The sequence below is a fragment of the Agrococcus phoenicis genome, from assembly GCF_047302415.1.
Taxonomy (GTDB): Bacteria; Actinomycetota; Actinomycetes; order Actinomycetales; family Microbacteriaceae; genus Agrococcus.
The window spans coordinates 728,402-782,566 of sequence record NZ_CP154854.1 but is presented as its reverse complement, the minus strand read 5'-3'; the positions used below and the strand labels follow the sequence as shown (position 1 = coordinate 782,566).

At 72.9% G+C, this 54,165-nt stretch carries 57 protein-coding genes, 2 tRNA genes and 1 riboswitch (2 of these 60 only partly in view); of the genes, 24 read left to right on the top strand and 35 right to left on the bottom strand.

The genetic code is table 11. From position 1 onward, the window contains the following. Positions 1-627, bottom strand: partial view of an anthranilate synthase component I family protein gene (locus tag AA0Z99_RS03810; RefSeq protein ID WP_413319609.1) — the start only. Its footprint begins 723 nt before the window's first position; only the first 627 of its 1,350 coding nucleotides appear in the window; its start codon is at positions 625-627; its stop codon lies off the left edge, out of view. A 12-nt stretch (positions 628-639) separates the two neighbouring features. Between AA0Z99_RS03810 and AA0Z99_RS03805 the strand changes: the two genes are divergently transcribed. Continuing rightward, positions 640-1,557, top strand: a complete 918-nt coding sequence (locus AA0Z99_RS03805) for an aminotransferase class IV (protein WP_413319607.1) — start codon at positions 640-642, stop codon at positions 1,555-1,557. Next, the gene (locus AA0Z99_RS03800; RefSeq protein WP_413320750.1) at positions 1,557-2,315 is read left to right on the top strand and encodes a DedA family protein; all 759 of its coding nucleotides are present in this window, start codon (positions 1,557-1,559) and stop codon (positions 2,313-2,315) included. Before AA0Z99_RS03805 ends, AA0Z99_RS03800 begins: the two co-directional genes overlap by 1 nt. A 16-nt stretch (positions 2,316-2,331) precedes the next feature. On the opposite strand, the gene AA0Z99_RS03795 is transcribed toward AA0Z99_RS03800, so the two are convergent. Next, complete coding sequence (locus AA0Z99_RS03795; RefSeq protein ID WP_413319605.1) at positions 2,332-2,985, bottom strand: TetR/AcrR family transcriptional regulator; 654 nt, start codon at positions 2,983-2,985, stop codon at positions 2,332-2,334. Between the two features lie 48 nt (positions 2,986-3,033). Here AA0Z99_RS03795 and AA0Z99_RS03790 point away from each other — a divergent pair, with 48 nt between their 5' ends. From AA0Z99_RS03790 to AA0Z99_RS03770, 5 genes are all read left to right on the top strand, one after another. Next, on the top strand, positions 3,034-3,729 hold the full coding sequence (locus AA0Z99_RS03790) for an SOS response-associated peptidase (protein ID WP_413319603.1): 696 nt from the start codon (positions 3,034-3,036) through the stop codon (positions 3,727-3,729). Between the two features lie 87 nt (positions 3,730-3,816). Beyond that, positions 3,817-4,854: an App1 family protein gene (locus AA0Z99_RS03785; protein WP_413319601.1), complete on the top strand. Its 1,038-nt coding sequence runs from the start codon at positions 3,817-3,819 to the stop codon at positions 4,852-4,854. Between the two features lie 40 nt (positions 4,855-4,894). Further along, positions 4,895-5,326 carry an NUDIX domain-containing protein gene (locus tag AA0Z99_RS03780; RefSeq protein ID WP_413319599.1) on the top strand — a complete coding sequence of 144 codons (432 nt, stop codon included), beginning with the start codon at positions 4,895-4,897 and terminating at the stop codon, positions 5,324-5,326. 39 nt (positions 5,327-5,365) lie between these two features. Continuing rightward, the gene (locus AA0Z99_RS03775; protein ID WP_413319597.1) at positions 5,366-5,713 is read left to right on the top strand and encodes a PadR family transcriptional regulator; all 348 of its coding nucleotides are present in this window, start codon (positions 5,366-5,368) and stop codon (positions 5,711-5,713) included. Positions 5,714-5,715: 2 nt separating this feature from the next. Continuing rightward, entirely contained in the window at positions 5,716-6,381 is a 666-nt protein-coding gene (locus tag AA0Z99_RS03770) for an HAAS signaling domain-containing protein (protein WP_413319595.1), read from the top strand. On the opposite strand, the gene AA0Z99_RS03765 is transcribed toward AA0Z99_RS03770, so the two are convergent. Beyond that, a complete protein-coding gene (locus AA0Z99_RS03765) occupies positions 6,378-6,992 on the bottom strand; it encodes a hypothetical protein (RefSeq protein ID WP_413319593.1) in 615 nt (204 codons plus the stop codon). The genes AA0Z99_RS03770 and AA0Z99_RS03765 overlap by 4 nt on opposite strands. A 55-nt stretch (positions 6,993-7,047) precedes the next feature. Between AA0Z99_RS03765 and AA0Z99_RS03760 the strand changes: the two genes are divergently transcribed. Continuing rightward, positions 7,048-7,929 (top strand): acyl-CoA thioesterase, encoded by an 882-nt coding sequence (locus tag AA0Z99_RS03760; RefSeq protein ID WP_413319591.1) that lies wholly within the window; start codon positions 7,048-7,050, stop codon positions 7,927-7,929. After that, the gene (locus tag AA0Z99_RS03755; protein WP_413319589.1) at positions 7,926-8,519 is read left to right on the top strand and encodes a GNAT family N-acetyltransferase; all 594 of its coding nucleotides are present in this window, start codon (positions 7,926-7,928) and stop codon (positions 8,517-8,519) included. Before AA0Z99_RS03760 ends, AA0Z99_RS03755 begins: the two co-directional genes overlap by 4 nt. A 67-nt stretch (positions 8,520-8,586) precedes the next feature. On the opposite strand, the gene AA0Z99_RS03750 is transcribed toward AA0Z99_RS03755, so the two are convergent. The 5 genes from AA0Z99_RS03750 to AA0Z99_RS03730 all read right to left on the bottom strand — a co-directional run bounded on the left by AA0Z99_RS03750 (position 8,587) and on the right by AA0Z99_RS03730 (position 13,286). Then, positions 8,587-10,113, bottom strand: a complete 1,527-nt coding sequence (locus tag AA0Z99_RS03750) for a CoA-acylating methylmalonate-semialdehyde dehydrogenase (protein WP_413319587.1) — start codon at positions 10,111-10,113, stop codon at positions 8,587-8,589. Between the two features lie 67 nt (positions 10,114-10,180). Next, a complete protein-coding gene (locus AA0Z99_RS03745; protein ID WP_413319585.1) occupies positions 10,181-10,645 on the bottom strand; it encodes an acyl-CoA thioesterase in 465 nt (154 codons plus the stop codon). Further along, positions 10,645-12,327: an energy-dependent translational throttle protein EttA gene (gene ettA / locus AA0Z99_RS03740; RefSeq protein ID WP_413319583.1), complete on the bottom strand. Its 1,683-nt coding sequence runs from the start codon at positions 12,325-12,327 to the stop codon at positions 10,645-10,647. Before ettA ends, AA0Z99_RS03745 begins: the two co-directional genes overlap by 1 nt. 4 nt (positions 12,328-12,331) lie before the next feature. Further along, the gene (locus tag AA0Z99_RS03735; protein WP_413319581.1) at positions 12,332-12,772 is read right to left on the bottom strand and encodes a DUF6993 domain-containing protein; all 441 of its coding nucleotides are present in this window, start codon (positions 12,770-12,772) and stop codon (positions 12,332-12,334) included. A 37-nt stretch (positions 12,773-12,809) separates the two neighbouring features. Further along, complete coding sequence (locus tag AA0Z99_RS03730) at positions 12,810-13,286, bottom strand: single-stranded DNA-binding protein (protein ID WP_413319579.1); 477 nt, start codon at positions 13,284-13,286, stop codon at positions 12,810-12,812. A gap of 221 nt (positions 13,287-13,507) precedes the next feature. Here AA0Z99_RS03730 and AA0Z99_RS03725 point away from each other — a divergent pair, with 221 nt between their 5' ends. Continuing rightward, on the top strand, positions 13,508-13,759 hold the full coding sequence (locus AA0Z99_RS03725; RefSeq protein WP_413319577.1) for a hypothetical protein: 252 nt from the start codon (positions 13,508-13,510) through the stop codon (positions 13,757-13,759). A 68-nt stretch (positions 13,760-13,827) separates the two neighbouring features. On the opposite strand, the gene AA0Z99_RS03720 is transcribed toward AA0Z99_RS03725, so the two are convergent. The 4 genes from AA0Z99_RS03720 to AA0Z99_RS03705 form a co-directional block, all read right to left on the bottom strand. Then, positions 13,828-14,388, bottom strand: coding sequence for a YceI family protein (locus tag AA0Z99_RS03720; protein ID WP_413319575.1), 561 nt, complete (start codon positions 14,386-14,388; stop codon positions 13,828-13,830). Between the two features lie 98 nt (positions 14,389-14,486). Then, a complete protein-coding gene (locus AA0Z99_RS03715) occupies positions 14,487-15,161 on the bottom strand; it encodes a DedA family protein (RefSeq protein WP_413319573.1) in 675 nt (224 codons plus the stop codon). Then, on the bottom strand, positions 15,154-15,429 hold the full coding sequence (locus AA0Z99_RS03710) for a hypothetical protein (RefSeq protein ID WP_413319571.1): 276 nt from the start codon (positions 15,427-15,429) through the stop codon (positions 15,154-15,156). Before AA0Z99_RS03710 ends, AA0Z99_RS03715 begins: the two co-directional genes overlap by 8 nt. Before the next feature lie 233 nt (positions 15,430-15,662). Further along, positions 15,663-15,735: transfer RNA gene (locus AA0Z99_RS03705), tRNA-Arg, on the bottom strand. A gap of 137 nt (positions 15,736-15,872) precedes the next feature. Between AA0Z99_RS03705 and AA0Z99_RS03700 the strand changes: the two genes are divergently transcribed. The 3 genes from AA0Z99_RS03700 (at position 15,873) to AA0Z99_RS03690 (ending at position 17,297) form a co-directional block, all read left to right on the top strand. Continuing rightward, a complete protein-coding gene (locus AA0Z99_RS03700; protein WP_413319569.1) occupies positions 15,873-16,526 on the top strand; it encodes an HAD family hydrolase in 654 nt (217 codons plus the stop codon). Between the two features lie 48 nt (positions 16,527-16,574). Beyond that, the gene (orn, locus tag AA0Z99_RS03695; protein ID WP_413320748.1) at positions 16,575-17,159 is read left to right on the top strand and encodes an oligoribonuclease; all 585 of its coding nucleotides are present in this window, start codon (positions 16,575-16,577) and stop codon (positions 17,157-17,159) included. A 65-nt stretch (positions 17,160-17,224) separates the two neighbouring features. Further along, positions 17,225-17,297, top strand: a tRNA-His gene (locus tag AA0Z99_RS03690). Positions 17,298-17,362: 65 nt separating this feature from the next. On the opposite strand, the gene AA0Z99_RS03685 is transcribed toward AA0Z99_RS03690, so the two are convergent. Together AA0Z99_RS03685 and AA0Z99_RS03680 are read right to left on the bottom strand one after the other, a co-directional pair. After that, the gene (locus tag AA0Z99_RS03685; RefSeq protein WP_413319567.1) at positions 17,363-17,680 is read right to left on the bottom strand and encodes a DUF3253 domain-containing protein; all 318 of its coding nucleotides are present in this window, start codon (positions 17,678-17,680) and stop codon (positions 17,363-17,365) included. A gap of 5 nt (positions 17,681-17,685) precedes the next feature. Then, positions 17,686-18,525 carry a siderophore-interacting protein gene (locus tag AA0Z99_RS03680; RefSeq protein ID WP_413319565.1) on the bottom strand — a complete coding sequence of 280 codons (840 nt, stop codon included), beginning with the start codon at positions 18,523-18,525 and terminating at the stop codon, positions 17,686-17,688. A gap of 81 nt (positions 18,526-18,606) precedes the next feature. On the opposite strand from AA0Z99_RS03680, the gene AA0Z99_RS03675 reads away from it, so the two are divergent. Further along, the gene (locus AA0Z99_RS03675; RefSeq protein ID WP_413320746.1) at positions 18,607-18,942 is read left to right on the top strand and encodes a metallopeptidase family protein; all 336 of its coding nucleotides are present in this window, start codon (positions 18,607-18,609) and stop codon (positions 18,940-18,942) included. 25 nt (positions 18,943-18,967) lie between these two features. On the opposite strand, the gene AA0Z99_RS03670 is transcribed toward AA0Z99_RS03675, so the two are convergent. The 5 genes from AA0Z99_RS03670 to AA0Z99_RS03650 form a co-directional block, all read right to left on the bottom strand. Further along, entirely contained in the window at positions 18,968-20,038 is a 1,071-nt protein-coding gene (locus AA0Z99_RS03670; protein ID WP_413319563.1) for an NAD(P)-dependent alcohol dehydrogenase, read from the bottom strand. 75 nt (positions 20,039-20,113) lie between these two features. Next, the gene (locus tag AA0Z99_RS03665; protein WP_413319561.1) at positions 20,114-20,587 is read right to left on the bottom strand and encodes a hypothetical protein; all 474 of its coding nucleotides are present in this window, start codon (positions 20,585-20,587) and stop codon (positions 20,114-20,116) included. Continuing rightward, entirely contained in the window at positions 20,581-21,363 is a 783-nt protein-coding gene (locus AA0Z99_RS03660) for an energy-coupling factor transporter transmembrane component T family protein (RefSeq protein WP_413319559.1), read from the bottom strand. Before AA0Z99_RS03660 ends, AA0Z99_RS03665 begins: the two co-directional genes overlap by 7 nt. Further along, a complete protein-coding gene (locus tag AA0Z99_RS03655) occupies positions 21,360-22,850 on the bottom strand; it encodes an ABC transporter ATP-binding protein (RefSeq protein ID WP_413319557.1) in 1,491 nt (496 codons plus the stop codon). Before AA0Z99_RS03655 ends, AA0Z99_RS03660 begins: the two co-directional genes overlap by 4 nt. Continuing rightward, positions 22,847-23,470, bottom strand: a complete 624-nt coding sequence (locus AA0Z99_RS03650) for an ECF transporter S component (RefSeq protein ID WP_413319555.1) — start codon at positions 23,468-23,470, stop codon at positions 22,847-22,849. Before AA0Z99_RS03650 ends, AA0Z99_RS03655 begins: the two co-directional genes overlap by 4 nt. Positions 23,471-23,496: 26 nt before the next feature. Continuing rightward, positions 23,497-23,605: riboswitch (TPP riboswitch) on the bottom strand. Between the two features lie 79 nt (positions 23,606-23,684). On the opposite strand from AA0Z99_RS03650, the gene AA0Z99_RS03645 reads away from it, so the two are divergent. Next, a complete protein-coding gene (locus AA0Z99_RS03645) occupies positions 23,685-24,446 on the top strand; it encodes an SGNH/GDSL hydrolase family protein (RefSeq protein ID WP_413319553.1) in 762 nt (253 codons plus the stop codon). A gap of 90 nt (positions 24,447-24,536) precedes the next feature. Here the strand turns inward: AA0Z99_RS03645 and AA0Z99_RS03640 are convergent, their stop codons facing one another. Together AA0Z99_RS03640 and AA0Z99_RS03635 are read right to left on the bottom strand one after the other, a co-directional pair. Continuing rightward, positions 24,537-25,379, bottom strand: coding sequence for a DUF3097 domain-containing protein (locus tag AA0Z99_RS03640; RefSeq protein WP_413319551.1), 843 nt, complete (start codon positions 25,377-25,379; stop codon positions 24,537-24,539). Positions 25,380-25,448: 69 nt separating this feature from the next. After that, the gene (locus AA0Z99_RS03635; RefSeq protein WP_413319549.1) at positions 25,449-26,483 is read right to left on the bottom strand and encodes an LLM class F420-dependent oxidoreductase; all 1,035 of its coding nucleotides are present in this window, start codon (positions 26,481-26,483) and stop codon (positions 25,449-25,451) included. A 96-nt stretch (positions 26,484-26,579) separates the two neighbouring features. Here AA0Z99_RS03635 and AA0Z99_RS03630 point away from each other — a divergent pair, with 96 nt between their 5' ends. Next, positions 26,580-27,503 (top strand): TIGR03560 family F420-dependent LLM class oxidoreductase, encoded by a 924-nt coding sequence (locus AA0Z99_RS03630; RefSeq protein ID WP_413319547.1) that lies wholly within the window; start codon positions 26,580-26,582, stop codon positions 27,501-27,503. A 97-nt stretch (positions 27,504-27,600) separates the two neighbouring features. Here AA0Z99_RS03630 and AA0Z99_RS03625 read toward each other — a convergent pair whose 3' ends face one another. The 5 genes from AA0Z99_RS03625 to AA0Z99_RS03605 all read right to left on the bottom strand — a co-directional run bounded on the left by AA0Z99_RS03625 (position 27,601) and on the right by AA0Z99_RS03605 (position 32,560). Next, a complete protein-coding gene (locus AA0Z99_RS03625) occupies positions 27,601-27,873 on the bottom strand; it encodes a GlsB/YeaQ/YmgE family stress response membrane protein (RefSeq protein ID WP_413319545.1) in 273 nt (90 codons plus the stop codon). Between the two features lie 119 nt (positions 27,874-27,992). Next, entirely contained in the window at positions 27,993-29,504 is a 1,512-nt protein-coding gene (gene gatB / locus AA0Z99_RS03620; protein WP_413319543.1) for an Asp-tRNA(Asn)/Glu-tRNA(Gln) amidotransferase subunit GatB, read from the bottom strand. Further along, positions 29,501-31,072 carry an Asp-tRNA(Asn)/Glu-tRNA(Gln) amidotransferase subunit GatA gene (gene gatA / locus AA0Z99_RS03615; protein ID WP_413319541.1) on the bottom strand — a complete coding sequence of 524 codons (1,572 nt, stop codon included), beginning with the start codon at positions 31,070-31,072 and terminating at the stop codon, positions 29,501-29,503. The genes gatB and gatA overlap by 4 nt, the downstream gene beginning before the upstream one ends. Continuing rightward, positions 31,072-31,371 (bottom strand): Asp-tRNA(Asn)/Glu-tRNA(Gln) amidotransferase subunit GatC, encoded by a 300-nt coding sequence (gatC, locus tag AA0Z99_RS03610; RefSeq protein WP_413319539.1) that lies wholly within the window; start codon positions 31,369-31,371, stop codon positions 31,072-31,074. Before gatC ends, gatA begins: the two co-directional genes overlap by 1 nt. Positions 31,372-31,537: 166 nt before the next feature. After that, the gene (locus AA0Z99_RS03605; protein ID WP_413319537.1) at positions 31,538-32,560 is read right to left on the bottom strand and encodes a YdcF family protein; all 1,023 of its coding nucleotides are present in this window, start codon (positions 32,558-32,560) and stop codon (positions 31,538-31,540) included. Between the two features lie 66 nt (positions 32,561-32,626). Between AA0Z99_RS03605 and AA0Z99_RS03600 the strand changes: the two genes are divergently transcribed. Beyond that, a complete protein-coding gene (locus tag AA0Z99_RS03600) occupies positions 32,627-33,688 on the top strand; it encodes an Rv2578c family radical SAM protein (RefSeq protein ID WP_413319535.1) in 1,062 nt (353 codons plus the stop codon). 78 nt (positions 33,689-33,766) lie between these two features. On the opposite strand, the gene AA0Z99_RS03595 is transcribed toward AA0Z99_RS03600, so the two are convergent. The 6 genes from AA0Z99_RS03595 to ligA form a co-directional block, all read right to left on the bottom strand. Next, positions 33,767-34,495: an alpha/beta fold hydrolase gene (locus AA0Z99_RS03595; protein ID WP_413319533.1), complete on the bottom strand. Its 729-nt coding sequence runs from the start codon at positions 34,493-34,495 to the stop codon at positions 33,767-33,769. Between the two features lie 84 nt (positions 34,496-34,579). Then, positions 34,580-35,383: a MerR family transcriptional regulator gene (locus AA0Z99_RS03590; RefSeq protein WP_413319532.1), complete on the bottom strand. Its 804-nt coding sequence runs from the start codon at positions 35,381-35,383 to the stop codon at positions 34,580-34,582. A 33-nt stretch (positions 35,384-35,416) separates the two neighbouring features. Beyond that, a complete protein-coding gene (locus tag AA0Z99_RS03585; protein WP_413319530.1) occupies positions 35,417-36,400 on the bottom strand; it encodes a hypothetical protein in 984 nt (327 codons plus the stop codon). Between the two features lie 42 nt (positions 36,401-36,442). Then, positions 36,443-37,588 (bottom strand): AAA family ATPase, encoded by a 1,146-nt coding sequence (locus AA0Z99_RS03580; RefSeq protein WP_413319528.1) that lies wholly within the window; start codon positions 37,586-37,588, stop codon positions 36,443-36,445. Beyond that, positions 37,585-38,091: a mycothiol transferase gene (locus AA0Z99_RS03575; protein ID WP_413319526.1), complete on the bottom strand. Its 507-nt coding sequence runs from the start codon at positions 38,089-38,091 to the stop codon at positions 37,585-37,587. Before AA0Z99_RS03575 ends, AA0Z99_RS03580 begins: the two co-directional genes overlap by 4 nt. Further along, positions 38,091-40,508, bottom strand: a complete 2,418-nt coding sequence (gene ligA / locus AA0Z99_RS03570; RefSeq protein ID WP_413319525.1) for an NAD-dependent DNA ligase LigA — start codon at positions 40,506-40,508, stop codon at positions 38,091-38,093. The genes AA0Z99_RS03575 and ligA overlap by 1 nt, the downstream gene beginning before the upstream one ends. 214 nt (positions 40,509-40,722) lie before the next feature. On the opposite strand from ligA, the gene AA0Z99_RS03565 reads away from it, so the two are divergent. Next, positions 40,723-41,130 (top strand): DUF4383 domain-containing protein, encoded by a 408-nt coding sequence (locus AA0Z99_RS03565; protein WP_413319523.1) that lies wholly within the window; start codon positions 40,723-40,725, stop codon positions 41,128-41,130. 11 nt (positions 41,131-41,141) lie between these two features. After that, positions 41,142-41,630, top strand: a complete 489-nt coding sequence (locus AA0Z99_RS03560; RefSeq protein ID WP_413319521.1) for a hypothetical protein — start codon at positions 41,142-41,144, stop codon at positions 41,628-41,630. A 110-nt stretch (positions 41,631-41,740) separates the two neighbouring features. Here the strand turns inward: AA0Z99_RS03560 and mnmA are convergent, their stop codons facing one another. After that, positions 41,741-42,847 carry a tRNA 2-thiouridine(34) synthase MnmA gene (gene mnmA / locus AA0Z99_RS03555; protein ID WP_413319519.1) on the bottom strand — a complete coding sequence of 369 codons (1,107 nt, stop codon included), beginning with the start codon at positions 42,845-42,847 and terminating at the stop codon, positions 41,741-41,743. On the opposite strand from mnmA, the gene AA0Z99_RS03550 reads away from it, so the two are divergent. After that, complete coding sequence (locus AA0Z99_RS03550; RefSeq protein ID WP_413319517.1) at positions 42,828-43,730, top strand: glycosyltransferase family 2 protein; 903 nt, start codon at positions 42,828-42,830, stop codon at positions 43,728-43,730. The two genes, mnmA and AA0Z99_RS03550, sit on opposite strands and share 20 nt — an antisense overlap. Next, the gene (locus tag AA0Z99_RS03545; RefSeq protein WP_413319515.1) at positions 43,727-44,314 is read left to right on the top strand and encodes a hypothetical protein; all 588 of its coding nucleotides are present in this window, start codon (positions 43,727-43,729) and stop codon (positions 44,312-44,314) included. Before AA0Z99_RS03550 ends, AA0Z99_RS03545 begins: the two co-directional genes overlap by 4 nt. A gap of 23 nt (positions 44,315-44,337) precedes the next feature. Here AA0Z99_RS03545 and AA0Z99_RS03540 read toward each other — a convergent pair whose 3' ends face one another. After that, complete coding sequence (locus AA0Z99_RS03540) at positions 44,338-45,480, bottom strand: cysteine desulfurase family protein (RefSeq protein WP_413319513.1); 1,143 nt, start codon at positions 45,478-45,480, stop codon at positions 44,338-44,340. 20 nt (positions 45,481-45,500) lie between these two features. Here AA0Z99_RS03540 and glgX point away from each other — a divergent pair, with 20 nt between their 5' ends. Beyond that, the gene (gene glgX, locus AA0Z99_RS03535) at positions 45,501-47,678 is read left to right on the top strand and encodes a glycogen debranching protein GlgX (RefSeq protein WP_413319511.1); all 2,178 of its coding nucleotides are present in this window, start codon (positions 45,501-45,503) and stop codon (positions 47,676-47,678) included. Positions 47,679-47,738: 60 nt separating this feature from the next. Here glgX and glgP read toward each other — a convergent pair whose 3' ends face one another. Next, positions 47,739-50,276 (bottom strand): alpha-glucan family phosphorylase, encoded by a 2,538-nt coding sequence (gene glgP / locus AA0Z99_RS03530; RefSeq protein WP_413319509.1) that lies wholly within the window; start codon positions 50,274-50,276, stop codon positions 47,739-47,741. A 116-nt stretch (positions 50,277-50,392) separates the two neighbouring features. Between glgP and AA0Z99_RS03525 the strand changes: the two genes are divergently transcribed. Both AA0Z99_RS03525 and glgB read left to right on the top strand, forming a co-directional pair. Further along, positions 50,393-52,408, top strand: coding sequence for an alpha-1,4-glucan--maltose-1-phosphate maltosyltransferase (locus AA0Z99_RS03525; protein ID WP_413319507.1), 2,016 nt, complete (start codon positions 50,393-50,395; stop codon positions 52,406-52,408). Then, positions 52,405-54,165, top strand: partial view of a 1,4-alpha-glucan branching protein GlgB gene (gene glgB, locus AA0Z99_RS03520; RefSeq protein ID WP_413319505.1) — the 5' portion only. The gene runs 540 nt beyond the window's last position; the window shows 1,761 of its 2,301 coding nt (coding positions 1-1,761); it begins with the start codon at positions 52,405-52,407; its stop codon lies beyond the right edge, outside the window. The genes AA0Z99_RS03525 and glgB overlap by 4 nt, the downstream gene beginning before the upstream one ends.

Sequence of the window (54,165 nt, the reverse complement as noted above, 5' to 3'; positions counted from 1 at the left end):
CGCGGTCGTCAGGCACAGCACGTAGGAGTCGCCCTCCCGGATGTGCTCGCGGCAGCGCTCGACCTTCTCGGCGTACGCGACGTCGCCGTCGCGCCAGTGCAGGAGGGCCGGGTCGACCCGCCGGCCCGTGCGCCGATCGACCGAGCCCGCGGGCTCCGGCACCGGATCGGGCTCCTGCTCGAGCGCCCACGGCTCGCCGTCGCGCGACTGCAGCTGCGCGCTGCCCTCCACCGACACCACCCAGCGATCGAGCAGCAGCCACGCCGCCTCGGGGAACCGCCCCGCGGCCTCGTCGCCCTCCTCGGGCTCGAGCCCGAGCATCCGCACCCCCGCCTCGTAGCCGAACCAGCCGATCCAGGCGCCGGGGAGCCGCGCGCGCGCCTGGTCGAGCGCCGCCACCGCGTCGCCGCCGATGGGCTCGCCGTCGAGGGTCGCGCGCCCTCCCCGGATGACGAGCGCGTGGCTACCGACGCCGATCACGTGCGCGCCGCTCGAGGAGGAGTCGAGCCAGACGACGTCCCCGCCGCTGGCCTCGAGCGACGCGAAGGCGGCCTCGGGCGTCACGTCGACCGACGTCGCCCAGCGGGCACCGAGGTGCGGCAGGAGCGGCGCAGAGGTCGCTGGCATAGGGTCGATCCTATGAGCGGGACCGAGGCTGCGCGGGACCGGAGCCGCCCTGCTCCGGGCGACCCCGCGTCGGTCGCCGGCACCTCGTCGCTCGTCTGGACGCCGACCGGCTTCTCCCCCGCGGCCGGCTCCGATGCTGAGGGCGACGCGGGGTCTCGGGTCGCATCGGCGACCACGACGCTCGCGGCCGACTCGTGGCTCGTCGTCGACGGCCGCGTGCTCGCGCTCCAGCGGCACCAGCGTCGCTTCGCCGATGCGGTGGCAGGTGCAGGCGGCGATCCTCGCGCTGCGCTCACCGCCGCCGAGGCCGCGATGCGGCACGTGCCGACCCGCGGCCGCTGGTCGCCGCGCCTCGACCTCACGCCCGACGGGATCTTCCTGCGGATCCGGCCGGCGCCCGACGCGTCGACGCGCATCGACGTCGTGACCGCCAGCCGCGATCCCCGCACCCTGCCGCATCGCAAGGGCCCCGACCTCGAGGCGCTCGCCGCCCTGCAGGCCAAGGAGGCCGCTCGCATCGGCGCCCCCGTCGAACCGATCATCACCGTCGACGGCGTGGTCGCGGAAGGCACCTGGTCCGCCCTGCTGTGGTGGCGCGGCGAGGTGCTGTGCATGCCGGCCGCAGGCGTGCCGAGCCTGCCGTCGGTGACCGCGGCGGTGCTGCTGGCGATGGCGAGCGAGCGCGGGATCGAGGTGCGGCGCGAGCGCGCGACGCCTGCGGCGCTCGCGGACTGCGAGGTGTGGCTGGCGAACGCGCTGCGCGGCATCCGCGCCGTCTCGCGATGGATCGACGGGCCCGACCTCGCGCCGCCCGCGCTCGCGGAACCGTGGCAGCGCCGCCTCGACGCGCTGCGCGTGCCGCCGTCCCCGAGCGACACCAGCGGCGACGACGGCCAGCGGCGCGGCGCGGCGAGGGTGGGCGCGCGGTGATCGACGACGTCATCGGCGGCTTCCTCGACGCCGTCGCCTCCGTCGACCCGCTCCTGCGCACGATCGTCGCGGGCATCGCGATGCTGCTGGAGACGAGCGTGCTGCTGGGACTCGTCGTGCCCGGGGACACGATCGTGATCGTCGCAGCGCTCGCCGTCGAGGCATGGCCCTGGTGGCTCGCGCTGATCGGCGCGATCGTCCTGGGCGCGCTCGCGGGCGAGTCGATCGGCTTCGCGATCGGGCACTGGCTCGGCCCGAAGATCGACGTCTGGCTCGCTCGGCGGTGGCCGAGGGCATCCGCGCAGTGGCGCCGCACCGAGCGCTACCTGGCGCGCCGCGGGGGGCCCGCCATCTTCCTCTCGCGCTTCCTCCCCGTCGCGCACTCCCTGGTGCCGCTGATCGTCGGGGCATCGGCGATGCCCTACCGCCGGTTCCTCGCCTGGACGACCCCCGCGTGCATCGTGTGGGCAGCCGCCTACGCCTCAGCCGGCTGGCTCGCCGGCGGCACCTACCGCGAGCTCGCCGACCGGCTGCACGGCGCCGGCTACGTCATGGTCGCGGTCGTCGCCGCGTTCATCCTGCTCGTGTGGGTCGCCAAGCGCCTGATCGGCCGGTACGAGGCCCGGCACATGGAGGAGGGCGCGCACGAGGATGCCGAGGCGGGCCAGGCGGCGGAGCAGGAGCGCGGCGGCGAGCCGGTCGACGAGCAGGGCTCGAACGAGCGAGTGACGGACCGACTGCCGAACGACGACCGATAGCGCCTCGGCGCGGCGCTCAGCCCGCGGCTGGATCTTTGCGCGCGCCGCCGAGCATGTCGCCGATCTGCTCGCGCGCGAGCTCCACGCCCATCGCGAGGTAGCGCGGGTCGCCATCGGGATCGTGCAGGAACGCGTAGGTCACGAGCGCGTCGAGGCCGCCGATGCCGAGCTCCAACCGCTCGCGCTGCTCCTCGTCGGTCTCGATGCCCCAGCGCTCGCGCAGGAACTCGACCATGTCGTCGACGAACAGCGGCGCGACGGCGGCGCGGTGCTGAGGCCCGAGGTCCAGGCCCTCGCCCGTGCGCAGCATCCTGAACGAGGGCACCTCGCGGAAGGTCTCGACCATCGCGCCGACGATCGCCTCCATCGCTTCCTCCCACGAGGGGTGGTCGACGATGAGCACGCGCTCGATGGCGAGCCGCATGCGCTCGAGGTTGCGCTCCGCGAGCGCCACGAGCACCGCGACGCGGTCGGGGAAGTAGCGGTAGACGGTGCCGATCGAGGCTCCGGCATGCTCGGCGACGAGCGCCGTCGTGAGGTGCTCGATGCCGTGCTCGACCACCACCGCCGCCGCCGCGTCCAGCAGCGCTTCGATCCGGTGGGCGGCCCGCGCCTGCACCGGCTCGTTCCTCACGGTCACCGACGGTGCCGGGGAGCTTCGATCGTTCATGGCGACATCCTGTCGCATCCGGCGTCGATCGGTGGGAGCATCGCGGGTATGTGTGGACGGTACGTGCTGGCGACCCCTGCGACCGAGCTGGTCGCGCTGTTCGAGATCGATGAGATCGGCGCCGCGCTGCCAGAGCCGAGCTGGAACATCCCGCCGACCTCGACGGTGCCGATCGTCGTGGAGCCGCAGCCGCGCGACGACTCGCCCCCCGTGCGCAGGCTGGAGGCGGCGCGCTGGGGGCTCGTGCCCGCCTGGGCGGATGACGTGTCGGTGGGCGTGCGCGCCTTCAACGCGCGCAGCGAGACGGCGGCCTCGAAGCCCATGTTCCGCGACGCGGTGCGCGAGCGGCGCGCGCTGGTGCCCGCCGACGGCTGGTTCGAGTGGCAGCGGCACGGCGATGCGAAGACCCCGCACTACATCCACGGCGAGCATCCGATCTCGTTCGCGGGCCTCTATGCCTGGTGGAAGCAGCCGGACGGCGCCTGGCTGCTGTCGACCTCGATCCTCACCACCGCATCCGCGGGCGAGCTCGCACCCATCCACGAGCGGATGCCCGTGGTCGTCTCCCCCGAGATGCGGGATGCGTGGCTCGACCCGACGGAGGACGGCGAGGCCGCGCTCGAGGCGGTCGCGGCCGAGGCTGCGGAGGCGGTGGCGAACCTGCGCGCGCACGTCGTCGGCGCTCGGGTCGGCAACGTGCGCGAGCAGGGCGCCGAGCTCATCGCACCCATCGACCCGGCGTAGGGCACCCGCGAGCGTCGCCCGGCGGTCGGCTCGCGGCGGCCGGCAGCCAGTAGGGTCGAGGGGCGTCCACGGCTCGGGAGGTCACGCATGGAGGAGCTCGATCCGCTCTCGCGCATCCCCGAACCCATCAAGCACACCGCTGCGCGCATCGAGGATTGGGTGCACGAGCACCGGGAGGCCAACGCGCTCCGCGCCGGTCGCCTGCCCGCCATCGTCGCCTACCCCGGATACGGCGGGGACGGCTGGGTGCGGGTGCTCGCCCGCGTGCTGCTCGTGCAGCCCGGCAAGGAGCAGAGCGTGCACTACGAGAACGTGCGCGGGTGGCGCTCGTTCACGTCGATCGCCCTCAACCACATCGACGTGACGCTGGAGGCCAACGGCGAGCGCCACGTGGTGATCGCCGACCGCGGCGGGCTCGTCGACGCGATCGTGCCGTTCCGCCTCGAATCGGGGTGGCAGGAGGTGACGCTCAGCGTCGCCGGATCCGTGCCGGTCGTCGCTCCGGTCTTCGTGGTCGATCCCGCCACGCGCTTCGGTGTCGTCAGCGACATCGACGACACCGTCATGGTGACGTCGCTCCCCCGGCCGCTGCTCGCCGCCTGGAACGCGTTCGTGCTCGACGAGCACGGACGGCAGCCGGTGCCCGGCATGGCCGTGCTGTACGAGCGCATCGCGAACGAGCATCCGGAGAGCCCCTTCGTCTACCTCTCCACCGGGGCGTGGAACGCGGCACCCACCCTCAGTCGATTCCTCTCCCGCAACCTCTACCCCTCCGGCAGCCTGCTGCTGACCGATTGGGGGCCGACGCACGACCGCTTCTTCCGCTCCGGCCGCGAGCACAAGCGCCGCGAGCTGCGCAGGCTCGCGCGCGAGTTCCCCGACATCCGGTGGCTGCTCGTCGGCGACGACGGGCAGCACGACGAGTCGATCTACGGCGAGTTCGCGAACGCGCATCCCGCATCCGTGCACGCGGTCGCGATCCGCGAGCTCTCGCCGCAGGAGGCGGTGCTGGCCGGTGGCCGCAAGCACGCCGAGACGCGCTCGATGCACCCCTGGGTGTGGTCGTCGAACGGCGGGGGGCTCGCGAAGGAGCTCGCGAGGATCCCCGGCCTCGACGTGCTCTGATGGCGCGCGCCGCTGCGTCGTTCGCTGCCACCGGCTGCGCATGAGCGCTCGTCCGATCGCGATCGCGGTGATCCTGCGCGCTGACGGCGCGATGCTGGTGACGAGCGCGGTCGAGCCCGGCAGCGCAGCGGCGGGCGCTCCGCGCACGCTGGTGCGACCGCCCGGCGGGGGCATCGATGCGGGCGAGTCGGCGCCGGATGCCGTGGTGCGCGAGCTGCGCGAGGAGCTCGGGGTCGAGGCCCTCGGCGTCGCACCGCTCGGCACCCTCGAGCACCGCCTGCGATTCGCGGGCCGCTCGCTGCACGAGCTCGTGCACGTGCTCGTCGCCCGGCTGCCGACGGATGCGACGCTGCCGACGCGCACCGACGCGGGACACCCGGTGTGGTGGCTGACGCCCGATCGCTTCGACGACCCGGAGCTCGAGATCGTGCCACCGGGATTGCTGCAGCTGATCGAGCGCGCACGCCCCTGACCCTTCTCATGCTTTGCATCACAAGGTATGCTGTCTCGCATGGGTGATGCTCCAGCGGGCTCCTCGGCAACGTCGCAGCTGCGCAAGGGCGTGTTGGGGCCCATCGTGCTCGCGCTGCTCGAGTCGCGCGAGCGCTACGGGCTCGAGATCGTGCGCGAGCTCCGTGCGCTCAGCCTCGTCGCGAGCGAGGGAACCGTCTACCCGCTCCTGACGCGCCTGCAGGACTCCGGCGCCGTCGAGAGCGCCTGGGTAATCTCCGACACCGAGCGCCCGCGCCGCTACTACCGGCTCACCGCCATCGGCCGCCAGGAGCTCGCGGCCTTCCGCACCGACTGGGCGGCGTTCTCGAGCGCCGTCGAGTCGATCCTGCACACGAGCGAAGGATGACCATGCACCAGCACCCATCGCTGCCCACGGAGGCGCAGCGCTACCTCGAGCAGCTCGAGCTCGAGGCGGCGGTGCTGCCGGAAGCGCGCAGGGCGCAGCTCGTCGGCCAGATCCGCGAGCACCTCCTCGACGCCCTGGACGACCGCGCCGAGCTCAAAGCCGTGATCGGCAGGCTCGGCGCCCCGCGAGAGCTCGTCGCGGAGGCGCAGCCCGGCGGGAGCACCGCACGCCCGCGGCCGTCGCGGTCACCGTGGCCCCTCGTGCTCGCGATCGCCGCCCTGGCGATCGGCGTGCTGCTGCTGCTCATCAGCGGCACGCTCTTCGCCCTGTCGGGTCGGGGCCGCTCGTTCGTGCTCGCCGTTCCGGGCGTCCTCGTCGCTGCTGGTGGCGCCGTGCTGCTCATCAGGCAGCGCCGCAGGAACCGAGAGGATCCCGCAGCGAGCGCGGCGGCACGGCGCGCCGTGCGCGGGCTCGTGATCGTCGGCCTCGCAGCGGGAGTCCTCCTGCTCGCGCTCGCGGGAGCGGTGTTCGTCATGACGGGCAGATGGCGCTCGATCCTGTTCGCGCTCCCAGGGGTGCTCCTCGCGGTCGGATGCGGCATCGCGCTGCTGCGAGGCGCGTCGCATGCGAGGCGAGCGGGCCTCGGCGAGCAGCGAGCGCTCCGCTAGCGCGCGAGCACCTCGCCCGCGCGGCCCGAGGCGCGCACCCACCCTCCGGCCTCGGTCACGCGCACCGGCGCATCGCCGAGGAACCGCATCGCGACGAGCGCCGCAGCGTGGCCAGCGGTCAGCCCGCTGGGGTCGACGGCGCGGGCCCAGACCGCGCGCTCGGCCCTGCGCCTGACCGCCTCGCCCGGGGAGCGCGGCAGTGAGGCCTCGACATCCGATGCCGCCTGCGTCGCGAGCTCGCGCACGCGCGCCGGCTCGACGTCGCCCGTGTGCGCCCAGCCGCCCTGCGGCGGAGAGACCGCCGCCCACGCGGGCCGCGCCACCGCATCCGGCACCTCGATGTCTGCGCCCTCGCGCAGCGCGTCGCGCAGCGGCGGCAGCGCCACGACGCCGTCGAAGCGAGCGGGCTCGCGCATGCGGGCAGCGCGCGCCACGAGCACCGTCGGGCCGGTGTCGAGCAGCCCGGCGGATGCGGTCATCGGGGTCGTGAGCAGCGCCACGGGCCCGTCGGCAGCCAGCCGCACGGTGCCGTCGCCGAAGACGGCAGCGCGGTCGAGCAGCAGGACGAGGTCGGCGCGGGCGCGCTCGTCGAGGGAGAGGATGGAGTGCATGCGATCTCTAGACTAGAGCGGCCCCCGTGGCCCGAGCTCCGTCGAGAGGACCGTCGTGACCGAGAGCATCCGCATCCTGCTGGAGACCCTGTCGCTCGTCGACACCGGTGCCCGCACCTCCGAGGACATCTTCACCGGCGCGAGCCACCCCATGCCCTACGGGAGGGTCTTCGGCGGGCAGGTCATGGCGCAGGCCGTCGTCGCGGCGCAGCGCACCGTCGAGGCCGACCGCGACATCCACTCGGTGCACGGGTACTTCGTGCGACCGGGCGACGTGGAGCAGCCGATCACGCTCTCCGTGGAGCGGATCCACGACGGCCGCTCCTTCTCCACACGGCGGGTGCAGGCCTACCAGCGGGGCGTGCCGATCATGTCGATGATCTCCTCCTTCCAGGATCTCGACGAAGGCCCCAGCTCGCAGCACCCGATGCCGCGGGGGCTGCCCTCGCCCGACGAGCTGCCGAGCTCTGAGGAGCTGCTCGCCGCCTATGCGGGCCATCCGCAGGCACGCGCTGTCATCGCGCGCCCCTTCGACATCCGCCACGTGGAGGGTCCGATCTACTTGCCCGACCCCGATCGCCCTCGCAACGGCAACCAGCACGTCTGGATCCGCGCGAAGGATCGCCTGCCCGACGACGACGCGCTGCACCGCGCGGCGCTCGCCTACCTCTCGGACTACGCGATGCTCGAGCCGATCGTGCGCATGCACGGCGCCGCCTGGACCACCCCTGGCCTGAAGGCCGCGAGCCTCGACCACGCGCTGTGGTGGCACCGGCCGGTGCGGGTGGACGAGTGGCTGCTGCTCGAGCTGGAGACGAGCTCGTCGGGCGGTGGGCGCGGGCTCGGCCGAGCCCACATCTATGCCGCCGACGGCACGCACGTCGCGACCGTCGCCCAGGAGGGCATGGTGCGGGTGCCGCAGGAGCACGCCTCGTGAGCGAGCGCCCGGCGAGCGTGCAGCCGATCGCGCCCGCCGCCGCCATGCGCGCGGTGCGCGATGCACTGCCGCTGCGCACCGAGCGCCTCGTGCTGCGCACGCTCGCCCCGACCGACATCGACGCGGTGCGCGCCTACCGGAACGCGCCCGGACAGCGGCGCTGGACCTACAGCCGCGATCAGACCGAGGCGGAGCTGATGGCGTGGACCGCCGGCGGCGCGCCCGTCTTCCTGCGGGACGGGGACGCCGTGCAGCTCGGCATCGAGCACGAGGGAGCGCTCGTCGGCGACATCATGGTGCGCATCACCAGCTTCGCGGCGCGCCAGGTCGAGCTCGGCTGGATGGTCGCGAGCGAGGCGCAGGGCAAGGGGTTCGCGACCGAGGCCGCCGCTGCTGCGCTGGAGCTCGCGCTCGCCATCGGCGCGCATCGCGTCTCGGCGCAGCTCGACGACGAGAACGTCGCGTCGCGCCGGGTCGCGGAGCGCATCGGCATGAGCGTCGAGGGGCGCTTCGTCGACGACGACATCAACCCCGCCACCGGCACCTTCGGCACGTCGCTGTTCATGGCGCTGCGCCGGACCGAGGGCTGACGCTGCAGCGTCGGCCCTCGGCCCGGCGAGCACGGCCCGCTGCGCGCGGGCGCGGCGGATGCCGGCGCTAGCTCTGCGGGAACCCCAGGTTCAGCCCGCCGTGGCTCGGGTCGAGCCATCGGCTCGTGACGACCTTCTCGCGGGTGTAGAACTCGAAGGCGTGCTTGCCGTAGGCCTTGCCCTGCCCGAAGATCGAGCGCTTCCAGCCGCCGAAGGAGTGGTAGCCGACCGGCACGGGGATCGGCACGTTGATGCCCACCATCCCCACCTGCACCTCGTTCTGGAAGCGGCGAGCCGCGCCGCCGTCGTTCGTGAAGATGGCGGTGCCGTTGCCGTAGGGGTTGGCGTTGATGAGCTCGAGGCCCTCCTCGTAGCTGGCGACGCGCACGATCGAGAGCACCGGGCCGAAGATCTCCTCCTTGTAGGCGGTGGAGTCGGTGGGCACGCGGTCGATCAGGGTCGGCTTCAGCCAGAAGCCGTTCGGGTCGCCGTCCACCTCCGGGTCGCGACCGTCGACGAGCACGGCGGCCCCGTCGTCCGCGGCGGTCTGGATGTAGCCGGCGACCTTGTCGCGGTGCTGGCCCGTGATCAGCGGACCCATGTCGTTGTCGCGCGTACCGTCTCCGGTGCGGATGCCACCCATCCGCTCTGCGATCTTCGCGGCCAGCTCGTCGGCGATCGCGTCGACCGCCACGACGACCGAGATCGCCATGCAGCGCTCGCCCGCTGAGCCGAAGCCAGCGTTGACCGCGGCATCGGCGGTCACGTCGAGGTCGGCGTCGGGCAGCACCAGCATGTGGTTCTTCGCACCGCCGAGCGCCTGCACGCGCTTGCCGTGCTGGGAGCCGGTCGTGTAGACGTACTCCGCGATGGGCGTCGACCCGACGAAGGAGATCGCCTCGACGTCGGGATGCGTCAGGAGCGTGTCGACCGCCTCCTTGTCGCCGTGGACGACGGTGAGCACGCCATCCGGCAGCCCCGCCTCCTGGAAGAGCTCAGCGATGAACACGGCAGCCGAGGGGTCCTTCTCGCTCGGCTTGATGACCACGGTGTTGCCGGCTGCCAGCGCGACGGGCGCGAACCAGAGCGGGATCATGGCGGGAAAGTTGAAGGGGCTGATGATGCCCACGACGCCGAGCGGCTGGCGCAGCGAGTAGACGTCGACGCCGGTGGAGGCGTTCTCGGAGTACTCGCCCTTCGTCAGCAGCGGGAACGCGGTCGCGAGCTCGGCGACCTCGATGCCGCGGGCGATCTCGCCCAGCGCGTCCGAGTGCACCTTCCCGTGCTCGCGCGTGACGATGGCGGCGAGCTCGTCCTTGCGCTGCACGATCAGCTCGCGGAAGCGGAACATGATCGACTGCCGCTTCGCGATCGAGAGGTCGCGCCAGCCGGGGAAGGCGGCCTTCGCGTGGGCGATCGCCTCGCTCACCTCATCGGCGCTCGCGAGCCCCACCTCCGAGACCACCGTGCCGAGCGCGGGGTTGTAGACCGGCGCGGTGCGGCCGGATCCCTCCCGGCGGGCCCCCGCGATCCAGTGCGGGATGGGGGTCGGGCTGGCGGACTGCTCGGTGGGTTCGACGACGGTGTCGGTCATGCGGAGCTCCTCGCTGAGGGGTGGCGTCATTGCTCCTCAAGCCTAGCCAGTGCGCGTGCGCGAGGGTCTACCGGTCGCCGCCGCGCCGGAACGCGATCGGCGCCTCGCGGAACGGCTCCCAGGCCGCGCGCTCCCCCGCCGTGAGCCGGCGCGGGGTGCCCGTCGAGGCATCCAGCATCACCACCGTCGTCTGCGCTCGTGCGTAGACCGTCGACTGGTCGGGCGAGAGCACCTCGTAGCAGACGTCCATCGACGCGCCGCCCATGCGGCCGATCCACATGTCCACCACGATCGGCTCGCGGTGGTGCGGGATCTGCGCCAGGTACTCCGCCTCCTGGCGCGCGATCACCGTCACGCTCGTCGCACCCGGGCCGGCGTCGATGATCGCGGTCGTCGGCGATCCCTCCGGCCCGCCGGCCCAGAACGCCGTGACGCGGGCCTCCTCGAGCAGGGTCAGCAGCGCCGCGTTGTTGACGTGCCCGTACGCGTCCAGATCCGACCAGCGGACCCGGACGGGCACCGGCAGGCGCATCAGTCCCTCGTGAGCTTGCGGTACGCGGAGCGGTGCGGCTTCGCGGCGTCGGGCCCGAGCCGGTCGATCTTGTTCTGCTCGTAGGACTCGAAGTTGCCCTCGAACCAGTACCACTGCGCCGGATCCTCGTCCGTGCCCTCGTAGGCGAGGATGTGCGTCGCGATGCGGTCGAGGAACCACCGGTCGTGCGTGATGACGACCGCGCAGCCGGGGAACTCGAGCAGCGCGTTCTCGAGGCTGCCGAGCGTCTCGATGTCGAGGTCGTTGGTGGGCTCGTCGAGGAGCAGCAGGTTGCCGCCCTCCTTGAGCGTCAGCGCCAGGTTGAGGCGGTTGCGCTCACCGCCGGAGAGGATGCCGGCGCGCTTCTGCTGGTCGGGGCCCTTGAAGCCGAACTGGCTGACGTAGGCCCGGGAGGGGATCTCGACGTTGCCGACCTGGATGTAGTCGAGCCCGTCGGAGACGACCTCCCACAGGTTCTTGTTCGGGTCGATGTTGGCGCGGCTCTGGTCGACGTAGCTCAGCTTGACCGTGTCGCCGATCTTCAGGTCTCCGCCGTCGAGCGGCTCGAGACCGACGATGGTCTTGAACAGCGTGGTCTTGCCGACGCCGTTCGGGCCGATCACCCCGACGATGCCGTTGCGCGGCAGCGTGAAGGTGAGGCCGTCGATGAGCGTGCGGTCGCCGAAGCCCTTCTCGATGCCCTTTGCCTCCAGCACGACCGAGCCGAGCCGCGGGCCCGGCGGGATCTGGATCTCCTCGAAGTCCAGCTTCCTGGTGCGCTCCGCCTCGGCTGCCATCTCCTCGTAGCGCGCCAGTCGCGCCTTGGACTTCGCCTGGCGTCCCTTCGAGTTCGAGCGCACCCAGTCGAGCTCCTCGGAGAGGCGCTTCGCGAGCTTCGCGTCCTTCTTGCCCTGGACCTGCAGCCGCTCGGCCTTCTTCTCGAGGTACGTCGAGTAGTTGCCCTCGTAGGGGTAGAGGCGGCCGCGGTCGACCTCGCAGATCCATCCCGCGACGTGGTCGAGGAAGTACCGGTCGTGCGTGACGGCCATGACCGCGCCGGGGTACTTCGCCAGGTGCTGCTCGAGCCAGAGCACGCTCTCGGCGTCGAGGTGGTTGGTGGGCTCGTCGAGCAGCAGCAGATCGGGCTTCTCGAGCAGCAGCTTGCACAGCGCCACGCGGCGGCGCTCACCGCCCGAGAGGTTCGTCACGGGCCAGTCGCCTGGCGGGCAGCGCAGCGCATCCATCGCCTGCTCGAGCTGAGAGTCGAGGTCCCACGCATCTGCTGCGTCGATCTCCTCCTGCAGCGTGCCCATCTCGGCCATGAGCGCGTCGAAGTCGGCGTCGGGGTTCGCCATCTCGGCGGAGATCTCGTTGAAGCGCTCGATCTTCGCGGTCAGGTGCCCGAAGGCGCCCTGCACGTTCTCCAGCACCGTCTTCGACTCGTCGAGCTCGGGCTCCTGCATCAGGATGCCGACGGAGTAGCCGGGCGAGAGCTTCGCGTCGCCGTTCGACGGGGTGTCGAGCCCAGCGATGATCTTCAGGATCGTCGACTTGCCCGCGCCGTTCGGCCCGACGACGCCGATCTTGGCGCCGGGGATGATCGCGGTCGTGACGTCGTCGAGGATCACCTTGTCGCCCACCGTCTTGCGGGCGCGGACCATCGAAAAAATGTACTCGGCCATGCCCTCAGTCTAGGGCGATCACGTCTCCGACGAGACACCGGTCGCCGCCGAGCGCTGCCGCGCGCACGGCCATGGGCTCGCCGTCCCCGACCTGGCCCACCAGGCACTCGCCACCGACGTGCACCGCGATCTCGAGGAACGTCACCGGAGCTCCCAGCGAATCGACCTCGCGCGTGCGCTCGATCGCCGAGCGCTCGAAGCCGGCGCCCTCGACCGCGGCGACGAGCGAGTCAGGATCGAGCGGCGTGTGCCCGACGAGCGAGGCTCGGAAGGCGTCGAGCTCGGGATCAGGCTGTGCCGCATCCCCCGGCTCGCCGGGGGCCGTCGTGGTCTGCGCCCCTGTCGCCCGGTCGTCCGCGTCGCCCGAGGGTTCGGGCTGCGGTGCGGTCGAGCAGCCGACGAGGACGAGCGATGCGAGCACTGCGAGTGCTGCGATCCGGCGCACGCGCCCTCCTTCACCGACCGACAGGGACGGCTCCAGCCTAGGTCCCGTATCCCGCCGACGCGCCCGAGCCGCTCGTGAGGGCGGTCGACCACGCGGGCTCGCCGTGCTCGTGCTGCTGGTCGCCGCGCTCGTGGGGCAGAGAGGCGGAGTCGGAGCTCTCGAGCGCCTTCTGCGTGCGCTGCCGCAGCGTCGGCCCGACCTTCAGCGAGTGCCCGACGTGGTCGGCCCGGATCCTCACGCTCGTGCCGCGCTTGTCGCCGGACTCCCACTGGTCGATCTTGAGCCTGCCGAGCACCATGACGAGGTCGCCCTTCTGCAGCGAGGTGCCCACGTGGTCGGCGAAGCCACCCCACGCCTCCACGGAGTACCAGTTGGTGTGCGCGTCGACCCAGCTGTCGCCGTCCTTGCGGCGGCTCGTGCAGGCCACGCGGAACTCGGCGACCCTGTCGCCGTTGATGGACTTCAGCGTCGGGTCAGCTCCCAGCTGCCCGACGACGGTGATTGCATCGTTCATGCCTCGGAGGATGCCGCGCCAGGCGGACGGCGGGCGCTGCGTCCCGCGCCCCCTGTGGAGAACCCGCCCCGCGGCCGGAGTGCGGCCGGAACCGCTCCTGCTCCGCCTCGTCACGGGAGGACACCGCGGAGAGCGCTGCGACGGCCCCGTCGCGTGTGGGTGGCCGGCCGTAGCGTCGCAGGTGCAGGACGACAGCACCGCTCTTCGAGGAGAGGAATGCGATGGCCATCATGACCACGGACCAGCGACGCGCCGCGCCCTCGGCGGCGCACGTGACGACCCGTCGCGTGCGCGACGACCTCTGGCGCGTGACCAGCGCCTCCGGCCTCGCCCTCGGCTACATCGCCCGCGCAGATGCGGCGAGCGGCTCCGCCTTCGAGGCGCGCAGGCTGCTGCCGGGCGGCACGACGATGCTGCCGATCGGCACCTTCTGGGCCCTCGAGGATGCCTTCGCGTGCTTCACCGGACCCTGATCCCGTGCGCCACGAACGCCGAGCGGGGCCGGGGCCCTCGCCCCGACCCCGCTCGTGCCGCCGTCAGCTCAGACGGTGGCGGGGGCCTGCTGGATCGCGGAGATCTCGATCTCGACGTCGATCTCGTCGGAGAGCATGACGCCGCCGGTCTCGATCGCGACGTTCCAGGTGATGCCGAAGTCGCTGCGCTTGATGCGCGTGCGAGCGGAGGCGCCGGCGCGGGTGTTGCCCCACGTGTCCGGGCCGATGCCGCCGAACTCCACGAGCATCGAGACGCGCTGCGTCACGCCACGGAGCGTCAGGTCGCCGTCGATGTACAGGTCGTCGCCCTCGGTGCGGGCACCGGTCGACACGAAGGTCCACTCCGGGTGCTCGTCGATCGCGAAGAAGTCGTTCGAGCGCAGGTGCGTGTCGCGGTCGGCGTTCTTGGTGTTGATCGTCGACGGGTCCACCGTCGCGGTGATCGTCGAGGCCTCGGGGTCCTCGCCGAGCACGATCGTGCCCTCGAGGCCCTCGATCTCGCCGCGCACCTTGGCGACCATCATGTGGCGCACCGAGAAGGTGACGTTCGAGTGCGAGCCGTCGATGACGTAGGTGCCGGGCTGGTAGCCGGGGATGTTCTGCAGCATGGGGAAGGGCCTTTCGGGTCCGTCGGAAGTCGTTCGGAATTGAACAACCCCGCGCGGTCGGCCGGCATTCCCGATCGCTCGAGAAAACTTCTCCGCCGTCACTCCCCGTGGAGCAGGTGCTTGCCCTCGGCCCTGTTCAGCCGCATCCGTCGCACGACCCAGATCACCAGCACCGCGATCACCGCAGCGATGACGAGCCACTGCAGCCACTCCATGTAGGGCTCGATGATGTGGAAGTTCAACCCGAGCGTGAAGCCGATCATGATGAAGATCGTGTTCCAGATCGCCGAGCCGAGCGTCGTGAGGCCCAGGAACAGCAGGACCGGCATCTTCTCGATGCCCGCGGGGATGGAGATCAAGCTGCGGAAGATCGGCAGGAAGCGGCCGAAGAGCACCGTCTTCCAGCCGTGCTTCGCGAACCACGCGGTCGTCTTGTCGATGTCGCTCGCGCGCACGAGCGGCATCTTGCGAGCGATCGCCGCGAGCCGCTCGTGGCCGAGCAGCCGGCCCAGCAGGTAGAGCGCGAGCGCACCGACGACGGAGCCGACCGTCGTCCAGATGATCGCCTCGGCGATCGTGAAGCTGCCCTGCGAGGCCGCGAAGCCCGCGAGCGGCAGGATGATCTCGCTCGGGATCGGCGGGAAGAGGTTCTCCGCCGCGATGGCGACCGCCGCGCCCGGTGCCCCGATCGCGTCCATCAGCCCGACCGCCCACCCGGCGACGCCGGTGAGCTCGTCGGTCGCGGCGGCGGTCTGCGTCAGGGTCTCAAGCACCGGCCCAGCCTATGCTCGACGGGTCCGAGAGGCTCTCCAGGTAGTCGTCGTGCCAGGAACCACCTCGTCGCGTCATCGTCGCGATCCCATGGCAGTTCCGGCACCGCACCTCGCACTTCTCGATCTCTGCTCGGATCACGACCAGGGCTCGCCCTCTTCGCACCATGCTGCCGACGCTGGCGACCTTGACGCCCCGCACGTGATCGAACTCGAGCACCCGGATGTCGCTGCGGCCGCAGTCGACGCAGCCCTTGGAGAACTCGGTCATGACTGCGTCGAGCGCTTGCCTGCGGCGAGCCTTGCTGATGCGCCGCACGTTCGCCTTGTGCCGGCCAGCGTTCTCTCGGTAGTGCGCCTTCTGGCACGCACGACAGTACGAGTGCCTGCCGTCCTTGTTGCGCGAGCTCCTGTTGAACTCGTCGACCGGTTGCTCGGTCCGACACCGCGCACAGAGCTTCATGTGCGGAAGCTAGCCCGGAGCACTGACATCCTGCGCGAACGCGCCCCCGGCGGGAGTCGAACCCGCGACAAAAGGATTAGAAGGCCTCTGCTCTATCCGCTGAGCTACGGGGGCCCGGCCAATCTACCGGTTCGACGCTCGGGCCCGCCGCAGCGGGATCGCTCTCGGTCGCCTGGCGGACCGAACTCTGCGAGGCACGATGCCGCCACGTCGTCGCGTGTCACCGATCCGCGTCGTGGCAGGCTGAGGCCATGAGCGGCGCACTCCTGTTCGACATGGACGGCACCCTGATCGACTCGGAGTCGATCTGGCACGACGAGATGCGCGACTTCGCGCGGCAGCACCGCATCGACTGGACCGCGGCCGATGCGCACTGGACCACAGGGCGCCCGATGGCCGAGTGGGCCGGTCGGATGCGCGACAGGGGCGCGCAGGTCTCGAGCGACACGATCATCGCGACCGTCGCGGCGGCCGTCGCCGATCGCGTGCGGCACGACGTGCCGTGGCTGCCCGGCAGCCTCGCCCTCCTCGAGCGCGTCGCCGCCGACGGGATCCCCGCTGCGCTCGTGACGAACGCGACGCGCGTGAACGCGCAGGCGCTCCTCGACGCTGCACCCGTCGGTGCGCTGCGGTTCGCCATCACGCGCGACGACGTGGCGCGCGACAAGCCCGACCCCGAGCCCTACGCGAGCGCGATCGCGCGCCTGGGTGCCGACGCATCCGCCTGCGTCGCCTTCGAGGACTCGCGCTCGGGCGCCCGCTCGGTCACGGCCGCGGGCGCGCGGCTGTGGTTCCTCACCACGCAGCTGGTCGAGGCGCCGGAGCCCGCAGAGCGCACCATCGGCACCTTGGCCGACGTCGACGCCCAGCAGCTGTTCGCCGCCCTCGCCCGAGCCGGTGCGTAGACTCGCCCCGTGGCTGTGAGTGATCGGATCGTCTGGATCGACTGCGAGATGACGGGCCTCGACCCCACGGTCGACGAGCTGGTCGAGATCGCCGTCGTCGTCACCGACTTCGAGCTCGAGGTGCTCGATGCGGGGCTGCAGATCGTGATCAAGCCCTCGGACGCCGCGCTCGCGCAGATGGGCGACTTCGTGCGGCAGATGCACGCCGCGAGCGGCCTCGACCTCGAGCTGGCCGACGGCATGAGCCTGGCAGAGGCCGAGCTCGAGGTGCTGGAGTACGTGCAGCGCTTCGTGCCGCTCGAGCGCTCGGCACCGCTCGGGGGCAACACCATCGGCACCGATCGCATGTTCCTGGCGCGCTACATGCCGGCGCTCGACGGCTTCCTGCACTACCGCTCGATCGACGTGTCGAGCATCAAGGAGCTCTCGCGCCGCTGGTTCCCGCGCGCCTACTTCCAGGCACCGGCGAAGGCCGGCGGTCACCGGGCCCTCGCCGACATCCTCGAGTCGGTCCGGGAGCTGCGCTACTACCGGCAGGCGGTGTTCACGGATGCGCCGGGTCGCGCGAGCGAGGAGCTCCAGCAGATCTCGGCGCGCGTCGTCGAGGGATTCGGGGCGCAGCTACCAGACTGACGCCCGATGCGGCGTTCGGTCGCGCCATGTCGTATACTGTTCTGGTTGCGCTTCGAGCGCACATGGTGGGTATAGCTCAGTTGGTAGAGCGCCGCCTTGTGGTGGCGGATGTCGCGGGTTCAAGTCCCGTTACTCACCCAGGAGAAGGCCCGGAGGATCACCTCCGGGCCTTCGCTCGTGCTGCGACGGTGCCGCAGCGGCGCTCAGCCGGAGTCGGGCTCCGCGCCATCGCCGCTCGTGCGGCGGATGCGGATGGGTCCGCGCGCGAGCGCGGGATCGGTCGGCTCACCGCGCTGGGTCACGACGACCTCGCCGCGCGCGACCAGTCGGGCAGCGGCGGCGCGCGCGTCGTCCATCAGCGGGCGCCAGACCGCGGGATCCTCGCCTGCCACACGACGAGCGGCGTCGCTCGGGCAGATCGTCGCCCCATCGCGGCGGGCGGCGAGCAGTTCGAGGATCGCTGCCTCCATCGCTGCCCCGGCCTCGGCATCCCCCTCGCCCTCCTGCGACTCCCCCGCCATGGCGCTCATCCCTCGGGCGGGAGCACGACGCCGATCGGCTCGCGCTTCTCTGCCTGGAACCGGTCCTCGGTGCGGCCCTGCGCCCAGTAGCCCGAGAGCGACACCTGCGCGCGCTGGAGGCCGCGCCGCGTGAACAGCTCCTCGCGCATCGCCTTCATCGACTCGCGCTCGCCGTGCACGAAGGCGTGGACACGACCCTCGGGCCACTCGAGGGCCGCGACCGTCTGGGCCAGCAGGCCGATCGTCTCCGCTCGCGGCTCGCCGCGGTGCAGCCAGCGCAGCTCGACGCCGGCGGGCGCGTCGATCGCGACCTCCTCGGAGGCGTCGCGCACCTCGACGACGGCGATGCCCCGGGCATCCGCCGACAGGGACTCGATCGCGCGCGCGATGGCCGGCAGCGCCGACTCGTCGCCGGCGAACAGGTGCCAGTCGGCGCTCTCATCCGGGGCGTAGGCGCCGCCGGGCCCGTGGAGCGCGATCGTGTCGCCGGGCCGGGCACTCGCAGCCCACGGGCCGGCGAGGCCCTCGTCGCCGTGGACGACGAAGTCCAGCGAGATCGCGTCGCCGTGCACCTCGCGGACGGAGTACGTGCGCGTCACCGGACGATCCTCGGGGGCGAGCGTCTCGCGGAGCGCCGCGAGGTCGTAGGGCGGCTGCAGACCGAGCGCTGGCTCGACGAAGATGAGCTTCACGTAGGCGTCCGTGCAGTCGTTGGGCACGAAGGTCGAGAAGCCGGGGCCGCCGAGGCGCACGCGCACCATGCTCGGCGCGATCCGCTCGCTCGCCAGCACCTCCAGCACGTGCTGCGGGCGGGGCGGGCGCTGGGGTCGAGGGTCGGTAGCCATGTGCGCTCGACGCTATCACCGGGTGAGGCTTGCCTCACTTCGACGCCGACGACCCGCGTGCGGGAGGATGGAGGGGTGGAGATGCGGCACGACGACTTCGAGCAGCTGGTGACCTCGGTGCTCGACGAGCTGCCCGACGAGATGGTCGAGGGGCTCGAGAACGTCGTCTTCCTGGTCGAGGACCAGCATCCTGACGAGGATCTGCTCGGCCTGTACGAGGGCGTCGCGATCACGGAGCGCGGGAGCTACGGCTTCGGTGAGCTGCCCGACCGCATCATGGTCTACCGCCTGCCGCACGTCGAGACCGCCCGGACGCTGGACGAGCTGCGCGGCGAGGTGCGCACGACGCTCGTGCACGAGATCGCCCACTTCTACGGCATCGACGACGAGAAGCTGCACCGCCTCGGCTGGGCCTGAGGGCGCCGCGGCGCGCAGCCGCGCCCTACGCGGCGCCCACGGCCTCCTGCTCGGCGAAGGTCGCCGTGTCGATGACGAAGCGGAACCGCACGTCGCCCGCGACCACGCGGTCGTAGGCCTCGTCGACCTCCGTCACGCCGATCCTCTCGATCACCGCGCCGATGCCATGCGCGGCGCAGAAGTCGAGCATCTCCTGCGTCTGCCGGATGCCGCCGATGTTCGAGCCCGCGAGCACCTTGCCGCCGCCGATCAGCGAGCCGATCCTCAGGGACTGCGCCTCCGGCGGCAGGCCGACGTTCACCATGGCGCCGTGCGGCTTCAGCAGCCGCAGGTGGCGGTCGAGGTCGAGGTCTGCGCTCACCGTGTTCAGGATCACGTCGAAGGTGCCGCGCAGCTCGGCATCCCAGTCCTCCTCGCCGGTGGCGATCGTGCGAGTCGCGCCGAGCTCGGCTGCGAGCGCCTCCTTCGCGCGCGAGCGCGAGAGCACCGTCACCTCTGCGCCCTTGGCGGCCGCGAGCTGCACGCCCATGTGACCGAGGCCGCCGAGGCCGATGACCGCGACCCGCGTGCCCTCGCCCACGCCCCAGCGGTCGATCGGCGCGTAGAGCGTGATGCCTGCGCAGAGCAGCGGCGCGGCGACGTCGAGCTCGATGCCCTCGGGGATCGAGAGGACGAAGCGCTCGTCGACGACGATCGTCTCGGCGTACCCGCCCTGCGTCACGGTGCCGTCGCGGTCGACGGAGGCGTAGGTGCCGACCTGCCCGTTCAGGCAGTCCTGCTCCTGGTCGGCCAGGCACTGCTCGCACTCGCCGCACGAGTCGACCATGCACCCCACGCCCACCCGGTCGCCGACCGCGTGCCGCGTGACCGCGTCGCCGACGGCCTCGACGATGCCGGCGATCTCGTGACCGACGGTGAGCGGGAACGGCGCGCTCCCCCACTCGTCGCGGATCGTGTGGATGTCGCTGTGGCAGATGCCGGCCGCCTTGATCGCGATGACCACGTCGTTCGGGCGCGGATCGCGGCGCTCGATCTCGGCGACGCGATAGGGCTGGTCCGCTGCGGTCTTCTGCAGCGCCTTGGTCAGGATCGGCACGGTGCCCCCTCGAGCTCTCGCGGCACCGGTGCGATGCCGTCCGCAAGCCTACGGGCTGCGCCCGAGCAGCACCCCTCAGCCGGTCGTGCGCACCTCGTCGGCGAGCGCTGCGGGTGCGTTCGCGAGGATGTGCGCGTCCTCCTGCTCGCGCCACAGCTGCCACCACGAGTCGTCGCCGTCGCGCTCGAACGCTCGCGTGCGCCGCACCGCCTCGGGCGCCGCGAGCCAGATCGCGCGGTCGGCGTGCCGCCGCGTCTCGATCGTCAGCGAACCGCAGCCCTCGACGATGAGGCGCTCGCCCGGCACCGCGGACTCCTCAGCGCCCCAGTCGCCCGCAGCCCAGTCCCACCGCCGCCAGGTGGGCCGCTCACCCGCGGCGAGAGGACCGAGGATGCCGCGCTCGAGCAGGCGCGAGCCCGTCGCCAGGCCGTGCCACCCGGCGTAGAGGTCGTCCATGTGGATGACGCGTCCGCCGCCCGCCGCCGACAGCTGCGCTGCGAGCCGGGTCTTGCCGGATCCGGAGCGACCATCGACGATCGTGATCACCACGTGCCCTGCCAGACGGGCCGGAACGACCCGGTCGCGAGCGACGCGCCGATCGCGAGCGCGGTGACGGCGAGCACGAGCAGGAGCAGGACGAGATCGGCTCTGCCGACGGTCGAGGGTCTCGCCCAGGTGCGCTCGGGGCCGCCGAAGCCGCGCGCCTCCATGGCCGTCGCGAGCGTGCCGCCGCGCCGGAGCGCGACGACCAGCAGCGCGAACGCCGACTGCAGCGCGCGCCGGATGGCCCCCGCATCACCGAGCCCACGCGCGCGACGGGCGAGGGAGATCTGGCGCCAGTCCTCCCCCAGCACGCTGCACAGCCGCACGCCCGCGAGCGCCGCGAGCACGAAGCGGTGTGGCAGCCGGGCCACCTGCGCCAGGCCGTCGGCGAGCCGCGTGGGGTCGACGCCGACGAGCGCGACGAGCACCGGCATGCCGATGGCGAGCACGCGCACCACGATCGCGAGCGCGAGCTCGATGGACTGGTCGCTGATGATCGCGACCCAGACCTGCGCGTGGATGCGCCCGCCGGGCTCCGCGTAGAGCAGCATGCTCACCCCGGACAGCGGCGCGGCGATGAGCAGCGGCCACGTGCGCCGCAGCACGGTTCGCGGCCCGATGCCGAGCGCGGCGAGCACGAGCAGCCAGGCGCCGAGCGCGACCGCCGCGGAGACGAGGTCGATGGTCAGCAGCATCGGGATCGAGTAGACGACGGCCGCGACGAACGGCGTGACCGGGTTCACGCGGTCGAGGGCGGAGCCGCGCTCTGCGGTGCGGGTCATGCTGCGCCCAGCCGCAGCGTGCGATCGCCGAGCACGCGCACGACGTCGGCGTCATGCGTCACCGCCACCACCGCGCAGCCCTGCACGTCGACGAGCGAGGCGATCAGCCGCACGAGCTCCTGCCAGGTGCGGCGATCCTGGCCGAAGGTCGGCTCGTCGAGCACCATCACCCGGGGGGCGGGCGCCAGCACCGTCGCGACCGAGAGCCGCCGCTGCTCGCCGCCCGAGAGCGTGAAGGGATTGGCGTCGGCGAGCGCGTCGAGGCGCAGCGCGGCCAGCAGTCCGTCGACGCGCCGCTGGACGTCGGCAGGCGGCTGCCCCAGAGCCCGGAGGCCCGCGGCGACCTCGTCGCGCACGCGCGCGGCCACGAACTGGTGCTCGGGGTGCTGGAAGACCGTGCCGATGCGCGTCGCGAGCTGCCGCGGCCGCCACCGGATCGGCGCCGCCTCGCGCACGGGCCAATCCCGCGACGCGCGGCCGAGCGCGCCCGGCGCGTGCGCATCGGCATCCCGCAGCACCTCCGTCGCCCGCACGCGCCCGTCGACCGCAGGCATCAAGCCGGCGAGCGTCAGCGCGAGCGTCGACTTCCCGGCGCCGTTCGGTCCCGTGATCACGAGCGCCTGGCCCGCGCGGATCTCGTCCGAGACCGCCTGGTGGACGGGCACGCCGCCCCGACCGGAGCGCAGCCCCTCCAGCTCGAGCAGCGCCGGCCCCGGCCGCTGCTCGCCGCGCGCGACCTCCACCGGGAGCCCCGGGACCCAGACGCCGTCGTCGGCGAGCTGCCGCCGGTGCGCGCCGAGCACGCTCGAGGGCGAGCCGTCCGCCACTGCCCCGCCGCCCGGGGCGAGCACGATCACGCGGTCGACGACGGGCAGCCAGGTCTCGACGCGGTGCTCGACGACGACGAGCGTCGCGCCGGTCTGCGCGGCGACGCGCGCCACCGCATCCCGCACCTCGACGACCCCGTCAGGATCGAGGTTCGCCGTCGGCTCGTCCAGCAGGATCAGCCCCGGGCGCATCGCGATCACGCCGGCGAGCGCCAGGCGCTGGCGCTGACCGCCGGACAGCGCCGCGGTCGAGCGATCGAGCGCGAGGTCGAGCCCGACGGCGTCGAGCGCCGCGTGCACCCGCTGCCAGATCTCGTCGCGCGGCACCGCGAGGTTCTCGCAGCCGAAGGCGACGTCGTCGCCGACGCGCGACATGATCGTGTTCGCCTGCGGATCCTGCAGCATGAGTCCCGCGAGGCCGCGGCGGCTGGCCGGGTGCGCGCCGTCGACGGTCAGCTCGCCCGATTCTTCCCCCTCCTCGTCGCCGCCGAGCACGCCCGCGAGGGCTGCGAGCAGGGTCGACTTGCCCGCGCCGGAGGGCCCGAGCAGCAGCACCCGCTCGCCGGGCTCGACATCGAGGTCGAGCCCGGCGAGCGCCGGCGCGCTGCGACCGGCGTGGTGCCAGCCCCAGTGGCGCGCGCGGATGCGCGATCCGGTCACGCGCGCCGCGACCGTCCCGACGCGAAGCGGTCGAGCACGCCGGTGGCCGCGAGCGCGCGCGTCAGCAGCCAGCCCAGTAGGCCCGCGAGGATGGCGCCGGAGACGACGAGGCAGCCGAGGTAGATCGCCAGGAACTCGCCGCTCAGCGCGAGGTTGCCGGAGGTGAACAGCTCGAGGATCCAGGCTGCGACGGCAGCGCCGACACCTGCGAGCATCGCGACGATCGGCCCGAAGCGGCGGTAGGCGAAGAGCAGGAAGACCAGCTCGGCGCCGAGCCCCTGCGCGATCCCGGAGTACACCGTCTCGATCGCCCACTGGCTGCCGAGCAGCATGGAGACGGTCGCGGCGAGCAGCTCGACGAAGAGCGCCGCACCGGGCTTGCGGATGATGAGCCCGCCGAGCACGCCGCCGATGAGCCAGATGCCCACGGCGAGCCCGCCGAAGCCCGGGGTCAGCGCATCCATCGCGCCGAACCAGGCGCCGCCGACGCCGTTCCAGAGCACGAACAGGAGGCCGGTGGCGACGCCGAGCACAGCGGCGACGACGATGTCGACGACCCGCCAGCGGCTGGTGCGCGGGGTGCGCGCGGTGGATGGGGTGGGTGCAGTGGTTGCAGACATGCTGTGCCTTTCACGTGGATGTGATGGCACGGGTGAAGGTGTCTCCCTGCGCTGGCATGATCCAGATCAGGTGTGACGGTCGAAGACTGCGGTCTTCCTCTCAGCCCGGCGCACCGGACTCCCGTGTCGCGCACCAGTCTAGTCGAGCGATGCGCGGTGCCGCTCGTCTGCCCCGCGATCCGGCCGCGGGGCAGCGCGGTCATAGGCTGGTGCGGTGCAGCAGATCCATTCGTTCGTCGCGGTCGGCGACAGCTTCACGGAGGGCGTCGGCGACGAGCTGCCCGACGGCTCGGTGCGCGGATGGGCCGACTTCGTCGCCGCAGGGCTCGCGACGTCGCAGGGCCACCCGGTGCGCTACGCCAATCTCGCGATCCGCGGCCGCAAGCTCGCGGGCATCCTGCACGAGCAGCTCGACGCCGCCATCGCGCTGCGACCGGACGCGATCTCCATCAACGGCGGCGGCAACGACATCCTGCGACCGCGCGTCTCGATCGACCACGTCGGTGCGCGCCTGGCGGGTGCCGCGCGCCGCATCGCGGCCGAGGGCATCCGCCCGATCCTGCTCTCGGGCGGCAACCCGAGCGCGGTGATGCCGATCGGCGCGGTCATGCAGCGGCGGGGCGACGCGCTCTCGCGCGCCTTCCGCGCGCACGTCGGCGATCTCGACGCGCCCTACGTCGACAACTGGGCCGACCCCGAGCTGCGCAGCCCCCGCTTCTGGTCGGTCGACCGGCTCCACCTCAACGCGGCCGGACACGCGCACGTGGCGCGCAACGTGCTGCGCGCGCTCGGCCACGAGGCGCCGGAGAGCTGGCGCGACCTGACGGGCGTGACGACCGCGGAGGGCAGGCGCGACCTGCAGTACTACCGCGAGTTCGTGCTGCCGTGGCTCGGCCGGCGCTTCACTGGCCGGTCCTCGGGCGACGGGCGCGACCCGAAGCTGAGCGCGTTCACCGAGGTGGGGCCGGTCGGGTAGCTGGTCTCGTGACGCGTCGCGCTGCGCGCGGCGCTCCTCGACCGACAGCTGCGTCGCGCTGCGCGCGGCGCTCCTCGACCGACAGCGCGCCTACGGCGCGGTCACGAAGTCGATCAGCTCCTCGACGCGGCCCAGCAGCTCCGGCTCCAGGTCGTTCCAGTCGCGCACGCGCGAGCGGATCCGCTGCCACGCCCGGCCGACGTCCTCCTGGCTCTCGTGCGGCATGCCGAGCCTGCGCAACGTGCCGCGCTTCCAGTCCTCGCCCATCGGCACATCCGGCCACCCGGCGATGCCGAGCCGCGCCGGCTTGATCGACTGCCAGATGTCGATGTACGGATGCCCGACGATGCGCACGTGCGCACCGTGCGGACCGCTCGTGACGGCCGCCGCGATGCGGGACTCCTTGGAGCCCGGCACGAGGTGGTCGAGCAGGATGCCGAGCCGGCGCTGCCGCGTGGGAGCGAAGTCGGCGACGATCGCCGCGAGGTCGTCGGCGCCGTGCAGCGGCTCGACGACGACGCCCTCGACGCGCAGGTCGTGGCCCCACACCTGCTCGACGAGCTCCGCGTCGTGCACGCCCTCGACGAGGATGCGGCTCGGCAGCGCGACGCGCGCCCGCAGCCCCTCGACCGCGCGAGAGCCGGAGGCGGTGCGCGTCGGCCCTGCCTGCTTCGCGGCAGCCGGCACGAGCTCGACCTCCACGCCGTCGACGAAGAACCCCCGGCCGAGCGGGAACGCGCGCACCGCGCCGCGGCGATCCTCGAGGTGCACGCTGCCCGCCTCGACGCGCACGACCGCGCCGACGTAGCCGTCGTGGCGCTCGACGACGAGCTCGCGCTCCGCCGGCACGCGCTTCGGGGGCACGGGGGCCCTGGCTGCCTTCGCCTCCGCGGAGAGCACGTCGCCGCCCCAGCTGTCCCAGTCGTTCCGCACCGGACGATCGTACGGATCGGGCCCGTCGCAGCCCGGCTGCAACGCCGAGGACGCCTCGCAGCGCCTGGGTCAGCCCCGCAGCTGCGCGATCGCGCGGAGCGCGTGGACGTCGCCCTGCACCAGGATGCGCGTCACGACCGACTCGTCCCAGCGCGCGAGCCCGTCGCGCACCCGCTCGACCGGCCCGACGAGCCCGATCTCGTCGATGAGTCGCATCGGCACCGCGGCGATCGCCTCGGCCTTGCGACCGGCGAGGTAGTGCTCCTGGATCTCGAGGCACTCCGCCTCGAACCCGAGTCGCGCGACGGCGTCGAAGTGGAAGTTCGCGCCCTTCGCGCCCATGCCGCCCACGTAGAGCGCGATCATCGGGCGCAGGCGGTCGGCCGCGACCTCCACGTCGTCGTCGACGACGATCGGCACCGGCACCGACACCTCGAACCCGTCGGGGCTCGGCAGCGCCGCGTCGCGCTTCGCGAAGCCCTCGGCGAGCAGCGCCCGCGCGTCGGCGTCCTTGGCGGGCGAGAAGAGGAAGGGCAGCCAGCCGTCGGCGATCTCGGCCGCGAGCGCCGTGTTGCGCGGCCCCTCGGCGGCGAGGTGGATGGGGATGTGCTCGCGCAGCGGGTGCAGCGTCGACAGCAGCGGCTTGCCGAGCCCCGTGGTGCCCTCGCCCGTGCGCGGGAGCGGCAGCTGCGGACCTGCCGCCTCGACCGGCGCCCGCCGGGCCATGATGCTGCGCAGGATCGCGACGTACTCGCGCGTGCGCGCGAGCGGCTTCGGGAACGGCTGCCCGTACCAGCCCTCGACGACCTGCGGGCCGCTGATGCCGAGCCCCAGCACCACGCGCCCGCCGGAGAGGTGGTCGAGCGTCATCGCCGTCATCGCGGTGGAGGCCGGCGTGCGCGCCGAGAGCTGCGCGATGCCGGTGGCGAGCTTGATGGTCGACGTCGCCGCGCCCCACCACGCCAGCGGTGTGAACGCATCCGAGCCGTAGGCCTCTGCCGTCCACACGGAGTCGAAGCCGAGGCGCTCGGCCTCCTGCACCGCCTCGAGCGCACCGGCGGGAGGGCCGGCCTTCCAGTAGCCGAGCATGTAGCCGTAGTCCATGGCCCGATCGTGGCACCTCCATGGCTGCTGCGCGCGCGGATTGTCGGCGATCCACCACACAGGCGCGATGGGGCGTGGGCTCCTTAGGCTGGCCGCATGGACTTCCGCATCTTCACCGAGCCCCAGCAGGGCGCCTCCTACGATGAGCTGCTCGCGATCGCGCTGCGCGCGGAGCAGCTCGGCTTCGACGGCTTCTTCCGCTCCGACCACTACCTGCGCATGGGCGACGGCGATCCCGGCTACGGGCCCACCGATGCGTGGACCTCGCTGGCAGGCCTGGCGCGCGACACGCAGTCGATCCGGCTGGGCACGCTCGTCTCCTCCGTCACCTACCGGCTGCCGGGCATCCTCGCCGTGCAGGTGGCGAACGTCGATGCGATGTCCGGCGGGCGCATCGAGCTCGGCCTCGGCACCGGCTGGTTCGAGGACGAGCACCGCGCCTTCGGCATCCCCTTCCCCGAGCGCCGCTTCGACCTGCTCGAGGAGCAGCTGGCGATCGTCACGGGGCTGTGGGAGACGCCCGCGGGCGCGCGCTTCTCCTACGCCGGCGACCACTACGCGCTGGACGACTCCCCCGCCCTGCCGAAGCCGGTGCAGGCGCGGATCCCGGTGATCGTCGGTGGCCTCGGTGCGAAGCGCACTCCGCGGCTCGCAGCCGAGTTCGCCGACGAGCACAACCTCTCCTTCCCCGCCTTCGACCGCATCCGCCCGCTCTTCTCGGCGCTCGACGAGGCCATCGAGCGCGCGGAGCGGACCCGGCCGGTCGTGCGCTCGGTCGCCCTCGTGGCGTGCGTCGGCGACGACGAGGCCACCTTCGCGCGACGCGCCGCGTCGATCGGGCGCGAGCCCGCAGAGCTGCGCGAGCACGGCATCGCCGGCAGCCGCGCCGAGGTCGAGGATCGACTGGGCGCGCTCGAGGCGGACGGCGTCGAGCGGGTCTACCTGCAGACGCTGGACATGACCGACCTCGAGCACATCGACGAGATCGCGTCGTTCACGGGCGTGCGGGCGACCGACTGAGCAGGGAGGAGCCGGCGATCGCGTGCCTTCGCGACGCCCGCCGGGCACGCAGAAGGGCCGCCCTCACGGGCGGCCCTTCCTTGGCTGCTGCCGAACGTCAGGCGTTCGTGCGGCCGCGGTTCTTGGTGATCAGACCCCAGATCAGCAGCACGACGAGCGAGCCGCCGATGGCGAGGAGCCAGGTCTGGATCGAGAAGAAGTCCTCGAGCGGAGCGTTGAACAGCACCGATCCGAGGAAGCCTCCGAGCAGAGCGCCGACGACGCCCAGGATCAGCGTGACGATCCAGCCGCCGCCCTGCTTGCCGGGGAGGATCAGCTTGGCGATGGCCCCCGCGAGGAGGCCGAGGACGATCCAACCGAGAATGCCCATGTGTGTGGTCCCTTCTCATACGCAGCGGTGCAAGGGTGCGATCCCGCCGAGCCCCCGCGGTGGCGGAGGCCGACACCAAGCCTACGCAGACTCATGGGAGATTCCTGGGAGTCGCCGATTCAGCTCCCGGCGCGCTCGAGCACAATCTCCCGCACGCGTGCCGCGTCCGCCTGCCCGCGCATCGCCTTCATGACGGCGCCGATCACGGCCCCTGCCGCCTGCACCTTGCCGTCGCGGATCTTCGCGAGCACGTCGGGCTGCGCGGCGAGCGCCTCGTCCACGGCGGCCACCAGCGCCGAGTCGTCCGTCACGACCTGCAGTCCGCGGGCCTCGGCGACCGCCGCGGGGCTGCCCTCGCCGGCCATCACGCCCTCGAGCGCCTGCCGCGCGAGCCGGTCGGTCAGCGTGCCCTCGTCGATCAGGCGCTGCAGCTCGGCCACGTGCGCGGGCTCGACGAGCGTCGCCGCCTCGACGCCGCGCTCGTTCGCCACCCGCGCGATCTCCCCCGTCCACCACTTGCGCGCCGACTGGGGCGTGGCTCCGGCGGCGACCGTCGCGTCGACGAGGTGCAGCATGTCGCCGTTCACGACGTCCTGGAACTCGAGGTCGGTGAAGCCCCACTCCGCCTTCAGGCGACGGCGGCGCGCGACGGGCTGCTCGGGCAGCTGGGCGCGCAGCTCCTCGACGAGCTCGCGGCTGGGTGCCACCGGCAGCAGGTCGGGCTCGGGGAAGTAGCGGTAGTCGTCGGCATCCGACTTCGGGCGGCCAGGGCTGGTGGCCCCGGTGTCCTCGTGCCAGTGGCGCGTCTCCTGCGTGATCGTGCCGCCGTCGGCGAGGATCGCCGCCTGCCGCTGGATCTCGTAGCGCACGGCGCGCTCGACCGATCGCATGGAGTTGACGTTCTTCGTCTCCGTGCGGGTGCCGAGCTGCTCCTGACCGCGCGGGCGCAGCGACACGTTGGCGTCGCAGCGCAGGTTGCCGCGCTCCATCCGCGCCTCGGAGATGCCGAGCGACAGCACGATGTCGCGGATCGCAGCGACGTAGGCCTTCGCGACCTCTGGTGCATCGTGCTCGGCGCCGAAGATCGGCTTCGTCACGATCTCGACGAGCGGGACGCCGGCGCGGTTGTAGTCGACGAGCGAGTACTCGGCGCCCTGGATGCGGCCGGTGGAGCCGCCGACGTGCGTGAGCTTGCCCGCGTCCTCCTCCATGTGCGCCCGCTCGATGGGCACGGTGATCTGCCGTCCGCTCGCGAGCTCGATCTCGACCTCGCCCTCGAAGGCGATGGGCTCGTCGTACTGCGAGATCTGGTAGTTCTTCGGCACGTCGGGATAGAAGTAGTTCTTGCGCGCGAAGCGGCACGACTCCGCGATCTCGCAGCCCAGCGCCAGTCCGAGCGAGACGGAGTAGCGCACCGCGAGCTCGTTCGTCACCGGGAGGCTGCCTGGCAGCCCCAGGCTCAGCGGATCGATGAGCGTGTTCGGCTCCACGTCGTGGAAGTCGGGGTGCGCCGGGTTCGGCGCCGCCGAGAACATCTTGGTCCTGGTGCCGAGCTCGACGTGCACCTCGAAGCCGAGGACGGGCTCGAACAGCTCGAGCGCCTTGTCGAAGTCCATCAGCTTGGCCTTCATCGTGCTGCTCCCGTCGTCTGGGTCCCGGCATGTCCGAGGTCGCGCCCTGATGGGCCCCCGGAGGCGGCGTCTCGGAGCGCTGGAGCCTTGGTCGTCAGGATGCCGCCCCAGCGCTCCGACAGGAGCGCCTCGATGGTCGCGCCGGCGCGGTAGAGCCGCGCATCCTCGAACATCGGCGCGAGCACCTGCAGGCCGACGGGCATGCCGTCGTCGCCGAGCCCCATCGGGAGCCCCATGCCCGGGATGCCGGCGAGGTTCGCCGGGATGGTGGTGATGTCGTTGACGTACATCGCCAGCGGATCGTCGATCTTCTCGCCGATCCGGAAGGCGGTCGTCGGGGCCGCGGGACTGATCAGCAGGTCGACCCGCTCGAACGCCGCGTCGAAGTCGCGCTGGATGAGCGTGCGCACCTGCTGCGCGGAGCCGTAGTAGGCGTCGTAGTAGCCGGCGGAGAGCGCGTAGGTGCCGAGGATGATGCGGCGCTTCACCTCGGGGCCGAGCCCCGCCTCGCGACTGGCCGCCATGACGTCCTCGACGGTCTGGCCCTGCTGCTCGAGCCGGAGGCCGAAGCGCACCGAGTCGAAGCGGGCCAGGTTGGACGATGCCTCGGCGGGGAGGATCAGGTAGTACGCGGCGACCGCGTACTCGAACGACGGGCACGAGACCTCGACGACGTCGGCTCCGGCCTCCGTCAGCACCGCCACCGTCTCCCGGAAGCGCGCCTGCACGTCGCTCGCGATGCCCCCGGCATCGAGCTCCTTGACCACGCCGACGGTGAGACCGGCGAGACTGCCGCTCGCGGCGCCCTCGCGGGCAGCCGCCGCGAACGACGGCCACTCGCGGTCGAGGCTCGTCGAGTCGTTGCCGTCGAACCCGCCGATGACGTCGTGGACGAGCGCCGAGTCGAGCACCGTGCGCGTGACGGGGCCCACCTGGTCGAGGCTCGAGGCCAGCGCGATCGCGCCGTAGCGGCTCACGCCGCCGTAGGTGGGCTTGACGCCGACCGTTCCCGTGACGGCAGCGGGCTGGCGGATCGAGCCGCCGGTGTCGCTGCCGAGGGCGAACGGCGCCTCGAAGGCCGCGACGGCTGCCGCTGAGCCGCCGCCGGAGCCGCCCGGGATGCGGTCGGTGTCCCAGGGGTTGCGCGTGGGGCCGTACGCCGAGTGCTCGGTGCTCGAGCCCATCGCGAACTCATCCATGTTGGTCTTGCCGAGCGCCACCATGCCCGCCTGCTTCAGGCGCGCGACGACGGTCGCGTCGTAGGGCGGGATCCACCCTTCGAGCATCTTGGAGCCCGAGGTGGAGGGCATGCCGACAGTGCACAGCACATCCTTGATCGCGACCGGAGCGCCGGCGAGCTCGTGCAGCTGCTCCCCCGACGCGCGGCGCGCGTCGATCGCGGCAGCCTGCTCGAGCGCACCGGCGTTCACGTGCAGGAAGGCGTGGATCTCGCCGTCGACCGCGGCGATGCGGTCGAGGTGCGCTTGCGTCGCCTCGACGCTCGACACCGCACCGGAGGAGAGGAGCCCGGCCAGCTCGTGGCCGGTGACGCGGGTGAGATCGCTCATCACTGCTCCTCACCGAGGATCGCGGAGACGCGGAAGCGCTCGCCGTCGTGGCTCGGGGCGCCCGCGAAGGCCTGCTCGTGCGTGAGCGTCTCGCCCACCACGTCGGCGCGCAGCACGTTGGCCATCGGCACCGGGTGGCTCGTCGCGGGGACGTCGTCGCCGGCGACCTCGCGGACGGTGGCGATGGCGTCGACGATCTGCGACAGCTCGGTCGTCAGGCTCGCGACCTCCTCGTCGGTGAGCGCGATGCGAGCGAGACCAGCGAGGTGCTGGACCTGCTCGCGGGTGATGTCGGACACGTGGGGTCTCCTCGAATCAGGGGGCGGGCGATCGTGCTGTCGAGCTCGTGCGGCTTCCGGGATCGCTCGGGGATCGAGGACGTCTCGCGACGCGTCGCGCGCTGCGCGGCGCTCCTCGACCCGGAGGCCACCGGACCCACGGGAGTGAGCCCGGATGCTCCCAATCCTACGGTCGGGTCACGAGCACCCAGGCCGCGAGCGCCCAGAGCCCCGCGGCGGCGGCGATGCACCACCAGCGGCGCTGCGCCGCGACCGCGAACGCCTCGCGCACGATGGCCCCGGGGCGATAGGAGGGCCTGGTCCGGGCACCGACGACGCTGCCCTCGATCCCCAGCCGCTCGAGCAGTCCCGCGGTGCGGAAGGCGTGGTACTCGCTCGTCACGACCGCGAGCGGCGCACGGCCGGGTCCGGTGATGAGCGGGCGGGAGAGCTCCAGGTTCTCCCGCGTCGTCGTCGACGCCTCCTCGAGGTCGATGACCGCCTGCGGCACGCCCAGGTGCGCGACGAGGTGCTCGGCCATGGCGGAGGCCTCGGAGCGCACCTCATCGGCACCCTGCCCGCCGGAGACCACGATCCGCGCCCCGGGCCGCGACGCGAGGGAGGATCGCCAGAGCTGGGCCCCGCGCTCGACGCGACGCCGCAGGAGCGGGCCCACCTCGCGCCCCCGCAGCCCCGCGCCGAGGATCAGGACGGTGCTCGCCGCGCGGATGGAGCGGCGCCGCCGCGCGTGCAGCAGCGTCGCCATCGCGAGCGCGACGGCGGCGAGGCCTGCCGCCCACAGCGGCAGGGCCAGCAGCAGCAGCGCGCGCGCCAGCGCGGGATCGATGGCAGCGGCGACACCCGCGGCGACGGCGAGCAGCAGCATCGCGACGCCGAGCGCCGCGATCGCCGCATCCACGCGGCGCACGCGCACGAGCCTGGGCAGCATGAGCGCGTGCCAGATCGACGCGCCACCGAGGCCGACGGTCGCGACCAGCGCCGCAGCGACCAGCAGCGCCCACAGGCCCTCCGCGAGCGGCACGTCGAGCCACACCGCGACCGGCCGGCGCACGGCGCGCGTCAGCAGCGCGGTGAAGGCGACCACCATGCCCGTGCCCCAGAGCGCTGCGCCGCGCACCCCGGAGAGCAGCCCACCAGGGCCCAGTACGCGCACCCGCCGCCGCGCGTGTCCCTTCCTGCTCGCCTGCACCTGAGCACCCTAGCCGTGCGCGCCCACGCGCTTGCGCCCGCATCGAACGTGTGTTCGAATGGTGGCATGCGATGGGACGGCCAGACCGCGACGCACGTCGACACCGACGCGCTCCCCGGGCTCGAGGAGCGCGCGAGCGTGCTCGAGCAGTGGCCGACCCCCGACTTCGACGGCGCCAGCTTCCTGGAGATCACCGCCAAGAGCGCGCTCAACCGCGTGCCCGGAGACGGGATCATGGGCGGCAGCTGGACCATCAACCCCTACCGCGGGTGCCAGCATGCGTGCCGGTACTGCTTCGCTCGGGGCACCCACACCTACCTCGACCTCGACGCGGGTGCCGACTTCGACTCGCGCATCGTCGTGAAGGCCAACCTCGTCGAGGTGCTCGAGCGCGAGCTGGCCGGGCCACGCCGCGCGGTCGACGCCGTGCAGCTGGGCACGAACACCGATCCCTACCAGCGCGCAGAGGGCCGCTACCGGCTCATGCCCGGCGTGCTGCGGGCGCTGGCGCGGCACGGCGCATCCATCTCGATCCTGACCAAGGGCACGCTGCTGCGCCGGGACCTCCCGCTGCTGACGGCGATCGCCCGCGACGTGCCCGTCTCGGTGGCGATGTCGATCGCGATCTTCGACGACCGGCTGCAGCAGCAGGTCGAGCCCGGCACACCCACGACGCGCTCACGCCTCGCCACCGTCGGCGCCGTGCGCGATGCCGGGCTCGACTGCGCGGTCTTCGCGATGCCGGTGCTGCCCGGCCTCACGGACACCCGCGAGCACCTCGAGCGCGCCGTGCAGCAGATCGCCGACGCGGGCGCGACGAGCGCCATCGCGAGTGCGCTCCACCTGCGGCCGGGCGCGAGGGAGTGGTACCTCTCCTGGCTGCAGGAGGCGCATCCGCACCTGATGCCGCTCTACGGCCGCGTCTACGGTCGCGGCGCCTACGCCAAGCGCGAGTATCGCGACTGGCTGCGGGAGCGCATCCGCCCGCTGCTTCGGCAGCACCGGCTCGCGCCCGTGCGGGTCGCAGCGGGCACCGGGCTCGCTGCTCCCCCGCCGCGCGCGACGCAGCTCACGTCGACGACCGAGCCGCTGCGCGCCGCTGCCGCCACGGGCGCGACGCTGTTCTGAGGCGCGAGATCCGGAGGGGGTCGATGCGGCGCCATCGTGGGCGCAGGACTCGAGCGGCGCAGGCGTCGAGGGTCGCCCTCAGGCCGCGTCGACGAAGGCGCGGATGCGCTCGCTGCAGTCGGGATGGTCGAGCACGCGGTGCCCGTGCCCGGGCAGCACCGCGTGCTCGGCGCCGAGCTCGACCAAGGCCTCCGCCACCTCCTCGTACTCGTCGTTCCATGCGCCCGTCAGCACGAGCGTGCGCGTCTCGGAGAGGCAGCCGGTGTCGACCGCGTGACGCCACGGGGCGCCGTGGAGCCTGCTCCTGCGCGACGACCGGAGCGCCTCCGCCGTCGCCGCGGCACCCATGTCCTGGCCCGTCAGCGCCCGTACGAGCGCGCGCTCGAAGGTCGCGTCGGTGAGCGAGGTGTCGAGGTAGATGGGTTCCAGGCGCTCGATCAGGCGAGCGGTCGCGGGTCGATCGCTCGAGAGCTGGAAGAGCGCGGGTTCGATCAGCACGAGCGCGGCCGGCGGCTCCATGCATGCGGCCATCGCCGCGACCACGCCTCCGTAGCTGAATCCGACGACGCCGTCGGCGCCGGTCGAGGCGAGCGCGACCGCCTGCGCCGACGCGGCGACGTCGCCCACCGCCGGCGCCTCCCCGCCGTAGCCGGCCAGCACGGGGAACTGCGCGGAGGGGAAGGCCGCCGCCTGCGCCGGGAACGCTGCAGCGCCCGCGCGCCCAGAGCCGTGCACGAACACCAGCCTGGCTGCCTGCGCGGCGAGCGGGTGCCGGGGGGTCGGCGATCCTGGCAGTGCGTCGGGCATGCGCTCCACCTTAGGAGCGCGCCCCCGCAGCATCCACCCCGGTGCGCCTCGCGCTCGAGTCGGCGCCTCGATCGCGGCGGGCGGTCAGGCTCGCACCACGGGCACCTGCAGCTCAGTCACCCACGCGCTCTGGTCGTGCTCGGGCGCAGCGCGCACGTACAGCTCGCGGGCCGCGCCGCTCGAGCGCATGCCACGCGCCTCGAGCCCCCGGTGCAGCGCCTCCCAGGTGTCGCGGATGCCCGACATCGGCCCCAGGTGCACCGCGCAGGCCCCCAGCGGCACCGCGGGGAGCTCGACGCTGTCGAGCCCGTCGACCTGCGCGTCGATGGCGTAGCCCGCGGTCACGCGCATGCCCCGCTCGTCGGTGTCGTAGACGGCGATGGGCGTCGCGAGCGAACCGCCGGCGGCCTCGATGCGCCCCTGTGCCTCGGCGAAGATGCGCTCGACGTGGGCGGCCGTCTCCTCCGGCTGCTCGATGACGACGCTCAGCGACGCCAGGCGCACCGCCTGCAGCGGCTTCGTGATGATCTCGATCTCGGTCATGTCCTGCTCCTCCTGGATGCGGGTGATCCTGCGCTCGACCTCGACGAGGCGAGCGGTGGCGACGGCGTGCTCGTGCTCCACCGTCGCCCGGTGCAGCTGCAGCAGCTCCTCGAGCCGCTCGGGTGCGACGCCCTCCTCGAGCAGCGTGCGCACGGCCTCGATGCCGAAGCCGAGGTCGCGCAGCGCCACGATGCGGTGCAGCCGGTCGAGCTGCTCCGCGGCGTAGCTGCGGTACCCCGTCCAGGCATCGACGTGCGCCGGCGGCAGCAGGCCCACGGCATCCCAGTGCCGCAGCATCCGCACGCTGACCTGCCCGAGGTCTGCGAAGGCTCCGATCGACAGCATGCTCCCGTTCTCCCGCCTCACACGGTGTGAGGGTCAAGCCCTCTCGAGCGGGAACCGCGCGTGCTCGTCGAGCGTCAGCAGGTCCTCGAGGAATCCGAGGTTGCCCTCGGGCTCGACCTCGACGCCCTCGGTCAGGTGCCAGGTGCCCCACTCGAGCTTCATGTAGGTGAGCGCGGCCGGCCACAGCGCCCGCTCCTGGCGCGTCAGGGTGCATGCGCCGAGGTACCCGTCGCGGAACGCCGCCCACTCCTCGCTCCCGAGCGCGCTGCCAGCGGCGCCGGCGTGCTCGAGCGGGAAGAGCAGGGCCGCGACCGCCAGGTCGAGGAGGCGCGGGGCGAGCGCCGCGTTCTCGAGGTCGAGCATCAGCGCGCCAGCCTCGTCGAACAGCAGGTTCGTCGCGCGGTGGTCGAGCGACACCGGCAGCAGCGGCACGTCGGCGACGCGCACGCGCTCCAGCAGCTCGGGGAACGCGCCCAGCTGACCCACCCACCGCTCGAGGTCGGCCGCGGGCCAGTGCTCGTCGACCGACGCGCGCAGCGCCGCGATGTCCTCCTCGATGGACGAGCGCTCGGCGCTGCCCCACTCGAACGGCGCGAAGCCCTCGATCGCGAGTCCCTCGGAGGCGGTGTGCATCTGCCCGAGGAGCGTGCCTGCCGCGGCGAGGTCTGCGACGCCGCCGTCCCACTCGCGACCGGCCAGGCGTGGGTAGGCGACCCAGCGCTCGGCGTCGTCGTCGTCGCCGACGAGCACGGTCGGCAGCAGCGGCGAGACCGTGCGGATGCCGCGGGCGACGAGGGTGCGCTGCCACGCCTCAAGCGGCTCGGCGTGGCGCCAGGTCTGCTTCACCACCGCCTCGACGTCGTCGGCGCCGCCGTGCACGCGGGCGCTCCAGACATCGCTCCACGGCGAGAGGGAATCGCCGCCGATCGTGAGGAGGTCGCCGAACGCGGCCTGCACCCGGTCGCGTCGTGCGCGCTGCTGCTGCGCGTGGGCGTGCTGATCGTCGTCGTGCGTCATGGCCAGCACGCTACCGGCGGCGGATCGGCGGTGGCCGAGCGATCAGCGCGTCGGCCAGTGCCAGGAGGGCTGGTCGAGCAGCCCCTCGCGGCCCGAGACGATCGTCTCCCCCATCTGCTTCTCGAGCTCGATGCGCGTCCCACCGAGCGCGTCCGCGAGCTGCGCCTGATGGGTGACCACGACCACCTGCGTCGTCTGGGCGGCGCTCCGGATGCGCTCTGTCAGCGCAGGCACCAGGTCGCCGTGGAGGCTGCGCTCCGGCTCGTTCAGCACGATGAGCTCTGGCTTCTCGGCCGAGAGCATCGCCGCGGTGAGCAGCAGGTACTGCAGCGTGCCGTCGGAGAGCTCTGCTGCCGTCAGCGGGCGGAGGACGCCGGGCTGCTCGAGCGCGACCTGCATGCGCCCGTCGGCCGAGGGCAGCCGCAGCTGGAGGCGCGAACCGGGGAAGGCGTCCTGGATGGCGCGATCGAGCTCGCGCTCGTGGCCCTGCTCGATCGCGGTCTGCAGCACCGCCGCCAGGTTGGCGCCGTCGTCGTCGAGGCGCGATGCGCGCGTGGCGACCTGGGGCTGGCGCGCGGGCGAGGTCGCATCGGTGCGCAGGGCGTCGTGGAATCGCCAGCTGCGCAGCATGCGCCGGGTGCCGGCGAGCTCCGCCGCCTCGGTGTGGCCGGCGAACTCGTCGAGCACGGAGGCCCACGGGTGCAGCCCGCGCGCGACCTCGGCCCACCCGCTGCCGCTCGCGACGCGGGCGAAGCCGCCCTTGCGCTCGACGAGCATGCCCGCCGGCCGGGGGTCGGCGCCGGCGAAGACGTGCTCCTGCTTGATCTCCGGGTCGCGGTCGAAGACGCTCTGCTGCGCGATGGGCAGCCCGAGGTCGATCGCGTAGCCGAGGTGGTCGGTCGCGACCCCCAGGCGCAGCGCGACCGCGCCGCCGCGCACGGTGCCCTGCGCGCGCAGGCCCGGGCGCGTGCCGCGCTCCGGCCCTGCCCAGCGGACCGCCTCGAGACCACCGACGCTCGCGAGCGAGCCGATGATCCGGCCCTCGCCGCAGTCGGCGAGCAGCCGCAGCGCCCGGTAGAGGTTGGACTTGCCAGAGCCGTTCGCGCCGGTGACGACGGTGAGCGGCGCGAGGTCGACGGCGAGCGAGCGGATCGAGCGGTAGCCCTCGATCGCGAGGCGGGTGATCACGCCTCGAGCAGCCCGCGCGCGTAGGCGGCCTGGCCGACGTGCTGCACGTCGTCGTCGACGATGCTGACGAGCCGCACGCCGAGCGTCACGGGTGGGTCCCAGGCGTCGTCCACGACGCGCTCCAGATCCGCCGGCGACAGCGTGCGGAGGTAGGCCAGCGTCGCGGCGTGCACCGCGTCGAGGTAGTCCAGCAGCGCCTGCGCCGACTCCGGCCGCACCGCGCGCACCGCGTCGGCGTTGTGCCCGTACCCGGTGTCCGACGCGTCCGACTCGAGGCCGAACCGCGCCCCCCACGCACCGCTGACGTAGACCTGCTCGGTGCCCGCCGCATCGGCGACCTGCGCGTCCTGCACGCGCGCCAGGTGCCAGACGAGCCAGCCGATCGTGTTCGCGCCCGGGGAGGGCGGCTCCGCCAGCAGCTCGGGCGAGAGCCCCTCGACCGCGCGTCGAGCCGATTCCGGCACGCGCGAGAGGGACTCGGTCAGGATCGCGATGGCGTCCATCACTCCTCCTCAGGTGTGGGGAGGGCGTCCGGGCCCTCGGTGACCAGGATGCGGAAGCCCTCGGCGTCGAGGATCCGGATGCCGAGGGCCTCGGCCTTGCCGAGCTTCGAGCCAGCCCCGGGGCCGGCGGCGACGAAGTCGGTCTTCTTCGACACGCTCGAGGCCGCCTTGCCGCCAGCGCCGATGATGGCCTCCTGCGCCTCGTCGCGGGTGTAGCCCTCGAGCGTGCCGGTCGCGACGACCGTCAGGCCTGCGAGCACGCCGCCGCGCTCCGCGGCAGCACCAGGGCCTGCGTGACCGGGCGTCGCGAAGCGCACGCCCGCGGCGCGCCACGACTGCACGATCTCGCGATGCCAGTCGACCGCGAGCCACTCGACCACCGCATCGGCGATGATCGGGCCGACGCCCTCGACCTCCGCGAGCTCTGCCGACGAGGCCGCCTCGATGGCGTCGAGCGAGCCGAACCAGTCGGCCAGGGCGCGAGCCGCGACCGGCCCGACGTGGCGGATGTTGAGCGAGACGAGCTGTCGCCAGAGATCCTTCGTCTTCGCTGCCTCGAGCTCGGACAGCAGCGTGGTCGCTTGCGCCGAGGGGTGCAGCACCCGGTGGTCCTTGCGGATGCCCGCCTTGCGGCGCTCCGCCGGCGTCAGCTCCTCCGCGCCGGGCGGATAGGTGAGCTCGACGCGCTGGAACGGCGCGCGCACGACCGGTGCCCCGGCGTCATCGACCTTCGGCTCGCCCGTCTCGGCATCGCGCACGACGACCTCGATCGGCACGAGCTCCTCCATCGTGAGCTCGAAGAGCCGAGCCTCCGTCACGAGGGGCGGCGCCTTCGGCACCGTGGGCTGCGTCAGCGCAGCGGCGGTCACCTCGCCGAGCGCCTCGATGTCGAGCGCGCCGCGCGAGCCGATGTGCTCGACGCGACCGCGCACCTGCGCAGGGCACGATCGCGCGTTCGGGCAGCGCAGGTCGATGTCCCCCTCCTTCATGGGGCGCAGCGCCGTGCCGCACTCGGGGCAGTCGCTCGGCATCACGAACTCGCGCTCGCTGCCGTCGCGCAGCTCGACGACGGCGCCCAGCACCTCGGGGATCACGTCGCCGGCCTTCCGCAGCACCACGGTGTCGCCGATGAGCACGCCCTTGGCCCGCACCACCTCCTGGTTGTGGAGGGTCGCCTGCCGAACCACCGAGCCGGCGACGTGCACCGGCTCCATCGCCGCGAACGGCGTCGCGCGCCCGGTGCGCCCCACCGACACCACGATGTCCAGCAGCTTCGTGTGCACCTCCTCCGGCGGGTACTTGTAGGCGATGGCCCAGCGCGGCGCGCGGCTGGTGGTGCCGAGCTCGGCGTGCAGTGCGAGCTCGTCGACCTTGACGACCACCCCGTCGATCTGGTGCTCCACCGCGCCGCGCCCGGCGCCGTAGCGCTCCACGAACGCCACCACCGCGTCGACGTCGCGCTCGACGCGCGTGTGCGGGCTCGTCGGCAGCCCCCACTGGGCGAGCAGCTCGTACACCTCGCTCTGCCCCGCGACGGGCGGGTCGTCCCACGCCCCGATGCCGTGCACGTACAGGGCGAGCGACTCGATGCGCGCCTCGCCCGCCTCGCGCTCGAGCCCGGACTTCTTCTCCAGCTGCTGCCGCAGGCCGCCGGAGGCGGCGTTGCGCGGGTTCGCGAAGGTCGGGAAGCGGCGGAGCGCGCGATCGGTGGCCCGCTCCTCGTCGAAGCGGGCGCCCAGGCGCTCGCGGTCGTCCGCGACCGAGCGGTCGCGCAGCGCCACCTGCAGCGCGTTCAGCCGCTCGAACGCGGCGACCGGGATGAAGGCCTCGCCCCGCACCTCGACGATCTCGGGATGCCCCTCGCCGGCGAGCCGCGCCGGGATCCCCGCGACGCGGAGCGCGTTGGGCGTGACGATCTCACCCACCCTTCCGTCGCCGCGCGTCGCTGCGCTCGTGAGCACGCCGCGCTCGTAGCGCAGCGCCACGGCCAGCCCGTCGATCTTCAGCTCGGTGAGCCAGGCGACGGGCCGCCCGGCCGCGGCCTCGGCCTTGGCGCACCACTCCCGCAGCTCCTCCACCGAGAACACGTTGTCGAGGCTCAGCATGCGCTCGGCGTGCTCGATGGTCGGCAGCCCGCTGGCCGCGCCGCCCTGCACCGCTTGCGTCGGCGAGTCCTGGCTCTGCAGCTCCGGGTGCTCGCGCTCGAGCTCGTCCAGCTCGCGCACGAGCGCGTCGTAGCTCGCGTCGGGCATCAGCGACTGGTCGCGGTCGTAGTAGGCGGCGCTCGCCGCCTCGATCTGCTCGCGCAGCTCCTGCGCGCGCGCGTTGGCCGTCGGCAGGTCGGCGGGGGCGATGCCCGCGTCGGATGCGCGCGGGGACGCTGGTGCGGTGGGCTTCGTGGCCTCGGGGCTCGCCATGCCCCCATGGTGCCACCGCCCGCTGACACGAGCGCCGCATCCGGTGGCCGGATCCGCGGCAGCACGGCGAGCGCCGGTGCTCGCGGCGTCGATCCGGGCGGCTGCGCGGGAGCCTGCGCCAATCCGCCCCGGTCGACGCTCCGAACCCACAGCGACACCACGTGCGCCACCGCGGCGCGCAGGCCGGCAACGGCCACCAGCGAATGGAGGAGTCATGACCAAGTCCCCGAACCGACTCGTCGCCACGATCTTCGGCGCCGTCTACCTGCTCGTCGGCGTGCTCGGCCTGTTCGTCGCCGGCGGCAGCTTCGCCAGCCCCGAGGGCGGCCTGCTGCTCGGCGTGTTCCAGGTGAACCACCTGCACAACATCGCCCACCTCGCCATCGGCGCGGCCCTGCTCTTCGCCGGCCTGCGCGGCACCGCCGCCGCGAAGGGCGTCAACGTCACCGTCGGCGCGGTCTACCTGCTGCTCGGCATCGTCGGCTTCTTCCTCGTCGGCACCGCGTTCAACATCCTGGCGCTCAACACCGCCGACCACTTCCTGCACCTCGGTTCGGCCATCGTGCTGCTCGGCACCGGCCTCGCGCTCGATCGCTCGTCGGCGACGGCGCGCACCGCGTAGGAGCCTCGACGATGGCCGCCCTGCGTCTGGCGGGCGCTGTGCTGGCGCTCGGGTCGGCGCTCATTGCGATCGCGGTGGGCGCCGGCTCGAGCGCCTGGCTCGGCGCACCGCTGCTCGCCGCCGGCATCGGCCAGGCGCTCGCGGGGGTGCTCGCGCTGCGGGGCCGTCCAGCTCCGCAGCTGCTGGTGCTGCTCGCCCTCATCGCCCCCACCGTCGTGTGGGTCGGCGTGCTCGCGATCGCCCCCGAGCCCGCGACGGCACTGCCGGCATGGCCGATGCTCGCCGAGACGGCCCTGGCCCTGAGCGCGGCCCCCATGCTCGCCCGCCGAGCGATCTCGGTGGTCGAGCCCCGACCGCTGCCGGCCCTGCTGGCCCTCGTGCTGTCGGCCTCCGTCGTGGCCGTCGTCGCGACGACGGCACTCGCGGGCACCGACGCCGGCCGCTTCGCCGTGCCGCACGGCGAGCACGGCCTCACCGTCGAGGACCACGAGCACCACTGAGCGCGCTCAGCGCTGCGACGGGGGCACGGGCGTCTGCTGGGCGCCGCCGGTCGACGCGCAGAGGGATCGCCAGCCTTCGTGCTCGAGCGCCAGCAGCTCGTCGAGGAGGGTCACGCCGGCACCCTCGCGTCGGCGGCGACCGTCCGGTCGATCGTGACCTGCCCGAGCACCCGGGTGCCGACGTAGAGCACCGCCGACTGACCCGTCGCGACGCCCGTCAGGGGCGCTGCTGCGTCGATCACGAGCTCGCCTCCGAGCATCTGCGCACGCGCAGGCTCGGGATCGGCGTGCGCCCTGATCTGCACCTCGACGTCGAGCCCGGCCTCCAGGCCCGGATGCGGCGCGCCCGCGTGCGAGATCCGGCGGCCCGCGATGCGCGACACCGCGAGCGCCTCCTTCGGCCCCACCACGAGCTGCCGAGACTGCGGCTTCACCTCGAGCACGAACCGCGGTCGGCCATCGGGCGACGGGACGCCGAGCGAGAGCCCGCGGCGCTGCCCGACGGTGTAGCCGTGCACGCCGTCGTGGCTGCCCACGACCGCGCCGTCACGATCCACGATCTCGCCCGGATCGGCGCCCAGCCGCTCGGCCAGGAAGCCGCGGGTGTCCCCGTCGGGGATGAAGCAGATGTCGTGGCTGTCCGGCTTCTGCGCCAGCAGGAAGCCGCGCTCGGCCGCCTCGGCGCGCACCTGCGCCTTCGTCGGCGTCGACGCGAGCGGGAACCAGCAGTGCGCGAGCTGCTCGGCCGTGAGGACGCCGAGCACGTAGGACTGATCCTTCGCCCAGTCCGCCGCGCGATGCAGCTCCGGCCCCGCATCGGTGTGCTCGACCCGCGCGTAGTGGCCCGTCACGACTCGCTCGAACCCGAGCCCGATGGCGCGGTCGAGCAGCGCCTCGAACTTGATCCTCTCGTTGCACCGCAGGCACGGGTTGGGCGTCCGCCCGGCGGCGTACTCGTCGACGAAGTCCTGCACCACGTCGGCGTGGAAGCGCTCCGAGAAGTCCCAGACGTAGAAGGGGATGCCGAGGCGATCGGCGACGCGCCGCGCGTCCATCGCATCCTCGACGGTGCAGCAGCCGCGGCTGCCGGTGCGCAGGGTGCCGGGCATGCGGCTGAGCGCGAGGTGCACGCCGACGACCTCGTGCCCCGCCTCGACCGCGCGCGCAGCGGCGACCGCCGAGTCGACCCCGCCCGACATGGCCGCCAGCACCTTCATGCGCTCCCCCTCCGCCGCATCCAGGGTACCGAGGCGGTGCGAGCAGCCGTGGGGCGCGCCGCGCCGGCACAGCGCCGCGTGGGATGCTGGTCTCGTGACGGATGCGGCAGCTCACCAGGGTGTGCGGGTCTCCGTCGTCATCCCCGTGCTCGACGACGCGCGAGCGCTCGTCCGCTGCCTCGACCGCCTCGCCGCGCAGCGCGTGCCGCCGCACGAGGTCATCGTGGTGGACAACGGCTCCACCGACGGGTCGGCAGCCGTCGCGCTCGCCGCGGGCGCTCGCGTCGTCGCGGAGCCGATCCGCGGGATCCCCGCCGCCGCCGCGCGCGGCTACGACGAGGCGACCGGCGAGGTCATCGCCCGATGCGACGCGGACTCCGTCGTGCCCGAGGACTGGGTCGAGCGGATCCGCGACGCGTTCGACGCCGATCCGCTGCTGGAGGGGCTCACGGGACCGGGGCGCTTCCACGACGTGCCACCGCGCTGGACGACGGTCGCGAGCTTCTCCTATGCGCTCGGCACCTTCGTCGCCGCGCGCGCCGCGATCGCCAACGTGCCGCTGTGGGGCTCGAACATGGCGCTCCGCCGCACCTCGTGGCTCCGCGTGGCCGGGCTCGTCGAGCGGGCCGACCCGGCGGTGCACGACGACCTCGACCTCACGATGCGGCTCGGCCCCCGCGCGCGGCTGCGCTTCGACGCGTCGCTGACGGTGGGCGCGGAGGCCCGCATCTTCCGCAGCCGCCGCGCCGCCAGCGATCGGATCCGCATCGCCATGCGCACCTTCCGCCGCAACTGGGCCGCAGGCGGCTCGCCCGGCAGGCGCTGGGTGCTGCGCGTCGGAGGCCCCGACCTCACCCGTCCCCGCCGCGAGGTGCGAGCGTGAGCCGGCCGACGGCGAGCCCCGCCCGGCGATGGCTCGCCGATCAGGGCAGGTGGGTGCCGGGCGACGCGCTGCGCTTCGTCGTCGCCGCCTCCGTGCCGCTCTGCTGGGCCGTCGCCGGCGGCCCCGCAGCCGCGGCGATGTTCCTCGCCCTCGGCGGCGCGATGGCGCTGCGCTTCGCTCGCATGCCGACCGCGACCGACCTCATCGGCCAAGCGGTGCTGCTCGCGGCCGCCTGGTGGGCGGCGACCGGCGCGTACGAGGTCGTGTCGTGGCTCGACCTCGTCACGCACGCGGCGTGCGGCGCGGTGCTGGCGCTGCTCTCGCAGGAGATCATGCTGCGCGCCGGCGTGCTGCCGACCGGCGCCGGCGCTCGCGAGGCCATCGCGCGTGCGCTCCACACCAGCACCGCTGTCCTGCTGCTCGGGTTCCTCTGGGAGCTGGGCGAGTGGGCGGGGCACGCGCTCATCACCGACGCCATCCGCGTCGGGTACGAGGACACGCTCAGCGACCTCGCCACCGACCTGGCCGGTGCGATCGTCGCCGCGGTGGCCGTGGAGATCCTGCGGCGTCGTCGACGCTCCTGAGGTCGGCGAGCCGTCCCGCGGCGTCAGGTCGCGAGCGCTCGCGCCCGCTCGACCGCCGCGGGGAGCGCCGCGAGCAGCGCGTCGACCTCTGCCTCGGTGGTCGTGCGCCCGAGCGAGAGGCGCAGCGGCGCCACCCCCTCGAGCCCGCAGGCGCGCACGACGTGCGACTCCCGCGCCACGCCCGCCGAGCAGGCCGAGCCGTTCGAGACGGCGAAGCCGGCATCGTCGAGCAAGAACTGCAGCGACTCCCCCTCGGCGGCCTCGACGACGAGGTGCGCGATGCCCGGCAGCCGCTCGGTCGCAGCGAGCAGCCGCACGCCCGGCAGCGTCGCTGCGACGCTGAGGATGCGGTCGGTCAGCGTGCGCAGGCGCACGGACTCGGCCTCGAGCTCGGCGAGCGCCTCCTCAGCGGCGAGCGCGAAGAGCGATGCCCCGAGCGCGTCCTGCGTGCCGGAGCGGAGCCCGCGCTGCTGCCCGCCCCCGTGGTGGAGCGCGTGCAGCCGGGCGTCGCGCCGCACGACGAGCGCGCCGACGCCGTGCGGCCCGCCGAGCTTGTGGCTCGCGACGCTCATGAGCGCCGCTCCCGTCTCGTCGAACCGCAGCGGCATGCGTCCGAAGGCGCCCACCGCGTCGAGGTGCAGCGGCACGCCGGCAGCCGCCGACGCCGCTGCTGCCTCGACGATCGGCTGCAGCGAGCCCAGCTCGTTGCTCGCCACCAGCAGGGTGGCGACGGATGCGGTGGGCGCGGCCTCGACCGCCGCGCGGAACGCGGTGAGGTCGGTCACCGCGCTCGCGTCGATCGGCACCCAGCGCACCTGGGCGCCCTGCCGCTCGAGCCACTCGACGGCATCCAGGGTCGCGTGGTGCTCGCCGACCGGCACCACGAGCGGCCCGGCCACCCCGGCTGCCGCCGCGTCGGCGGCAGCCCACCACGAGCCCTTCAGCGCCAGGTTGATCGACTCCGTGCCGCCGGAGGTGAAGACGACCTCGGTCGGATGCGCGCCGAGCGTCGCCGCCAGCCGCTCGCGCGCATCCTCGAGCACGGCGCGGGCCCGCTGGCCCTCGCGGTGCGTGGAGGCGGGGTTCGCGAGCGGCTCGGCGCTCGCGAGCGCCGCTCGGACCGAGGCGCGCATGGGCGTCGCCGCGGCGTGATCGAACAGGTGCACGGTCCCATACCCTAGGGCGCGTGAACGCCCAGGAGCATGTGACCGACCTCTCGCGCCCGGTCGCCGCCGCGCCTGAGCCGCCGCCGGTGCGCGCGACCCGCGGGCTCGAGCGCACCGCCATCGGGCACCGCCTGACGGTGTGGTCGCGGCACGCGACCAGCATGGAGCTGCGCGTCTTCGACCGCGACGACCCGGACTGGCTGCTGGAGCGCGTGCCGATGGACCGCGTCGGCGACGACTTCACCGTCGACACCGAGCTGCTGCAGCTCGGCACGCCCTACGCGGTCGGCGTCGATGGGCCGCAGGGGCCCACGCATGCCTTCGACACCAGTCGCAACGCCATCCCGCCGCACGCGCGCGGCGTCGTGCGCACGCCGCACGGACAGCACCGCGCGACGGTCGTCAGCGACGACTTCGACTGGGGCGGGGTGCAGCGCCCCGAGATCCCCCTCGATCGCCAGGTGATCTACGAGGCGCACGTGAAGGGCCTCACGAAGCTCAGCCCCCACATGCCGGCCGAGCTGCGCGGCACCTACGCCGGCCTCGCGCATCCGTCGACGATCGCCTACCTGCAGGAGCTCGGCGTCACGACGGTGCAGCTGCTGCCGATCCACCTGTTCGTCTCCGAGCAGCGCCTGCTGCAGCAGGGCCGCGTGAACTACTGGGGCTACAACACGCTCAGCTGGTTCGCGCCGCACAGCGCCTACGCCTCGCGGCGGGCCCAGTTCGACGGCACGGGCGGCGTGCTGCGCGAGGTCAAGGGCATGGTTCGCCTGCTGCACGAGGCCGGCCTGCAGGTCGCGCTCGACGTCGTCTACAACCACACGGCCGAGGAGGGCATGGGGGGTCCGCCCTCGAGCCTGCGGCTGATCGACAACGCCTCGTACTACCGCGTGCACGAGGCCGGGCACATGATCGACTACACCGGCTGCGGCAACACCGTCGACTACTCGCTGCCGGCCGCGCAGGAGCTCGTGCTCGACTCGCTGCGCTACTGGCACCACGAGCTGCAGATCGACGCCTTCCGCTTCGACCTCGCGCCCGTGCTCGGCCGCGGCGCCGACGGTGCGTTCGACCCCGCGCACCCGCTGCTGCGCCGCATGCTCGACGATCCGCAGCTGCAGAGCGCGACGATGATCGCCGAGCCCTGGGACGTCGGCCCCGACGGCTGGCAGACGGGCCGGTTCCCCGCCGGCTACAGCGAGTGGAACGACCGGTACCGAGACACGGTGCGGCAGTTCTGGCTCAGCGACCTGCGCTCGTTCCGCCACGGGGGCGAGGGCTCCACCGGCGTCGGGCCGCTCGCGCACGCGGTCTCGGGCTCCGAGGGGCTCTTCTCCTCGACCCGCGGCCCGCTCGAGAGCGTCAACCTCATCTCTGCGCACGACGGCTTCACGCTCGCAGACCTCACGCGCTACGACCGCAAGCACAACGAGGGCAACGGCGAGCAGAACCGCGACGGCGCCGACGACAACCGATCGTTCAACCACGGGGTCGAGGGCCGCACCGAGGACCTCGCGATCCAGCTCGACCGCCGCAGGTCGATGCGCAACGTGCTCGGCACCCTGCTCGTGTCGGCGGGCGTGCCGATGCTGACGATGGGCGACGAGTTCGGGCGCTCGCAGCGCGGCAACAACAACGCCTACTGCCAGGACTCGGCGCTGACGTGGATGCGGTGGGATCGCAAGGACTGGCAGGAGTCCTTCCTCGCGCAGACCCGGCGACTGCTCGAGCTGCGGCGGCAGCACCCGGCGCTGCGGCCGCTCGAGTACGGCCAGGCGGCGCAGCGCGTCGCAGGCTCCTCCCGCCTCGACTGGTTCAACGGTGCCGGTCTGCACATGACGATCGAGGACTGGGATCACTCCCTCGATCGCACGATGCAGATGCTCGCCGAGTCGACGCCCATCGAGGAGCCGTACTCGCGCGTGCTCGTGATCTTCCACGGCTCCCCGCGCGACTCGCTCATCGCGACGCCGGAGCCCGATGGCGCCACCGAGCTCGAGCTGCTGTGGGACTCCGCAGCGGATCACCACGACGACGAGCGCGTCGCCCCTGGTGCTCGCGTGCTCGTGCCCGCGATGAGCATGCGCGTGTACGCCGTGCACGGCGCGCCGGCCGACGGCGCACCCGTGGCGACGGTGATGCGCTACCGCTCCCCGCAGTCGCCTCCTGCGGCGAGCGAGCGGCGAGCGGGCTGACCCGATCGCGGGCCAGCCCGCTCGCCGGTCCTGCGGCAGCGCCCTGCGGCCTCGGTGCCGCTACCCCTTGGCGTAGGCGACGAGGCCCAGCTCGGCGTCGGAGGCGAGCATCTCGTGCCTCGGCACGACCCGCACCGTGTAGCCGAAGGTGCCCGCCCGCGGCAGCGAGATCGCCGACTCGAAGCGATGCGCAGCCCCGTCGGCGTCCACCGGCTCCAGCGGGAACCGGCGAGCGCGGCGCAGCTCGCCCTCCTCGCTGATGGTGCCGGCGACGACCTCGACGGTGACGTCCTCCGGTCGCAGCTCGCCCAGCTCCACGAAGGCGCGCACGCGCACGTCGTCGCCCACGACGGGCGGGGTGTCGACGCCGTCGGCCTCGATGTGGCGCACCTCGACGCGCGCGAACGACTCGCGCATCCGAGCCGTCCACGCCGCGAAGTCGCGGGCGGCGCGAGCGTCGTCGGCGGCGGCGACGCGCGCCGCCTTCGCCGCCGGCGCGTAGAGCCGATCGACGTACTCGGCCAGCATGCGCTCGGCGGAGAGCTCGGGGCTCAGCGTCGCGAGGGTGTGGCGGATCGACGCGATCCAGCCGAGCGGCAGCCCGCGCTCATCGCGATCGTAGAAGCGCGGCGCGACCTGGTGCTCGATGAGCTCGTAGAGCGCGTTGGCCTCGACGGCGTCGCGTTGCTCGGCAGCCATGTGCTCGTGCGCCGAGGGGATCGCCCAGCCGTTCTGGCCGTCGAAGTACTCCTCCCACCAGCCGTCGAGGATCGAGAGGTTCAGCGAGCCGTTCAGCGCCGCCTTCATGCCGGATGTGCCGCACGCCTCGAGCGGGCGCAGCGGGTTGTTCAGCCAGACGTCGCAGCCCGGGTAGAGCGACTTCGCCATCGCGATGTCGTAGTTCTCGAGGAAGACGATGCGACCGCGCACGTCCGGCTCCTGCGAGAAGCGCACGAGCTCCTGGATCAGCGCCTTGCCCTGCTCGTCGGCGGGATGCGACTTGCCGGCGATCACGAGCTGCACTGGGCGCTCGGGATGCGTGAGGAGCGAGCGCAGTCGGTCTCGGTCGTGCAGCATGAGCGTGAGGCGCTTGTAGGTCGGCACGCGTCGCGCGAAGCCGATCGTGAGCACGTCGGGATCGAGCAGGCCATCGACCCACGACGGTGCGACGCCCTCGTTGCGCTCGTGCTTGCGGCGCGTGCGATCGCGCGCCTCCTCGACGAGGGCCGCGCGCATCTCGCGGCGCACGGACCAGAGCGTCTCGTCGGAGACCGCGTCCGAGCCCCAGTCGCAGCGCGTGGTGTCGAGGGTGCCGAGCTCGCGCTCGGCGAGGTGCTTGAGGATCGGCGAGGTCCAGGTTGGCGCGTGCACGCCGTTGGTGACGGAGGTGATGGGCACCTCCGCCGCGTCGAAGCCCGGCCACCGGCTCGCGAACATGCCGCGGGAGACCTTGCCGTGGAGCTTCGAGACGCCGTTCGCGCGCTGCGCGAGCGAGAAGCCCAGCTGGGCCATGTTGAAGATCGCCGGGTCCTCCTCGCGACCGAGGGCGAGGACGCGCTCGACGTCGACGCCGGGCACGAGGTCGCCGGTGAGGTGTCGGCGCACGAGCTCGACGTCGAAGCGGTCGATGCCCGCGGGCACGGGCGTGTGGGTCGTGAAGACGGTGCCGGCGCGCACGACCTGCAGCGCCTCCTCGAAGCCGAGGCCCTCAGCGATCAGCCGCGAGATCCGCTCGATGCCGAGGAAGCCGGCGTGGCCCTCGTTCGAGTGGTAGACCGCGGGGGTCGGCGCACCGGTCAGCTCGGCGTGCACCGCGAGGGCCCGCACGCCGCCGATGCCCAGCAGCAGCTCCTGCTGCAGGCGGTGCTCGCCGCCGCCGCCGTACAGCCGATCGGCGACACCGCGCAGGTCGCCGTCGTTCTCGTGGATGTTGGTGTCGAGCAGCAGCAGCGGCACGCGGCCGATGGTCGCCTGCCAGATGCGGGCGCGCAGGGTGCGGCCGCCGGGCAGCGCGAGCGCCACCGTCGCGTGCGTGCCATCCGGATGCCGCAGGATCGTCAGCGGCAGGCCGTCCGGATCGAGCACCGGGTACGTCTCCTGCTGCCAGCCCTCGCCGGAGATGGCCTGCTTGAAGTAGCCGGCCTGGTAGAAGAGGCCGACCCCGATGATCGGCACGCCGAGGTCGCTCGCCGCCTTCAGGTGGTCGCCGGCGAGGATGCCGAGGCCGCCCGAGTACTGCGGCAGCGCGCTGGTGATGCCGAACTCCGGCGAGAAGTACGCGATCGACTCCGGCGCGTCCTCGAGCGACTGGTACCAGCGCGCCTGGGACAGGTAGTCGTCGAGGTCGTCGGCGATCGCGTCGACGCGCGCTACGAAGGCGTCGTCGGCGGCGAGCTGCTCGAGGCGCTCGGTGCCGACCCAGCCCAGCAGCTGCACCGGGTCGTGCCCGGTCGCGCGCCAGCCGTCGAGCGAGATCTCGCGGAACAGCTCGCGAGTCGGCTCGTGCCAGGACCAGCGCAGGTTCGACGCGATGGCGTCGAGGCTGCGGAGCCGCTCGGGCAGGGAGGTGCGGACGGTGAACTTGCGGATCGCTCTCACGCGCACGAGCCTAGCGGCGGCGGCGCTCGGCACCCGGATGCGCGCCGAGTCCGCCCTGCGCGGGTTGCCAGCGGGTGCTGAGTGGCTTGCCAGCGGGCGCTGAGTAGGTTGGTGCCGTGGCGAACGAACCAGCACTCCCCAAGGACATCCGCTCCGGCAGGATCCCGGTGCTCGACCTACATCCGCAGCAGCCCGGCGATCGATTCCCCGCGAAGGCGGTGGTGGGCGACGTCGTGCCGTTCTCGGCCGCGGCGTTCCGCGAGGGACACGACCGGATCGGCGTGACGCTCGTGCTCCGCTCCCCCTCCGGCAGCACCAGCCGCGTGCCGATGGAGCCGCTCGAGGACGGCCTCGACCGCCACCGCGCGCTGGCGCTCGTCGACGAGCAGGGCACTTGGAGCTGGCACGTCGAGGCATGGGCCGACGAGTGGGCCACCTGGCACCACAACGCCGAGATCAAGATCGCCGCCGACATCGACGCCGAGCTGATGGCGACGATGGGCTCGGAGCTGCTGACGCGTGCAGCGCAGGGCGCGAGCGCCCCTGACGCGGGGCTGCTCACGAGCGCCGCGAGGGCCCTCGCCAGCACCGCGGAGCCCGTGCTGCAGCGCTGGGCGGCGGTCAACGACCCCGGCATCCTCGCAGCGATGGACCGCAACCGACCCCGCTCCCTCGTCACGGCATCCGAGACGCTGCAGCTCAGGGTCGAGCGCACCCGCGCGGGCGTCGGCGCCTGGTACGAGCTCTTCCCGCGCTCGGAGGGCGCCGTGCAGCGCGAGGACGGCACCTGGCAGAGCGGCACCTTCGCGACCGCGGCGGAGCGCCTGCCCGCCGTCAAGGCGATGGGCTTCGACGTGCTCTACCTGCCCCCGGTCCACCCGATCGGCGAGGTCAACCGCAAGGGCCCCAACAACACCCTCACGCCGCAGCCGGGCGACCCGGGCAGCCCCTGGGCCATCGGATCCAGGGACGGCGGCCACGACACCATCCACCCCGACCTCGGCACCGTCGACGACTTCCGGGCCTTCGTGCGGGCAGCGGCGGATGCGGGGCTCGAGGTCGCGATGGACCTCGCGCTCCAGGCGGCGCCCGACCACCCCTGGGTCACCGAGCACCCGGAGTGGTTCACGACGCTCCCGGACGGCTCGATCGCGTTCGCGGAGAACCCGCCGAAGAAGTACCAGGACATCTACCCCGTCAACTTCGACAACGACCCGGCGGGCATCGTCGCCGAGGTGCTGCGTCTGATCGACCAGTGGGTGGGCTGCGGCGTGGAGATCTTCAGGGTCGACAACCCGCACACGAAGCCGCTCTGGTTCTGGGAGCACGTCATCGGGCAGGTGAACGCGAAGCACCCGGACGTCGTGTTCCTCGCCGAGGCCTTCACCCGGCCGGCGATGATGCAGGCGCTCGGGAAGGTCGGGTTCCAGCAGTCCTACACCTACTTCGCCTGGCGCAACACGAAGGCGGAGCTGGAGGAGTACCTGCGCGAGGTCACGGGGACGCAGGCCGCGTGGTTCAAGCCCGCGTTCTGGGTCAACACCCCCGACATCCTCACCGAGTACCTGCAGTTCGGCGGCGTGCCCGCGTTCAAGGTGCGCGCCGCGATCGCCGCGACGGCGGTGCCGACCTGGGGCATGTACGCCGGCTACGAGCTGATCGAGGATGTCGCGCGGCCCGGCGCCGAGGAGGCCATCGACAACGAGAAGTACGAGTACAAGCCGCGGGACTGGCAGCGGGCCGAGCGCAACGGCACCACGATCGCGCCCTACATCGCGAAGCTCAACGAGATCCGCGCCGCGCACCCGGCGATCCGGCAGCTGTGGGCGCTCGACGTGCACTGGTCCGACGACGACGCGGTCCTCGTCTACTCGAAGCACGTGGACGCGCGGTTCACCGACAGCGGTGAGAGCGACACGATCCTGGTGGTCGCGAACGTCGACCCCCACTCCGCCCGCCAGACCACCGTGCACCTCGACCTCACGAAGCTGGGGCTGCGCCCCGGGGACACCTTCGAGGCGCACGACCTGATCACCGGCGAGACCTGGCAGTGGAGCGACCACAACTTCGTCCGGCTCGACGCGTTCGTCGAGCCGGCGCACGTGATCTCCGTGCGACGATCGGGGGCATGATGCTCGACACCGACACCATCCAGCAGCTCGCCGACGGCACGCACCCCGCGCCGCACGACTGGCTGGGCGCGCACGCGAGCACCCCGGCGGCCGGATCCCCGACGGCCGGATCCTCGGCAGCCGGATCCTCGGCAGCCGGATCCCCGACGGCCGGATCCCTGAGGGCCGGCGTCGCGGCGGCAGCGCCGCGGGCCACCGCCGCGCAGGCGACGGCCCCGCAGCAGAGCGGCGCCCACGTCGTCCGCGCCGTGCGCCACCTCGCCGCCGGCGTGAGCGTGCTGCTGGAGTCCGCCAGCGGCGAGCACGAGGTGCCGATGGAGCACCTGGGGCACGGGCTGTGGGAGGTCACGGTCCCCGGTCCCATCCGCCCCTACCGGCTGCGCACCAGCTATGACGAGGGCGGCGCATGGGAGTCGGAGGACCCGTACCGCTTCATGCCGACGCTCGGCGAGCTCGACCTGCACCTGTGGCGCGAGGGCCGCCACGAGCAGGTCTGGCAGGTGCTCGGATCGCGCGTGCGAGAGCACGAGGGCGTGCTCGGCGCCTCCTTCGCCGTCTGGGCGCCGAACGCCCGTGCCGTGCGCGTCATCGGCGACTTCAACGACTGGGTGGGCCGGTCGCACCCGATGCGCACCATGGGGGCCTCCGGCGTCTGGGAGCTGTTCGTGCCCGGCGACCTCGAGCACAGCGCCTACAAGTACGAGATCCTCACCGATGAGGGCTGGGTCACGCGCGCCGACCCCATGGCCCGCTACACCGAGGTGCCCCCGGCCACCGCGTCCAAGGTCGGCACCAGCCGCTTCGCGTGGAGCGACGACGACTGGATGCGCTCGCGCGCCGAGCGCGACCAGCACAACGGCCCGATGTCGGTCTACGAGCTGCACTTCGGCTCCTGGCGCCCGGGTCTCGGCTACCGCGAGATGGCGGATGCGCTCATCGAGCACCTGGAGGAGACGGGCTTCACGCACGTCGAGTTCATGCCGCTGGCCGAGCACCCCTTCGGCGGCTCGTGGGGCTACCAGGTCACCGGCTACTTCGCCCCGACCAGCCGCTTCGGCCACCCCGACGACCTGCGCTACCTGATCGACCGGCTGCACCGCGCCGGCTACGGCGTGCTGATGGACTGGGTTCCCGGGCACTTCCCGAAGGACGAGTGGGCGCTCGCTCGATTCGACGGGCAGGCGCTCTACGAGCACCCCGACCCGCGGCGCGGCGACCAGCCCGACTGGGGCACGCACGTGTTCGACTTCGGCCGCCCGGAGGTCAAGAACTTCCTGGTCGCGAACGCGGTCTACTGGCTCGAGGAGTTCCACATCGACGGCCTCCGGGTCGATGCGGTGGCCTCCATGCTCTACCTCGACTACTCGCGCAAGGACGGCGAGTGGCTGCCCAACGTGCACGGCGGCCGCGAGCACCTCGAGGCGATCGCGCTGCTGCAGGAGGTCAACGCGACCGTCTACCGCCGCTGCCCGGGCATCGTCATGATCGCGGAGGAGTCGACCTCCTGGCCCGGCGTCACCAAGCCGACCGACGCCTCCGGGCTCGGCTTCGGCATCAAGTGGAACATGGGGTGGATGCACGACACGCTGCAGTACATGGCGGTCGATCCGATGTATCGCTCGCACCACCACGGCGACATCACCTTCTCCTTCCTCTACGCGTTCTCCGAGCAGTTCATGCTGCCGATCAGCCACGACGAGGTCGTGCACGGCAAGGGCTCGCTCGTGGGCAAGATGCCCGGAGACCAGTGGCAGAAG

Excerpts from the sequence above, each read along its gene's own strand:
- AA0Z99_RS03805 (WP_413319607.1), top strand. The coding sequence starts at position 640 with ATGAGCGGGACCGAGGCTGCGCGGGACCGGAGCCGCCCTGCTCCGGGC.
- AA0Z99_RS03795 (WP_413319605.1), bottom strand. The coding sequence starts at position 2,985 with ATGAACGATCGAAGCTCCCCGGCACCGTCGGTGACCGTGAGGAACGAG.
- AA0Z99_RS03790 (WP_413319603.1), top strand. The coding sequence starts at position 3,034 with ATGTGTGGACGGTACGTGCTGGCGACCCCTGCGACCGAGCTGGTCGCG.
- AA0Z99_RS03785 (WP_413319601.1), top strand. The coding sequence starts at position 3,817 with ATGGAGGAGCTCGATCCGCTCTCGCGCATCCCCGAACCCATCAAGCAC.
- AA0Z99_RS03780 (WP_413319599.1), top strand. The coding sequence starts at position 4,895 with ATGAGCGCTCGTCCGATCGCGATCGCGGTGATCCTGCGCGCTGACGGC.
- AA0Z99_RS03775 (WP_413319597.1), top strand. The coding sequence starts at position 5,366 with ATGGGTGATGCTCCAGCGGGCTCCTCGGCAACGTCGCAGCTGCGCAAG.
- AA0Z99_RS03770 (WP_413319595.1), top strand. The coding sequence starts at position 5,716 with ATGCACCAGCACCCATCGCTGCCCACGGAGGCGCAGCGCTACCTCGAG.
- AA0Z99_RS03765 (WP_413319593.1), bottom strand. The coding sequence starts at position 6,992 with ATGCACTCCATCCTCTCCCTCGACGAGCGCGCCCGCGCCGACCTCGTC.
- AA0Z99_RS03750 (WP_413319587.1), bottom strand. The coding sequence starts at position 10,113 with ATGACCGACACCGTCGTCGAACCCACCGAGCAGTCCGCCAGCCCGACC.
- AA0Z99_RS03745 (WP_413319585.1), bottom strand. The coding sequence starts at position 10,645 with ATGCGCCTGCCGGTGCCCGTCCGGGTCCGCTGGTCGGATCTGGACGCG.
- ettA (WP_413319583.1), bottom strand. The coding sequence starts at position 12,327 with ATGGCCGAGTACATTTTTTCGATGGTCCGCGCCCGCAAGACGGTGGGC.
- AA0Z99_RS03730 (WP_413319579.1), bottom strand. The coding sequence starts at position 13,286 with ATGAACGATGCAATCACCGTCGTCGGGCAGCTGGGAGCTGACCCGACG.
- AA0Z99_RS03725 (WP_413319577.1), top strand. The coding sequence starts at position 13,508 with ATGGCCATCATGACCACGGACCAGCGACGCGCCGCGCCCTCGGCGGCG.
- AA0Z99_RS03720 (WP_413319575.1), bottom strand. The coding sequence starts at position 14,388 with ATGCTGCAGAACATCCCCGGCTACCAGCCCGGCACCTACGTCATCGAC.
- AA0Z99_RS03710 (WP_413319571.1), bottom strand. The coding sequence starts at position 15,429 with ATGACCGAGTTCTCCAAGGGCTGCGTCGACTGCGGCCGCAGCGACATC.
- AA0Z99_RS03700 (WP_413319569.1), top strand. The coding sequence starts at position 15,873 with ATGAGCGGCGCACTCCTGTTCGACATGGACGGCACCCTGATCGACTCG.
- orn (WP_413320748.1), top strand. The coding sequence starts at position 16,575 with ATGACGGGCCTCGACCCCACGGTCGACGAGCTGGTCGAGATCGCCGTC.
- AA0Z99_RS03685 (WP_413319567.1), bottom strand. The coding sequence starts at position 17,680 with ATGGCGGGGGAGTCGCAGGAGGGCGAGGGGGATGCCGAGGCCGGGGCA.
- AA0Z99_RS03680 (WP_413319565.1), bottom strand. The coding sequence starts at position 18,525 with ATGGCTACCGACCCTCGACCCCAGCGCCCGCCCCGCCCGCAGCACGTG.
- AA0Z99_RS03675 (WP_413320746.1), top strand. The coding sequence starts at position 18,607 with ATGCGGCACGACGACTTCGAGCAGCTGGTGACCTCGGTGCTCGACGAG.
- AA0Z99_RS03660 (WP_413319559.1), bottom strand. The coding sequence starts at position 21,363 with ATGACCCGCACCGCAGAGCGCGGCTCCGCCCTCGACCGCGTGAACCCG.
- AA0Z99_RS03650 (WP_413319555.1), bottom strand. The coding sequence starts at position 23,470 with ATGTCTGCAACCACTGCACCCACCCCATCCACCGCGCGCACCCCGCGC.
- AA0Z99_RS03635 (WP_413319549.1), bottom strand. The coding sequence starts at position 26,483 with ATGGACTACGGCTACATGCTCGGCTACTGGAAGGCCGGCCCTCCCGCC.
- AA0Z99_RS03630 (WP_413319547.1), top strand. The coding sequence starts at position 26,580 with ATGGACTTCCGCATCTTCACCGAGCCCCAGCAGGGCGCCTCCTACGAT.
- AA0Z99_RS03625 (WP_413319545.1), bottom strand. The coding sequence starts at position 27,873 with ATGGGCATTCTCGGTTGGATCGTCCTCGGCCTCCTCGCGGGGGCCATC.
- gatB (WP_413319543.1), bottom strand. The coding sequence starts at position 29,504 with ATGAAGGCCAAGCTGATGGACTTCGACAAGGCGCTCGAGCTGTTCGAG.
- gatA (WP_413319541.1), bottom strand. The coding sequence starts at position 31,072 with ATGAGCGATCTCACCCGCGTCACCGGCCACGAGCTGGCCGGGCTCCTC.
- AA0Z99_RS03600 (WP_413319535.1), top strand. The coding sequence starts at position 32,627 with ATGCGATGGGACGGCCAGACCGCGACGCACGTCGACACCGACGCGCTC.
- AA0Z99_RS03595 (WP_413319533.1), bottom strand. The coding sequence starts at position 34,495 with ATGCCCGACGCACTGCCAGGATCGCCGACCCCCCGGCACCCGCTCGCC.
- AA0Z99_RS03590 (WP_413319532.1), bottom strand. The coding sequence starts at position 35,383 with ATGCTGTCGATCGGAGCCTTCGCAGACCTCGGGCAGGTCAGCGTGCGG.
- AA0Z99_RS03585 (WP_413319530.1), bottom strand. The coding sequence starts at position 36,400 with ATGACGCACGACGACGATCAGCACGCCCACGCGCAGCAGCAGCGCGCA.
- AA0Z99_RS03575 (WP_413319526.1), bottom strand. The coding sequence starts at position 38,091 with ATGGACGCCATCGCGATCCTGACCGAGTCCCTCTCGCGCGTGCCGGAA.
- ligA (WP_413319525.1), bottom strand. The coding sequence starts at position 40,508 with ATGGCGAGCCCCGAGGCCACGAAGCCCACCGCACCAGCGTCCCCGCGC.
- AA0Z99_RS03565 (WP_413319523.1), top strand. The coding sequence starts at position 40,723 with ATGACCAAGTCCCCGAACCGACTCGTCGCCACGATCTTCGGCGCCGTC.
- AA0Z99_RS03560 (WP_413319521.1), top strand. The coding sequence starts at position 41,142 with ATGGCCGCCCTGCGTCTGGCGGGCGCTGTGCTGGCGCTCGGGTCGGCG.
- AA0Z99_RS03550 (WP_413319517.1), top strand. The coding sequence starts at position 42,828 with ATGGCCGCCAGCACCTTCATGCGCTCCCCCTCCGCCGCATCCAGGGTA.
- mnmA (WP_413319519.1), bottom strand. The coding sequence starts at position 42,847 with ATGAAGGTGCTGGCGGCCATGTCGGGCGGGGTCGACTCGGCGGTCGCC.